This is a genomic window from Mesorhizobium sp. WSM4849 (genome assembly GCF_055811385.1).
The window spans coordinates 1-57,671 of the sequence record NZ_JBVVPW010000016.1 but is presented as its reverse complement, the minus strand read 5'-3'; the positions used below and the strand labels follow the sequence as shown (position 1 = coordinate 57,671).

General features: G+C 59.4%; 43 protein-coding genes and 9 pseudogenes (1 of these 52 running past the window's edge). 18 read left to right on the top strand and 34 right to left on the bottom strand.

All coding sequences use genetic code 11. From position 1 onward, the window contains the following. On the top strand, window positions 1-1,497 hold the 3' portion of the coding sequence (locus AC0L3L_RS19415; RefSeq protein ID WP_473638763.1) for an AIPR family protein. 555 nt of this gene lie to the left of the window's left edge; 1,497 of the gene's 2,052 nt are visible here — the last part of the coding sequence; the start codon falls outside the window, past its left edge; it ends in the stop codon at window positions 1,495-1,497. A 49-nt stretch (window positions 1,498-1,546) separates the two neighbouring features. Here the strand turns inward: AC0L3L_RS19415 and AC0L3L_RS19410 are convergent, their stop codons facing one another. Beyond that, window positions 1,547-2,116, bottom strand: coding sequence for a very short patch repair endonuclease (locus tag AC0L3L_RS19410; protein ID WP_473638762.1), 570 nt, complete (start codon window positions 2,114-2,116; stop codon window positions 1,547-1,549). 10 nt (window positions 2,117-2,126) lie between these two features. Beyond that, window positions 2,127-4,499 carry a DNA cytosine methyltransferase gene (locus AC0L3L_RS19405; protein ID WP_473638761.1) on the bottom strand — a complete coding sequence of 791 codons (2,373 nt, stop codon included), beginning with the start codon at window positions 4,497-4,499 and terminating at the stop codon, window positions 2,127-2,129. Between the two features lie 196 nt (window positions 4,500-4,695). Here AC0L3L_RS19405 and AC0L3L_RS19400 point away from each other — a divergent pair, with 196 nt between their 5' ends. The 4 genes from AC0L3L_RS19400 to AC0L3L_RS19385 all read left to right on the top strand — a co-directional run bounded on the left by AC0L3L_RS19400 (window position 4,696) and on the right by AC0L3L_RS19385 (window position 8,484). Beyond that, a complete protein-coding gene (locus AC0L3L_RS19400; RefSeq protein ID WP_473638831.1) occupies window positions 4,696-4,956 on the top strand; it encodes a helix-turn-helix domain-containing protein in 261 nt (86 codons plus the stop codon). A gap of 9 nt (window positions 4,957-4,965) precedes the next feature. Beyond that, window positions 4,966-6,222: a hypothetical protein gene (locus AC0L3L_RS19395; protein ID WP_473638760.1), complete on the top strand. Its 1,257-nt coding sequence runs from the start codon at window positions 4,966-4,968 to the stop codon at window positions 6,220-6,222. Between the two features lie 138 nt (window positions 6,223-6,360). Beyond that, window positions 6,361-6,573 (top strand): KTSC domain-containing protein, encoded by a 213-nt coding sequence (locus AC0L3L_RS19390; protein WP_473638758.1) that lies wholly within the window; start codon window positions 6,361-6,363, stop codon window positions 6,571-6,573. A gap of 1,068 nt (window positions 6,574-7,641) precedes the next feature. Then, window positions 7,642-8,484 (top strand): ATP-dependent DNA ligase, encoded by an 843-nt coding sequence (locus AC0L3L_RS19385; protein WP_473638830.1) that lies wholly within the window; start codon window positions 7,642-7,644, stop codon window positions 8,482-8,484. 291 nt (window positions 8,485-8,775) lie between these two features. Here the strand turns inward: AC0L3L_RS19385 and AC0L3L_RS19380 are convergent, their stop codons facing one another. From AC0L3L_RS19380 to AC0L3L_RS19360, 5 genes are all read right to left on the bottom strand, one after another. Then, window positions 8,776-9,012, bottom strand: coding sequence for a hypothetical protein (locus tag AC0L3L_RS19380; RefSeq protein WP_473638757.1), 237 nt, complete (start codon window positions 9,010-9,012; stop codon window positions 8,776-8,778). A 93-nt stretch (window positions 9,013-9,105) separates the two neighbouring features. Then, the gene (locus tag AC0L3L_RS19375) at window positions 9,106-9,363 is read right to left on the bottom strand and encodes a hypothetical protein (protein ID WP_473638756.1); all 258 of its coding nucleotides are present in this window, start codon (window positions 9,361-9,363) and stop codon (window positions 9,106-9,108) included. 244 nt (window positions 9,364-9,607) lie between these two features. Continuing rightward, window positions 9,608-9,883, bottom strand: a complete 276-nt coding sequence (locus AC0L3L_RS19370) for a DUF5334 family protein (RefSeq protein ID WP_254022756.1) — start codon at window positions 9,881-9,883, stop codon at window positions 9,608-9,610. An 11-nt stretch (window positions 9,884-9,894) separates the two neighbouring features. After that, window positions 9,895-10,026, bottom strand: a complete 132-nt coding sequence (locus AC0L3L_RS19365; protein ID WP_473638755.1) for a YHYH domain-containing protein — start codon at window positions 10,024-10,026, stop codon at window positions 9,895-9,897. 180 nt (window positions 10,027-10,206) lie between these two features. Then, window positions 10,207-10,881: a hypothetical protein gene (locus AC0L3L_RS19360; protein WP_473638753.1), complete on the bottom strand. Its 675-nt coding sequence runs from the start codon at window positions 10,879-10,881 to the stop codon at window positions 10,207-10,209. Window positions 10,882-10,955: 74 nt separating this feature from the next. On the opposite strand from AC0L3L_RS19360, the pseudogene AC0L3L_RS19355 reads away from it, so the two are divergent. Then, window positions 10,956-11,398, top strand: a pseudogene (locus AC0L3L_RS19355) (transposase); the annotation flags it as partial. Between the two features lie 145 nt (window positions 11,399-11,543). Here AC0L3L_RS19355 and AC0L3L_RS19350 read toward each other — a convergent pair. Beyond that, a complete protein-coding gene (locus tag AC0L3L_RS19350) occupies window positions 11,544-13,787 on the bottom strand; it encodes a heavy metal translocating P-type ATPase (RefSeq protein ID WP_473638752.1) in 2,244 nt (747 codons plus the stop codon). 70 nt (window positions 13,788-13,857) lie between these two features. Between AC0L3L_RS19350 and AC0L3L_RS19345 the strand changes: the two genes are divergently transcribed. Further along, a complete protein-coding gene (locus AC0L3L_RS19345; protein ID WP_473533036.1) occupies window positions 13,858-14,280 on the top strand; it encodes a MerR family transcriptional regulator in 423 nt (140 codons plus the stop codon). 128 nt (window positions 14,281-14,408) lie between these two features. Further along, complete coding sequence (locus AC0L3L_RS19340; RefSeq protein WP_473638751.1) at window positions 14,409-14,615, top strand: hypothetical protein; 207 nt, start codon at window positions 14,409-14,411, stop codon at window positions 14,613-14,615. 187 nt (window positions 14,616-14,802) lie between these two features. Here AC0L3L_RS19340 and AC0L3L_RS19335 read toward each other — a convergent pair whose 3' ends face one another. The 4 genes from AC0L3L_RS19335 to nifA all read right to left on the bottom strand — a co-directional run bounded on the left by AC0L3L_RS19335 (window position 14,803) and on the right by nifA (window position 20,507). Beyond that, window positions 14,803-15,918, bottom strand: coding sequence for a Fic family protein (locus AC0L3L_RS19335; RefSeq protein ID WP_473638750.1), 1,116 nt, complete (start codon window positions 15,916-15,918; stop codon window positions 14,803-14,805). 308 nt (window positions 15,919-16,226) lie between these two features. Further along, window positions 16,227-17,255, bottom strand: a complete 1,029-nt coding sequence (locus AC0L3L_RS19330; RefSeq protein ID WP_473638749.1) for an LLM class flavin-dependent oxidoreductase — start codon at window positions 17,253-17,255, stop codon at window positions 16,227-16,229. Window positions 17,256-17,341: 86 nt separating this feature from the next. Beyond that, window positions 17,342-18,490 carry a histidinol-phosphate transaminase gene (gene hisC, locus AC0L3L_RS19325; RefSeq protein ID WP_473638748.1) on the bottom strand — a complete coding sequence of 383 codons (1,149 nt, stop codon included), beginning with the start codon at window positions 18,488-18,490 and terminating at the stop codon, window positions 17,342-17,344. Between the two features lie 232 nt (window positions 18,491-18,722). Further along, window positions 18,723-20,507 (bottom strand): nif-specific transcriptional activator NifA, encoded by a 1,785-nt coding sequence (nifA, locus tag AC0L3L_RS19320; protein WP_473638829.1) that lies wholly within the window; start codon window positions 20,505-20,507, stop codon window positions 18,723-18,725. A gap of 1,155 nt (window positions 20,508-21,662) precedes the next feature. On the opposite strand from nifA, the gene AC0L3L_RS19315 reads away from it, so the two are divergent. From AC0L3L_RS19315 to AC0L3L_RS19305, 3 genes are all read left to right on the top strand, one after another. After that, complete coding sequence (locus AC0L3L_RS19315) at window positions 21,663-22,961, top strand: dicarboxylate/amino acid:cation symporter (protein ID WP_473638747.1); 1,299 nt, start codon at window positions 21,663-21,665, stop codon at window positions 22,959-22,961. A gap of 282 nt (window positions 22,962-23,243) precedes the next feature. Then, window positions 23,244-24,308, top strand: coding sequence for a LacI family DNA-binding transcriptional regulator (locus AC0L3L_RS19310; protein ID WP_473638828.1), 1,065 nt, complete (start codon window positions 23,244-23,246; stop codon window positions 24,306-24,308). A 1,457-nt stretch (window positions 24,309-25,765) separates the two neighbouring features. Then, complete coding sequence (locus tag AC0L3L_RS19305) at window positions 25,766-26,419, top strand: transposase (RefSeq protein WP_473638746.1); 654 nt, start codon at window positions 25,766-25,768, stop codon at window positions 26,417-26,419. Window positions 26,420-26,843: 424 nt separating this feature from the next. Here AC0L3L_RS19305 and AC0L3L_RS19300 read toward each other — a convergent pair whose 3' ends face one another. From AC0L3L_RS19300 to pdxR, 3 genes are all read right to left on the bottom strand, one after another. Next, window positions 26,844-27,686, bottom strand: a complete 843-nt coding sequence (locus tag AC0L3L_RS19300) for a TIM barrel protein (protein ID WP_473638827.1) — start codon at window positions 27,684-27,686, stop codon at window positions 26,844-26,846. Between the two features lie 1,714 nt (window positions 27,687-29,400). Next, on the bottom strand, window positions 29,401-30,123 hold the full coding sequence (locus AC0L3L_RS19295; protein ID WP_473518192.1) for a B3/B4 domain-containing protein: 723 nt from the start codon (window positions 30,121-30,123) through the stop codon (window positions 29,401-29,403). A gap of 185 nt (window positions 30,124-30,308) precedes the next feature. After that, window positions 30,309-31,847, bottom strand: coding sequence for a MocR-like pyridoxine biosynthesis transcription factor PdxR (pdxR, locus tag AC0L3L_RS19290; RefSeq protein ID WP_473638826.1), 1,539 nt, complete (start codon window positions 31,845-31,847; stop codon window positions 30,309-30,311). A 68-nt stretch (window positions 31,848-31,915) separates the two neighbouring features. Between pdxR and AC0L3L_RS19285 the strand changes: the two are divergent. Then, window positions 31,916-33,147: pseudogene (locus AC0L3L_RS19285) on the top strand (trans-sulfuration enzyme family protein). A gap of 40 nt (window positions 33,148-33,187) precedes the next feature. After that, window positions 33,188-34,090, top strand: a complete 903-nt coding sequence (locus AC0L3L_RS19280) for a dihydrodipicolinate synthase family protein (RefSeq protein WP_473518194.1) — start codon at window positions 33,188-33,190, stop codon at window positions 34,088-34,090. Window positions 34,091-34,370: 280 nt separating this feature from the next. On the opposite strand, the gene AC0L3L_RS19275 is transcribed toward AC0L3L_RS19280, so the two are convergent. Further along, window positions 34,371-34,640, bottom strand: a complete 270-nt coding sequence (locus tag AC0L3L_RS19275; protein WP_473518195.1) for a DUF982 domain-containing protein — start codon at window positions 34,638-34,640, stop codon at window positions 34,371-34,373. A 377-nt stretch (window positions 34,641-35,017) separates the two neighbouring features. On the opposite strand from AC0L3L_RS19275, the gene AC0L3L_RS19270 reads away from it, so the two are divergent. From AC0L3L_RS19270 to AC0L3L_RS19260, 3 genes and pseudogenes are all read left to right on the top strand, one after another. Next, a protein-coding gene (locus AC0L3L_RS19270; protein WP_473638825.1) for an IS630 family transposase occupies window positions 35,018-35,961 on the top strand; the annotation gives its coding sequence in 2 pieces (ribosomal slippage) (window positions 35,018-35,354 and window positions 35,354-35,961; 945 coding nt in all). A 178-nt stretch (window positions 35,962-36,139) separates the two neighbouring features. Further along, on the top strand, window positions 36,140-37,825 hold the full coding sequence (nodU, locus tag AC0L3L_RS19265; protein ID WP_473518196.1) for a nodulation protein NodU: 1,686 nt from the start codon (window positions 36,140-36,142) through the stop codon (window positions 37,823-37,825). A gap of 591 nt (window positions 37,826-38,416) precedes the next feature. Beyond that, window positions 38,417-39,278: pseudogene (locus AC0L3L_RS19260) on the top strand (MFS transporter); the annotation flags it as partial. Between the two features lie 301 nt (window positions 39,279-39,579). Here the strand turns inward: AC0L3L_RS19260 and AC0L3L_RS19255 are convergent. The 5 genes and pseudogenes from AC0L3L_RS19255 to AC0L3L_RS19235 form a co-directional block, all read right to left on the bottom strand. Beyond that, window positions 39,580-39,713: pseudogene (locus AC0L3L_RS19255) on the bottom strand (nitrogen fixation protein NifQ); the annotation flags it as partial. A gap of 84 nt (window positions 39,714-39,797) precedes the next feature. Continuing rightward, complete coding sequence (locus AC0L3L_RS19250; protein WP_473518198.1) at window positions 39,798-40,703, bottom strand: LysR family transcriptional regulator; 906 nt, start codon at window positions 40,701-40,703, stop codon at window positions 39,798-39,800. Window positions 40,704-40,706: 3 nt separating this feature from the next. Then, window positions 40,707-41,861 carry a nodulation factor fucose acetyltransferase NolL gene (gene nolL / locus AC0L3L_RS19245; RefSeq protein WP_473638744.1) on the bottom strand — a complete coding sequence of 385 codons (1,155 nt, stop codon included), beginning with the start codon at window positions 41,859-41,861 and terminating at the stop codon, window positions 40,707-40,709. Then, the gene (locus AC0L3L_RS19240) at window positions 41,854-42,231 is read right to left on the bottom strand and encodes a hypothetical protein (protein ID WP_473638824.1); all 378 of its coding nucleotides are present in this window, start codon (window positions 42,229-42,231) and stop codon (window positions 41,854-41,856) included. The genes nolL and AC0L3L_RS19240 overlap by 8 nt, the downstream gene beginning before the upstream one ends. Before the next feature lie 134 nt (window positions 42,232-42,365). Then, a complete protein-coding gene (locus AC0L3L_RS19235) occupies window positions 42,366-42,461 on the bottom strand; it encodes a hypothetical protein (RefSeq protein ID WP_473638743.1) in 96 nt (31 codons plus the stop codon). A 114-nt stretch (window positions 42,462-42,575) separates the two neighbouring features. Between AC0L3L_RS19235 and AC0L3L_RS19230 the strand changes: the two genes are divergently transcribed. Then, the gene (locus AC0L3L_RS19230) at window positions 42,576-43,511 is read left to right on the top strand and encodes a LysR family transcriptional regulator (protein ID WP_473638742.1); all 936 of its coding nucleotides are present in this window, start codon (window positions 42,576-42,578) and stop codon (window positions 43,509-43,511) included. 14 nt (window positions 43,512-43,525) lie between these two features. Here the strand turns inward: AC0L3L_RS19230 and AC0L3L_RS19225 are convergent. From AC0L3L_RS19225 to AC0L3L_RS19175, 11 genes and pseudogenes are all read right to left on the bottom strand, one after another. After that, window positions 43,526-44,370: pseudogene (locus AC0L3L_RS19225) on the bottom strand (TIM barrel protein). Between the two features lie 224 nt (window positions 44,371-44,594). Then, window positions 44,595-45,239, bottom strand: a pseudogene (locus tag AC0L3L_RS19220) (LysE family translocator); the annotation flags it as partial. Window positions 45,240-45,267: 28 nt separating this feature from the next. Further along, window positions 45,268-45,891, bottom strand: coding sequence for an FMN-binding negative transcriptional regulator (locus AC0L3L_RS19215; RefSeq protein ID WP_473638741.1), 624 nt, complete (start codon window positions 45,889-45,891; stop codon window positions 45,268-45,270). 454 nt (window positions 45,892-46,345) lie between these two features. After that, window positions 46,346-47,005, bottom strand: a complete 660-nt coding sequence (gene nodB / locus AC0L3L_RS19210) for a chitooligosaccharide deacetylase NodB (RefSeq protein ID WP_065010656.1) — start codon at window positions 47,003-47,005, stop codon at window positions 46,346-46,348. After that, on the bottom strand, window positions 47,002-47,109 hold the full coding sequence (locus AC0L3L_RS19205; RefSeq protein ID WP_473489080.1) for a hypothetical protein: 108 nt from the start codon (window positions 47,107-47,109) through the stop codon (window positions 47,002-47,004). The genes nodB and AC0L3L_RS19205 overlap by 4 nt, the downstream gene beginning before the upstream one ends. Window positions 47,110-48,256: 1,147 nt before the next feature. Further along, complete coding sequence (locus AC0L3L_RS19200; protein ID WP_473638740.1) at window positions 48,257-48,592, bottom strand: hypothetical protein; 336 nt, start codon at window positions 48,590-48,592, stop codon at window positions 48,257-48,259. A gap of 409 nt (window positions 48,593-49,001) precedes the next feature. Next, a complete protein-coding gene (locus AC0L3L_RS19195) occupies window positions 49,002-51,041 on the bottom strand; it encodes a carbamoyltransferase family protein (RefSeq protein ID WP_473638739.1) in 2,040 nt (679 codons plus the stop codon). Window positions 51,042-51,333: 292 nt separating this feature from the next. Further along, window positions 51,334-52,122 carry an ABC transporter permease gene (locus tag AC0L3L_RS19190; RefSeq protein WP_473489054.1) on the bottom strand — a complete coding sequence of 263 codons (789 nt, stop codon included), beginning with the start codon at window positions 52,120-52,122 and terminating at the stop codon, window positions 51,334-51,336. A 3-nt stretch (window positions 52,123-52,125) separates the two neighbouring features. Next, the gene (gene nodI, locus AC0L3L_RS19185) at window positions 52,126-53,148 is read right to left on the bottom strand and encodes a nodulation factor ABC transporter ATP-binding protein NodI (protein ID WP_473518204.1); all 1,023 of its coding nucleotides are present in this window, start codon (window positions 53,146-53,148) and stop codon (window positions 52,126-52,128) included. 49 nt (window positions 53,149-53,197) lie between these two features. Continuing rightward, window positions 53,198-54,472, bottom strand: a complete 1,275-nt coding sequence (nodC, locus tag AC0L3L_RS19180) for a chitooligosaccharide synthase NodC (protein WP_473480702.1) — start codon at window positions 54,470-54,472, stop codon at window positions 53,198-53,200. 127 nt (window positions 54,473-54,599) lie between these two features. Beyond that, the gene (locus AC0L3L_RS19175; RefSeq protein ID WP_473480706.1) at window positions 54,600-55,193 is read right to left on the bottom strand and encodes a NodA family N-acyltransferase; all 594 of its coding nucleotides are present in this window, start codon (window positions 55,191-55,193) and stop codon (window positions 54,600-54,602) included. A gap of 222 nt (window positions 55,194-55,415) precedes the next feature. On the opposite strand from AC0L3L_RS19175, the pseudogene AC0L3L_RS19170 reads away from it, so the two are divergent. Next, window positions 55,416-55,540: pseudogene (locus AC0L3L_RS19170) on the top strand (transposase); the annotation flags it as partial. A 534-nt stretch (window positions 55,541-56,074) separates the two neighbouring features. Here the strand turns inward: AC0L3L_RS19170 and AC0L3L_RS19165 are convergent. Beyond that, window positions 56,075-56,182 (bottom strand): annotated as a pseudogene (locus AC0L3L_RS19165) (SAM-dependent methyltransferase); the annotation flags it as partial. Between the two features lie 25 nt (window positions 56,183-56,207). Then, window positions 56,208-57,671: pseudogene (locus tag AC0L3L_RS19160) on the bottom strand (efflux RND transporter permease subunit); the annotation flags it as partial.

Here is a 57,671-nt window from a genome sequence, read left to right as displayed (position 1 = left end):
GGAGAAGGCGAGCCGATCGACATCGACTTCGAGAACTCGACATATGGCTGTCAGCCCTTCCTGCGCTTAGACGGCGGAACGGAGCATTCGACACTGCTGATGGTGATCCCAGGACAGGTGCTTGCAGAACTGTACGAAGAGCACGGTGCCGCTCTGCTTGAGTTCAATGTAAGGTCCTTCCTGTCGGTGCGAGGCAAGGTGAATAAGGGAATCCGGGACACGATTTTGGGAGAGCCCGACAGGTTTCTTGCTTACAATAACGGTATCGTGATTACCGCCGAGTCGGTCTACGAGCAATTCGTGCCGGGGCTCGGCAAGGCCGTGGCCAAGCTCGCCAACGTGCAGATTGTCAATGGTGGTCAGACGACCGCAACAATTCACGACGCCGCACGCCGGCTCGAAGCAGACATCTCACATGTAGCAGTTGCGGCTAAAGTGGTGATCGTCGGCTCGGATGTTCGGGACGAGATAGTAAAGCGGATATCTCGCTTTGCGAACACTCAGAACCCCATGCAGCAGGCGGACCTCTCGGCCAACGAGCCGTTCCACGTGGCTGTCGAGCGACTGTCGCGATCGACTTGGTGCCCAGGTGGCGAACGGCGCTGGTTCTACGAGCGCGCTCGAGGGCAATACGAGGTGGAGTTGTCACGCGAGGGTGACACCCCAGCTAAGCGGGCCAAGTTTCTGCTGCAGACTCCGAAGGAACTCCGCTTCTCCAAAGTCGATCTCGCCAAGTTTCTGAACGCATGGGGCCGAAGGCCACACGACGTTAGCCTCGGTGGGCAAAAAAACTTCATCCAACTGATGGAGGACTTGCGACGCCGTAATGGCCTTGCCTGGGAGCCGGACCAGCAATGGTACCAAGATGTTGTCGCCGTCGCCCTTATCTGGCAGACCGCCGAGCGGGTCGTCCGCTGGGAAGGTATCCCGGCCTTCCGCGCCAACGTAACGGCCTACCTTGTGGCGTTGTTGTCAGCCAAATCGTCGAGTCGCCTGGATCTCAAGCGCGTATGGAACGCGCAGGCGGTAACCCCTCAACTGGAAAGTCTGCTCCGCTCATGGGCGGTTCCGGTACGTGATGCGCTTGTGCAGCGTGCCTCATTGCGACAGCGGAACCCTACAGAGTGGTTTAAGCGGGAAGAATGTTGGACGGAGATCGCTGAACTACCGCTGCCTATCCCTTCACCACTACCGGGTGAGTTCGGCACCACTTCCCGTGAGATAGATCTCATTCCAAGTGGCGCCAGCGGCACCGTATCAACTGATCTCGCCGCTGCGCTGCGAGTGAAAACGATCAAGGCAGGTCAATGGACGAGCATCGCGGAGTGGGGATCGCGAACAGGCAAGCTGCATTGGCGCCAGTCTAGCATCGCAACCACCCTTTCAGGCATGTCTGCCCAGCAGTGGCGTAAAGATCCCTCGCCCAAGCAAGTAGAGGCTGCGATCAATATTTTGAACTTGGTTGAGCAGCAAGCGCCAGAACTGGTGGCGCTCTAGCCCGAAAGTGCGCTAAGATATCCTAATCTGCCCGCACGCGAGCTGCAGATCACAGTGAACCCCTGACGCTTGTCGGCCGCCCCTCCCAATCCCCGGCAATCTCCAGCTTCGGCTCGTCGGAATTGAGCCATCGCGCGAGTTCCGCGACGATCTCGCCCATTTGACGGCGGGCCCGTCCCTTCAGCGAGCACTCCCACACGATCGCTACGCGCCAGCCCTGACGCAGCAACTCGGCCGCAACGCTGGCGTCGCGTTCGACGTTGCGTTCTAGTTTTTTTACCCAGAACTCCGCATTCGTTGCGGGCGTTACGCCCAGCGGACATATGTGGGCATGCCAGAAGCACCCGTGGATGAAAAGGGTAGCTCTGCATCGCGCGAAGACTAGGTCCGGCGTTCCCGGCATGCCACTGACGTGGAGTCGGTATCGCAAGCCGGCACGGTGGAGTGCGCGCCGCAGCACCATCTCTGGCTTCGAATCGCGGGGACCGATTTGCGCCATGTTGTGCCGGCGCTGCTCAGGGGTGAGGGGATCCGGCCTGACGGCGCGGCGGCGCCGAATCATTCGGTCAACGCTACCATGCTCGGTCGCATCTTGTTTTGGGTTTCCGAGCAAGGTCATTTGGCATGCGTTATCCGCTTTTAATAGTCCAGGCACGTTGCCGGTCGCCGCACTTGGCATCTTTCCGCCTGTGCAATACGTGGGCGACCCGGTCCGCTATCGCATGACTCAACATGGGCGGCACCGCATTGCCGATCATCTTAAAAGCTTCGGTGAGCGCGACGCCGCCGAAGGCAAACCAGTCGGGGAAGCTCTGGATGCGGGCCGCCTCGCGCACTGAAATAGTCCGCGGCGCCGAGGGATGCACGTAAGCATATGTGTCTTTCGACATGTGGCTCGTCATCGTCTTGGAGGGTCGAGATGGATCCAGTCGCGCCAGCCAATCGCCATGATTACTTTCGCGCTTCGAGATGTAGTTGCCCGCCAGCAGGTGGTGAGGCGAGCGAAGACGCTCGCCAATCTGTTCGAGAAGCAGTCGGAGCGGCAACGCCCCGTCGAGGTGCCCCCTTAGCGATCGAAGCTCTTGCACCTCTGGAATAGGCGCGCCCGCGCCTGACGCCTTTAGCCGAACTTTCTCAAGGTCATCAGGGGTGAGCGCGAGAAGCCCGTCGAGCAATCCGGCAAGCGCAGCGCTCGTTCGGGCCTGGTCAGCGCGGTAGTCCATCCACCGCCTGCCTGGCCCGAAGAGCGCGAACAGTGCCGCATCGTCGGATCGGGCCGCACGGCAAGCATGGGCATCAACTTTATTGGGTGCAATCCTCGTGTCCGGTCGGGGCTGTCGGACCCATCGCGAATAGGCATGCCCGTCGGGATCGAACGCATCGATGTCATGCTGAATATTCATGGCATTTCCAGGCTTCAGCTCGCCACCAATCACAGATGGCGTAGGTAGTCCCGCCAAGGCGAGCGAAAGGGGCGCCTCCCGCTCGCGACGAAGCTCCAGACAGGCCCCGGCGAGGGAACCTGACGGTTGCGCTTCGGTCCCAGTCAGGACGCCGGCCATGAAGTAGCGTTGGCGAGTTTGCGGCACACCATGCCGCGATGCGTCCAAGACCTTTTGCGCGACCTCATATCGAGCCTCGCCAAGCGATGCGCGCTCGATCGCCTCTTCTAGCAGTTCAGTTGCCTGAAAACTGACGCCGTCGACACGCACGACCGAACGGAAATGGGCGACGTTTTCGAAGAGGAAGACGTCCGGTCGGAGGGCGCTGAGTACCATGACGTATTGCTCAAACAACCTGTTCCGAGAGTCGCCCGCCTCGGAGTCCGCGTGTGCATGAATGCGAGCATCGCTGAGACTGCGAATCTTTCCCCGACCTATGCGACTGAAGCCCTGACAGGGCGGCCCTCCGACTAGCACAGACACCGGCGCATACTCGTAAAGCCGTCGCAGGCCAGCCGCGAAAGCTTCGTCGCAGAACAACGCTGAGCGCAGCGCCTGGCGCCTTGCCCGCCAACCCGTCCAGGCCTCGCGGACTTCCCTCATGACTTGTGTCGCAAGGAAGTCGACGAATGTGCCCAGTCTCTTGGTCGAAGCAGTGAGTTGCCCGGCGCCAGCGCCAGCCCGGCGACCAGTAAGTAGCTCGGCCTCCGCGTCCCAACCAGCATTTGCCCGCGATAGCCAATCGGGGTCAACCGGGTGCCGCTGCGTCGGACCGGGGTTGCGCTCCTGGGCCGGCCCACTCCACAGCAGGTTTGGAAGACCGACGACCTTTTTGGAAGGGTGCGGGAGTCGAAGATGATCATGGAAGCGCAGCACGGAAGTCTGATCTACTGCCCGGGGGTGTAAGGCCGCACACGCAGCACTCCAGTCCGGTGATGACCTAATTGCGTTCAAGCGGTCACTGAACGTTCGATCCGCCTCGGATATATCGCTCAGGAATAGCGGAAAGGCTCCGCTCTCTAAGCTGCGCAACTCTGCCTGAAGCTCGGTGTCGCCGAGCGTCTCGCCCACGTGCTGTAGGTAAAAGGCCAGGAACTCGGAGGCGTTAAGGAACTCGGTGAGGTCAACTATCGCGCCGACTGGTCGCTCTCCATGTCCCAGAGCTGCCGCATTGCGATTTAATGTAGCGATCGGAGCAGCCTGGTTGTCGAGTGCGAGAACTGTTCTGAACTGCCGGCCCTCGCCCAGCAGATCGAAGCCCAAGCTTAAGCCGCCGCAGCCAGAGAAGATGTCCACAACCAGTCTTGGCGCCGTCGGAGCCGGAGCCGGAGCGTTTTGATCGACATCCAGGTCAAGTGGCCGTTCGACCGTCGGAAGCACGAAAACGTTGCCCGTAAGCCTGCTCCCGGCAAGCCAATTGCGGTACTTCTGTGCCGAATCGCTGCGAACATGCTCACCCCGAAGATGATCTTCCAGGGTGCCCCTGCTTACGCCAATCAACGCAGCCGCATCCTTGTTCGAGAGACGGCGCGATGCGATCTGCTCGCGCACGCGCGCCATCAGCGTAGCGATGTTTTCACCGGCTGGGTGCTCAAGGCCGCCCCCCCTTCCAAGTGGCATGACTCTTCTTTCTTTGCCCTTCGGCTTCCTGCCGATACTAAGTGCGTTAGCGGCCCACCGCAAATCTGTTTCCTGCACACCGGCAGTGTGTAGTCACGCAACATAATCATGGCAAGATCACACCGTGAAGGCTGACATGTATCTAATAGCAGTAGGCGGACAAGTCCGCAGCGCGCGACTCTCCCGCGGCTATAGCCAGGAGCGACTAGCGGAGCTCTCCGGAATCCACCGAAACTACATTGGTCTAATCGAGCGTGGCGAGCGGAACATGCGGGTAGGCACGGTTGCTAAACTCGCGGAAGCGCTGGACATGTCGCTCGCTGAGCTGTTCGCGGATTTGCCTCGTCACAAGGCTTTCGCGGTCCCTCCGCGAGATCGAGCGCTCGATGTTGGGTGAGAGCGCCATATGACTTTGCTATCCCTTTGGCGAAGCGACGCGGACAATCTGCGGACGCTGACAGCGCGCCAAGTTCTTGCGCTTGCCGGCGACGGACGGCTTCTCGACGGCTCAGCGTGCTCCATCGAGCTTCGCACCTACCTCGCCGAAGTGGAGGCCGACGACCTCGGTCGCTACGTCCTCGAGTGTCTCGGCCCTCGCGATGGCGCGCGAAAGAGCGAGCGCGGATTCGAGGACAGCGGACTAGTCCTTCAAGACGTGGTCAATGAGATCGGCCGACGCCTCGACTACGACGTTATCGACGGGGTCTATCGCGGCGTCCGGGGCACGATCGGTCACGACGGCGTCTGGCGCGATGGGTCAGGTCGGGATCTCCTCGTTGAGGTAAAGACCACCGATGCGTACACGATTAGGTTGGAAACGATCGAGGGCTACCGCAGGGCACTAGTCGCGGACGGGGCGCTCGGCCAAGATAGTTCGGTCCTCTTCGTCGTCGGGCGAGATGATACCGGTGCCCTTGAGGCACAGATCCGGGGCTCGCCCTACGCGTGGACGATGCGGATGATCGGGGCCGCAAGCTTAATGCGTTTGCTGCAAGTTAAGGTCAACGCAGAGGCTCCTGCCGTTGTCGATCGCATCCGGTTGGTCCTCCGACCCATAGAATACACGCGGGTCGACAGGATAGTTGACCTAATGTTCGACGTCCGCGTCGACGCCGATGCGCCGATCTCAGACCAAGAGCCCACGGTCCTCTTGGGAACCGAGCGTCGCACAGCCGCCGGCGCCATATTTCGACTTCCCTCGTCGCCGGCCAGCGGCGCCGTAGAGCCATTCCGCCGCCTCGCAGCTGAACTGGTATCGGAAGCGGTTGGTGCAAGGCTCACACGTAGGCGGCGGTCTTGGTACGAATCATCCGATGGCGTGCACCGCGCGGTGATCGCCGTTTCCAAACGCTATGAGCGCGATTACCAGTCTTATTGGTATGCGTTCTACGACACGCAACGGAAATTCCTCGGAGAGGGAGAGTCGGCTTGGCTAGCCCTCTGCGCCCTTGACACAGAGCGGATTTGGGCTATCCCCGCCCTAGTGGTCGAAAACTTGGTGCCGTCCATGAACTCCACAGAGCGTCCTGACGGGCAGACCTACTGGCACGTGCTGACAAAGCTCGTCGGTGATCGATGCCTTCTCGTCACGGGTGGCGGCGAGATGGATTTGTCGCCTTACGAGGTCTCTTTGCCATCACGGAGCACATCACCGTTGAAGTGACGTAGATCTCCCGGACGGCGACAGATCAATCCTCGCCTACGAGGATACCGCAACGCTCAAAGCCATAAGAGCAAAGGTGGCCCACCGATGTGGTGGACACCCACCCGATCATTGACGTCTTTTGGTCGAGCCACCGTCATGCCATCCACCCCGATACGCAAAACGGAATACGATCCGGACGGCAGAATCCTCTCGGTGTGGTTGGTCGCCAGCGGCAAACGGTACGAGTTTGAGGACGTGCCGCCGGAGATCTTCGCCGCGTTCAAAGCCGCCTTTGCCAAGGGCCGCTTCTTCAACGAACACATCCGCAATCACTTCCGCTACCGTCTGGCTGGACCCGCGGTTGACTGAGCAGCATCAGCGGACGATCTCTCTTTTGGCAGGGATGCGGCTCATTCGTCGCGGCCGTCCGGCCAGCTTTTGCGAGGGCAAGGTCGGACATCGGAACGAAAGGCGGATTCGCGAATTTCTACTGCTAGATAATCGGAATCGTCGCCCATGAGACTCGCGACCCTCCACCTTGAAACTGCGAGATACGGCGATGTATATCGCGCCGAACGGCTCGCGCGGCTGAGGCAGCAAATGATCCGGCACATTAAGCGCACTGACGCCTCGGCTCAAAAGGTCGAGCAAGCGCTGACTATTTTGGCCGAAGCAAACGCACCCATGCACCGGCTCGCGCGGCATCAGTAGGGCCGCGCATATGTGCGCTCACGCCCGACGACGTAAGGAACGAGGCTGCTGCCAAGGAGGAGGGGCTGCTACGCTCCTCTACCTAGCACTCGATACTTCCAACCGCCGGTTGGTAGACGCGTCCTGACGGCGTGCATAGGTTTTCGGTTCACCGGGCACACTACCCCCGCCCACACCCCTGTGCCTGGTGAACGACTGAGAAGTCTCGCCCGCGGTGCCGAAAGGTGCGGCGGGCTTTTTTTGTTGTCCGAGATGTCCTGAATCGTATTAGTTGCGCAGAATAGTTTGGCCGGAGGGGGTGGTATGCCGATTAATCGAAAGGCTAAAGAATTTGGCGTCTTCAGTGAATCCGAAGTAGCTACGCTGGGCCGCGTGTTCGACCGGCTCAAGAGGGAGGGCGACTCCGAACATCTCCGTGAGGCTCTCGCGTCTCGGATCCTGGCAAATTATACGGCCGGTATCACTGACGAGGACGAACTTGTCTCAGCGTCAAAGCTGCCGTTGGGTCGGTAGGCGCAACGCAAATAGGTCCTGCTTTCACCGCCTTTTTCGAGCGGAGGCCATCGATCCCGCGCGTAATGGGAACGCTGGCCGGCATGTTTTGTTTCCGCAGCCCTGCGGAATCACGTTCCGTTCACTCTGGCTAATATAAGTCTGGTGCCTAGAATCGAATAAGTGCGTAAAATTGTAAGTACCGGCGTCGGCCGGCTCGAGTTCATTCCGCCGATGATGCCTACCTTGGTAGCAAAGCCGCCCCAAGGCGATGACTGGATGCATGAAGCCAAATTCGACGGCTACCGCTCGCAGATCATCATCGACGCCGGCGGTGCGCGGATTTTCACCCGCCGCGGGCTCGACTGGACCTCCAAATACCGCGATCTGGTCGAGGCAGCCAAAGGTCTCAACGTACAGAACGCCATCATCGACGGCGAAGTCATCGTCTTGAATGAGGCTGGCCTTTCGGATTTTGCCGCACTGCGCAAGGCCATCACCAGGCGCCAACATGAGCTCTATTTTGTCGCCTTCGATCTGCTGCATCTCAATGGCCACGACTTGCGCGACATGGCGCTTGAGGATCGGCGGGAAATCCTGGCCGGCCTCATAGGGTCCGACAGTCGCATCCAGTTCAGTGAGACCATGCCGGGCGAAGCCAACGCGATCTATCATCTGATCGACGCGGCCGGCCTGGAAGGGATGGTATCGAAGCGTCGGGACAGCAAATATCGCAGCGGCCCGACCACCAGTTGGCTGAAAACAAAATCCTTCACCGAAAGCGAGTTTGAACTTCTCGGAGTTGAACGCGAGCGGGGCAAACCGGCCTTCGCTCTGATGGCCGAGCCGGGGACCCACAAATATGTCGGCAGCGCCTTCGTCAGTGTAAATCGCGAGATGCGGGAGCGGCTGTGGAAGCGCGTCCAGGAACATGCCGGGCCACCGCCCAAGGAAATGCCAAAGAGGCCGGCCACTCAATGGGTCAAGCCGGGTATCAAGGCCCGTGTGAAGCATTTAAGGGGCGAGGAAGACCTTCGGCACGCCACGCTGCAGGATTTTTGGGATGAAGGAATTTAATGCGCTCCGTCCGAGCGCCTAGCGCGAGGCAAGGGACGGGCGCTAGAAGGGAGGCCCTATGAAACGCAAGCCCAGTAAATCCGGATTCAACAAACTTCTCGACGTCGACACCACACTCCTATCAGCCGAGCCTTTGATCGGACTCCTCGAAGACTGGAGACCGACACCGGCACGATCGAGCTGGCTATGAATAGGACCTTGGCCGAGCAACTTCTATTTGCCATCGTTGAATTTCTCCAGGCAGGCAAGGGAGATGATGTGCGGTCGAGCGTTCGCAATAGAGTCGCCTGCCTAGGCAGGGGGCAGCGCCGGCCCTGTCGAGTGCCACTGCACCCAGGGCGCCGGCCTCCCAGTCACTTCCTTCACTGTCTGGAGCAGCGTTTGGTTCAGCGCCACCAATGCCCTGTGATGATCGCAGCTAGGCGATATGAGTGGGCGGGTGATTGTTTTGTGAAGCTTCTCGGCATCCGCCAGAAAACGCTCGATGTCGGCTTCTGAAAGCTGCTCGAGGTGTTTGTGCCTGACCATGTTGGCTCTCCCTTTGAGTGGATCGCCGCAACCATCCTAGGGGAACATATTCCTACGCGCACAGCAAGTTGCGACGTGAGAATTTTCCCAAGGTTAGTTCTCTGCCTCAAGCGATTTTCCCGCCAACTGCCATTCATCCCACACCTTATCAGGATCAATGTCGTCGTAGCCCCGAGCTTCTATGACTGCCCGATAGCCATGCGCGGGCGTCGCGATGGACGGAGCCTGATCTCTGATTTGTAGGACTTCTCTTTCCGTTAGGGGCACACCCTTTTCCCGTTCCGCAGGTAGAAGAGTCGCTACCAATGCCGGGACCGGGACAATGAATAATTCTTCGGCCAAATCAGTCATCTGCTGTCGCTCCCGTCGCGCCACGGCAGGAGCTTTAAGTCTTCCCTGCGGCCGATCATCACGAACCTAGACGGGCCGGCCGCTTCTCATCATGGCACGGGCCTTCTTCCATGATTCCAGGCGTCATGACGCTAGCTCGCCGGTGATTGCCGACGGTGCTTCTATAAATCGTTGAACCGATGGCCGGCAACAACTGGCAAGAAGATATCGCGGCCCGCTGCGCCAGCGCAGTTGATGAGCGAGATCAGTCGTCTTCCATTTCAAGAGTCCGATACTCGCCGCTTTCGTTGTCGTAGACCTCGACTTCAACTGTCGATCCGTGTCGCCGGATACTTTCGACGGTTACGTCTCGATATTCGCCAGCACCACTATCAAATATTTCGATGTCCCTGCCCGTCCTGACAAGATTACCCTTGCCAATCTCAACAGACTCGCCAGTCGTCGTATCCGTCCCATCCCAAGCATATGCATCGGACGCGCCCAAAACGAGTCCGATTGCGAGCGCAAAACATTTGATCATAGTAAGCCGCCCTAATGGCAGTGATATTGGCCAGTTTTATGATTCGTATGGCAGCCGTTTGAGTCTGTTCCGCCGCCATGGCTGAACGCCGGGGCAACGCTATAGGCGCCAACAAGAACACTAAGAAAAATCAGATATTTCATTCCGCCCTCCCAAGTAGATGGCTATTCGGCGCTCAATCATGGCGAGAGTCAAGAGAACACGGAAAGGCGGTCTGTGTGGCGGGCTCGTCGACGATCATAGACGAGTTGCGCTCGATCGGTGCCGTAGGACTTCTGCGCTTGCTCGTGATCCATGCTTGCGACCTGGGAGCGTTCATTCGATCAAATGGGTTCAAGTTCCGCCAGGAATTCCGGCATGGTTTCGGATATTCGATTGTACGCAAGTTCGAACAAGCCGAGCGAGCCAAGCAGCGCATTGGCGATCATGTCGACGGTGCTCTTTGTATCCCTCAATCCGCGTCCGAAATCTGTCAAATACCGTGGAGGGTCGGGCTTAGAATATAATCCGGCGACGCCGGACCAATTCGGATGTGCAATTTCACTCAGGCTCTCGTAGCTGGCACGCACCCCGGGTACGGCTTTGTCCATGCGGTCGATACAGCTCAGGATTTGCATGGCCTGTGGCCCATCCGGCCATTTACGTGAGCCCACGAGCAGCCGTATCAGCAGATCGTTCAGGTCTTGCGGTGAATGGTTATGCCGCGCATCGAGAATCTCCCAGAGTTTCCACACTAGGGCAGCATTCTCGGTGAGCGCTCGGGTCAAAAGGGCGGCAACGCTCAGGTCCTCGCGTCCAAGAGCATCGCATGCATTGCGCGCCAGCTCTTCGCTCCGCCAGATCAGCGCTTCGCGTGCGCACAGCAATTGGAATGGCGCTTTGGACCAAACCCCTAAAGCGGCAGCGTCGATACGAGCCGGCAGATTTTCGCGCAGCCTGTTGGCAAACTTGCGCGCTTCGACAAGCTCTGCAGAGACCATGTTTGGAGCGCCCTTCATTCTTCCTGCCCCATCTTATCTGAGTCCCGCCGATCGGCGAACTCCGGCCAAAGATCGGCCAAGTATCTCGCAATCTGAAAGCCAAGTTCCTCGACTTAGAGAACGCCATCCGGCACTCGCTGAAGTCGTTCGGCACCCGCTTGGGCAAGGTCTGACGCGGGGCGTTCGAGCGGGCGGTGCGCCAAGCGGTGGCGGACGATCCGCTGCCGAGCAAACTGTTGGACGCGATGCTGGCGGTGCGCGACGCGGTAGAAACAATATTGCCGGCTGCACGATCTCGTCGTGAAAATTGTCGGGCGTAGTGAGCCGTGCCGGCGCTTGATGGCTACCCCAGGTGTCGGTCCGGTGACGGCGCTTTCGCTCATGACTGCGATCGATGATCCGACGCGCTTCCGCCGCTCGCGTGACGTTGCGGCCTACTTCGCTGACGTCGCGGCGCTGGCAGTCGATGGCCATGAAGCGCCTGTACGGCTCGCTGCGAGATGCAGCAAAAAACCTACCCCCATCAGCACGCCGGCTAGCACCAGCCGGGCGCAGTTGCTCACCCAAAAGGGCAATCGCCAGACATGCCCCGATAAACGGCGCGGGCGAATAATAAGCGCCGCTTCGATGCGAATGGTTGTTGCTCATCGGCCATCCCAAACGACATAGAAGGCGGCAATCTACACCCCACCTTTCCAGCGCAACAGCCGCATGGCGTTGGCTGTCACCAGCACCGTCGCGCCTGTGTCGGCGAGAATGGCGGGCCACAGGCCGGTGATGCCGACTACGGTCGTCACCAGGAACACCGCCTTCAGCCCCAACGCCATGGTGATGTTCTGCTTGATGTTGGCCATGGTCGCCTGAGACAGTTTTATCATCGCCGCGACATCGCCGACGCGGCCATGCAGCACCGCCGCATCTGCCGTCTCCAGGGCGACATCGGTGCCGCCGCCCATGGCAATGCCGATGTCGGCCGCGGCGAGCGCCGGCGCATCGTTGATGCCGTCGCCGACCTTAGCGACCGTCAGCCCCTGCCCTTTCAACTCGCCGACAATGCGCTGCTTGTCTTCGGGCAGCAATTCCGAGCGCACCTCGATATCGAGGTGCTTGCCGATTGCTGCCGCCGTGCGCTGGTTGTCGCCAGTCAGCATAACAGTCCTGATGCCAACATCGGTCAGCGCCTTGAGGCCGGCCTGCGCGTCCGGCCGAGGCTCGTCGCGCATGGCGATGAAACCGGCCAGCAAATCGTTGATCAGTAGCACCGACACCGACTTGCCCTGGTCGTTGAGTTCGGCGATGCGGGCCGCCTGCTCGGCCGGCAGCGCGACCTTCTCGCCTCCAGCGATCGGCGAGCCCAGGAAGACGTTCTTACCGCCAATGTGACCGACTACGCCCTTGCCGCCGAGCGCCTTGGCCTCCGCCGCTGGCGGCACCGGCACGTGATCGGCCTTGGCCTTTCGCAGGATAGCCAAGGCCAGCGGATGGCTCGATCCCGTTTCGAGTGCAGCGGCCAACGATAGCACCTCTTTTTCGCTGATCTCGATGGCCACGACATCCGTCACCACGGGCTTGCCTTGAGTCAGCGTCCCGGTCTTGTCCAAAGCCACGGCGGTGATCTTGCCCAAGCCTTCCAGCACCGCGCCGCCTTTCATTAAAAGACCACGCCTAGCGCCGGCCGAGAGCGAGGCGGCGATTGCCGCCGGAACCGATATGACGAGCGCGCAGGGGCAGCCGATGAGCAGCAGCGCCAGGCCTTTGTAGATCCATTCGTTCCAGTCGCCGCCGAAGGCCAGCGGCGGGACGACGGCCACCAGAGCCCCCACGGCGACGACGGCGGGCGTATACCAGCGTGAGAAACGGTCGATGAAGCGTTCCGTCGGCGCCTTGCCTTCCTGGGCCTCCTCGACCAGCTTGACGATGCGGGCGATGGTGTTGTCGGACGCCGCAGCCGTGACGGTGATGCGCAATACGCCGTCGCCATTGATGGTGCCGGCGAATACGTCCGCGTCGACGCCCTTGCGCACCGGCACGCTTTCCCCCGACACCGGCGATTCATCGATGGCGCTTTCGCCCTCGATGATCTTGCCGTCGGCTGGAATGCGATCGCCCGGCCGCACCAGGATGACGGCGCCAACCCCAAGGGCTTCGGCCGGAACTTCGCGCGTGGCGCCATCCTCTAGGAATGCCGTCTTGGGCAGCAGCGTGGTCAGCGCCTGGATGCTGGAGCGCGCCTTGCCGGCGGCCACGCCTTCAAGCAACTCGCCGACGAGGAACAGGAAGACCACGGTGGCGGCTTCCTCGCCGGCACCGATGATGACGGCGCCGATCGCCGCGATGGTCATCAGCATTTCGATGGTGAAAGGAATGCCGGCGAGCGCGGCCATCACAGCTCGCCGTGCAATCGGCAGCAGTCCGATCAGCATGGCAGCAATGAAAAGCCAGACGCCGGTGGCCGGCCAGACATAGTGAATCGCAAAAGCTGCGGCCAACGCGGCGCCGTTGGCGATGCTCAGCCGGCCTTTGGCGCTGTTCCACCACGGACCCGTGGCCGGCGTGTGGTCGTGGCCATGCAAGCCCTCCACGTCGTCGTGGTCATCTTTGGCTGTGCCGGCATGGTCGCGGCCAGCATGGTCGTGGCCAGCGCGGTCATGGCCGCCTTTGGTGCCGTGCCCGACCGACTTGGCAATCTGTCCGGCTTCGCTCGTGAGCTGAGCCACAGAATAGCCGAGGCCCGTAACCTTCTTTTCGATCGCGGCGAGGTCGCTTTCGGCAGTGTGCCTGACGGTCATGGTGCCGGCAGTGACCGAGACGTTCACATCCCGGACGCCATGCATGCGGCGCACCGCGCTATCGATTTTCGTCGCGCAGCCGCCACAATCCATGCCTTCAACGCGATAACGGGTTTGTGCGGCGGTTGCAGCCATCGTCTCACTCCTTGAACCATTCCAGCGGCACGCTACATTCTCTAGCGACTAGAGGAGCAAGCGAAAAATCATGCGCAGTGTCCCGATTGGCGAAGCGGCACGACAGAGCGGCGTGAAAGTGCCGACCATCCGCTACTATGAGCATATCGGCCTCCTGCCCGCGCCGAACCGCAGCGAGGGAAATCGACGGCACTATGAAACCAGCGATTTGCGCCGGCTGGCGTTTATTCGCCATTCACGCGAGTTGGGGTTCGGCATCGAAGCCATCCGCACCCTGCTGACGTTGCAGGATAATCCCAGCCAGCCCTGCGCCACGGCCGACACCATAGCCCAGGCGCGGCTGGCCGACGTCGTTCAGCGGATACGCAGCCTCACGGCATTGAAGGCCGAACTTGAACTCATGGTCGAAGGCTGCCGGCACGGGAAGGTCGGCGAATGCCGGGTGATTGAGGTGCTGGCCGATCACAGCCAATGCGAACACGCCCGGCACTGACTGGACCCGATCTCGAACGATCTAATCATTCGTGAGCCGGCCTTTCCGCCACCATCCAGGTCATGAGGCGCGACTGCACGGCGAGGTGATGATTTTGACCCCGGCTAAGCCACGAGCTGAAGTGCGGCTTGCACTCCGGCAATTGTCCGGAATCGGTAGCAGCGGCCCTCTATTCCTTTGCATCGGCGCGTCAGAAGGACGTGATTTGCTTTGCCCATGTAACAAACCAGATGGGCCAGACCGAAGGTGATTTTGAGAAAGGCGGAGCGGCACCGCCGATGCGTTGGCCGTATCGCTTCGGTCGCCCGAATGCCATGAACATTGCCGACACTTGAAGATAAAAACACGCTGGGACCGCAACCGTTGCCCTGAAATTCTCAGCGAAATGCAGACGGGCCAGTTTAAGTCGGACTTGGTGCGCTCAGGCTTTGCCCAGCGCGATCCTGAATTCATAGACCTTTTTGCTCAAAACTTCGCACGTGTCGCTGCGCGAGTAAGGTGGCAATAAATCTGTGCTGCGGTTTACCTGCGGTCATCCAGAATGTTCAGGGCGTAACGCGTGTGTCGCCGTTCACCAGTTCTTATCATCGCGCCCTTGGAAACGAGGTCTTGCAGATCTCTTGTAGCCGTCGCGCGCGATGCTTGAGTCATGGCGATATAATTCTCGGCGCTGAGCCCTCCTTTGAACCCGTCGATGCCTCCGCGGAACATTCGGGCGATGACCTTTTCCTGCCGCTCGTTGAACTGGTTTCGGTAGCGTTCGGAAAACTTGGCTTTAGCTACGGAGAATTCGACGCGGACCAGCGTTACGCGTTGCGCTTCAAGGATCGTGTTGGCAAAGTAGAGCAGCCAATTTGTTACCGCGTTGCTCTTATTGCTGGCCTGCAGGTTGTCGTAGTAGGCCTTGCGGTGGCGTTCGATCGTGTATGCCAAAGCGATGAGACTTGGCTCACCCAGGCTTTGAGCAAGCGCCTTTTCGCAGAGGGCACGTCCTATGCGGCCGTTGCCATCCTCAAATGGGTGGATGCTCTCGAAATAAAGGTGCGCGATACCGGCTCGCGTCAACGCCGGGAGCGGCGTCTTACCTTTAGGCGCGGTATCGTTGAACCAAGCGGTGAAAGCATCCATTTCGGCTTTGACCCGCGCTGAGGGAGGTGCCTCGAAATGCACTTTGGGCTTATCCAGCCGATTGGAAACGATCTGCATGACGTCGGCATGCTGGCGGTAATTGCAAATGGTCTCAATACGCCGTTCCCCCGACATCACCATCTTGTGCCAAGCGTAGAGAGTGCGATGCGAGAGGACATGGCCAAAATGTAAATACACGTCGGCCATCATTTCCGCGATGCCGCGCTCGGCAGGCGGAATGCGCCTGTTCTCGCTGCCCAGCCCAAGTTGCTGGCGCAGGGATGATTGCAGGCTCTCGCGGTTGAGGTATTCCCCTTCAATCGCGGACGTTTTCAAGGCCTCTTCACTGATAAGATCGATGCGTATCTGGTCGCGATCGTCAGAACCGACGTGCCGAAAGACACCCAGGAACTCACCCGATCGCAGCAGGAATTCGCTTTCCAGCGGTTCCAATTCTTCCTTATCGTAGGTAAAATGCGGCCAGTCAGCCTGCTCCCAATTCCATACCATGAGTTATAGCGCACCTTTCTATAACTCATAGTGCCCTAAATAATGAGCTATAGCAATCTTCCCTATGCCTCTCTAAGCCTCAGAAGCTGGGGCTTTGCCCTGGTACGCACAAGTCCGGCCCTCTCTCGCGAAACGAAATCGGGGCGATTTCTTAATCGGCAGGCCGGTCGCTCCAAGCATCTAGGGCCTCCACAAGCGTGCGCGCCTCCACCCACACACCAAGCACTATTTCGGCATCATGGGCGGGACCGGGAAGGTGATGATGCGCCGGAGAAATTCAACTCCGAAGGCGGAGCGCGCATTCCACGTCAGGTAACTCGAGCCATGATTTCAGATTGGATCGTCCTTGCGGTGTATAGCGAAGCGTCTAAGGACAGATTCCCAAATGCAAGTTGGCAAAGTAGATAATTAGCACCGGCCTCTTCGAGCTGATCAAGAAGAGCTTGTCGCGCGGAAGATGCCGTTCCCACCACGCACAATTCGCTTTCGATTGCTGCATCCAAGCTCAGCGGCAGATTTGGGGGCGTCTGGAGCGCATTGAGGTCGTAGAGGAACCTGAAGCTCTTGAGCCATCGTTCGTAAGCGGGTGCCGCGAGCGCATATGCATCTGTTTCCGATCGCGCGATCACGACCATGCGGAGCATTCCAAGAAATGGCCCTCGCTCGTCCGCGTCGGCACTGCGCTCCCGGCAGGCTCGGAATGCATCTGTAATTCTGCGAACAGAAGAGGCAGGTCCAAGGCACGCGATATTGGCGCCACTTGAAGCGGCCCAGCTGGCCGACTCGGGTCTATTGGTGGCGATCCATGTCGGTGGATGGGGGCGCTGATAAGATCTCAGCGTCAAAGGGACGTCATTCAGCTCAAAATGGCGGCCGCTATAGGACAGCGTGTCGCCCTTCATCGCCTTGATAAGGATTTCGCTGGCTTCCGCATAGTGACCTGGCGCCGCCTCCGCAGCAATCCCGAAGTAACCCAGTTCGACTGGGAGAGAGCCGCGCCCTATACCCAGTTCGACCCTGCCACCACTCAACTGGTCCAGCATGCAGATCTCCTCGAACGCACGCAGCGGATGATAAAGGGCAAGGAGCATTACCATCGGGCCGACGCGGAGGTGCCGGGTGCGCTGGACGACGCTAGATAAGAACAGATTCGGCGATGGGCCCCTCCCGTGCGGAGTGCAGTGGTGCTCTGCCAGATGATATGCGTAGAAACCAAGGTGATCGCACGCCTCTGCTAAACTCAGGCGATCGGCGTATTGTCGGGCAATCTCGCAGCCATCCTCGTCCAAGTGGTCGAATATGCCGAAGGTCAGGCCCAGGGGGAAGGCATTCTTCACGCGATTTCTCCAACTCTTTGCAACAGTTCGTGGCTCGCAATGATGCAAGCAAATTCAAATTATCGGTGCGCTTAATGGCCGGGGAACTATCGACTGGTTAAGGCAGAAGCAGCAGCCGCTGACCGCCGGCACAGCGGGATCGTTTCCTCCGCCCTTCCTGCTATCTCTCTGGCGGCGTCAAGGAATTCATCCATCTCGGTTTTTGTACCGATGCTGATGCGGATGTAATTTTCCAGCCCTGCATCCGGAAAGAAGGCGACGAGTATCTTTTGCATTTCCAAGGCTGCTTGCCACCATGAGCCTTCCTGCCCCGGTGGAACACGCGCTAGCAGGAAATTTGCGTGAGAAGGTATTACGGAAAATCCGAGTTTCGACAGTGCCACCGTCACTCGCTGTCTTTCATCCCTGATGTGCTTGTGGTTCTCGGCATAGGCGCCGCGGTGCCCAAGCACACTGATGCCAACAGCCTGGCCGATCACGTTCATGTCGAAGACGTTCTGGAGATCCCGCAGCCTGCCAATGACTTCGGGGTGGCCAAGTCCGAAACCGACGCGAATGCCGGCGGTGGCATAGCTTTTCGAGAATGTTCTCAAGATCAGGAGGTTTGGATAGCGATCGAGGAGATGCAGACCATTGTCCGGTGCAAAATCGACATAGGCCTCATCCAAGACAATCAGACGGTCTGATTGTGATACCAGGCGTTCAACATCGGCCACAGGAACAAACGTTCCGGTCGGATTGTTTGGGTTGGCCAGCAGAATGAACTTGGCATCTTTTGCCGGTCCCAAAAGCAAGTCTTCGACGGGCAAGGAATGATCTGCGCACCATCCGATTTCGAGAAATTGAGCACCCTGCAAACGGGCAAGTTTGCGGTTGAACGAAAACCCCGGCGACATCATCGCCATTCTGTCTCCTGGAACCAGGAAAGCTCTGTAGATAAGCCCGAGCAGTTCAGACGATCCGTTTCCGGCGATCACCTGATCCTTCGAGACGCCGTAGGCTTCCGACGCTGCTTGCCTTAAGCTGACGTTGTCGTCTTCTGGATATAGATATTGCCGTTCAAGAGCCGCCATCGCACTTTGCATTATGGCTTTCGGCAACGGAAACGGGTTCTCGTTCGTGTTTAGCTTGACGCAACAAGGATCCGGCGACGGTTTGTCGGACAGCAGAACATCTAACTGTCCCGCTACCTGCGAAAGGGAAGAAAGCACAGTTTGCAGTTTTGCATCAGACATCAATTTTTCTCCGTTTCAGTCTCAGTGCGTCCGGCACGAGCTGGTGATCAAGACAGGGCCTGGACCACCGACGATAGCGCTGCCGTGAGACCCGGGTGCACGGTGGGGCGACGACCGCGGGGGCAGCGCGGTCTGTGCGATCGGATCGGAATTGCAGGAGCCCCGCATCACTCCTCAAGGGCGCCAAGGCACGAATACTTGATTGTCCCAGCTACTCGGCTCGGTGATTTGTTCAAAGACGTTTGATCTCGATGCCGTATTTCCTCAACACGTACCCGATCTGGCGCGGCGTCAGTCCGAGCAGGCGTGCCGCCTTTGCCTGGACCCAGCCACATCTCTCCATCGCCTGGATGACACGTTCGGCATCGGCCATTCTCGCAGAGTGGACTACCCCGACTGGGTCCAGCGGCGGCTGCCCTTCGGTCACTGACGGCGGTGGGACGGCGGCAGAACTAACCCCAGCAGCCGGCGGTATGGCCCGAACCACTGGTAGCGGCCCGATCGGCGAAGGTTGCAGCGCGACTTTGCCAACTCTGCAATTATGCAGCGCCTCGGCGAAGCATTTGCCCTGGCAGCATGCAAAGTCGTCTTTCCCGATTGATGGCCCCGCCGCCAGAACCGCGGCACGATACACGCAGTTTTCCAGTTCGCGAATGTTGCCGGGAAAGTCACAGTTTATCAGTACTTCGATCGCGCTCGGATCGAAGGTCAACATAAGGCCATTCTCATCGTTGAAATTCTTGAGAAACTCAGCTGCAAGTAGCGGAATATCGCTGCGCCTTTCGCGAAGCGGCGGCACCAGCAAGGGAACAACACTGATGCGGTAGTAGAGGTCGGCACGGAACTCGTTTCTGGCAACTGCCTCTTCCAGGTTCTTGTTCGTGGCGGCAATGATGCGGACGTCGACTTTAATGGTCTGGTTGCCCCCGACCCGCTCAAACTCCTGCTCCTGCAGCACGCGCAAGAGCTTTGCCTGGAACGAGGCCGAAATCTCGCCAATCTCGTCTAGGAACAATGTCCCCTTGTCGGCGAGCTCAAAGCGCCCCTTGCGCGAGTTGAACGCACTTGTGAATGCACCCTTCTCATGGCCGAACAATTCGGATTCCAGCACAGTCTCGGGTAGCGCCGCGCAATTGAGCTTGATGAAGGGCCGCTTGGCGCGCGGGGACAACTCGTGGATAGCCTTGGCGACCAGCTCCTTACCGGTACCGGATTCGCCTCGCAACAGAACCGCAATCTTGGCCTTGGCTACGAGCGCGACCTTCTCAAGCAGACCTCGCAACGCCAAACTGTCGCCAATCATCCCCTCCACGTGAGTGTTACGCTGCGGGGCCAGGCGCTTCTGCTTTGGCAGGGAGTCCTGCTTTGCCATCGGTTGCTCGCGGTCGCCCTCGAAAGAGCGATGCGACTTCACTGCCTGCCCTACCAGGTTGGCGACTAGCGGGAGCAGACAGAGGCTGTAATCGAGCCAAACTCTTGAGCCATGGCGCAGTACGTGGTCGATAGTCAGCGTGCCCACGACATTTGCATCGACGCTAATGGGAACGCCGATGAAGGACACTGGTATGTCGTCGGAAGCCCCGAGCACGTCCATGTCGGCGGCGGTGAAAGCCGGATGAACCGCGATGTTCTCGGTGGCCAGGGGCTTGTCCGTCGCCAAAACCTGGTCGATTGCATTCCGCGGAAGGTACGTCCGGCAGCGCTCACTGCAGCTCTCGGTCCGGCCGGCGCCTGCGATGATTTCCAGTTCGCCATCACCGTCGAAAAGAGAGATGATGCCGTGCCTCATCTGCAGAAACGATCGCAGCAGGTCTACAACCTTGGCCAGCCTGACCTCGAGCCCGGAGGGGGCGGTGAGCGCTTTCGAAATTTCGTAGATGCCGGCAAGCGCGCTCGCGCGCGACGGCAGAATGGCGGGTTCCAAGTCATCCCTTTTGGTGTCGTGGAGTGATGTGCAGCTTGACGAAGTCTGCTCAGCACTTTCTTCAGATTGGCGACCATTGTCCTGATCTAACATGTCATCCTCGATCTTGGGGCGCGACAGCAACGCCGCGCCATCTGGATCTGCGATGTCCCCCGGCGTAGACGCATCGTCAGATGGCATCAGGGCCCGAGCCAACGATGGCCGGCACCAACAAGAATTTCTTCGCCCCGCGAGCCGCAGCATGATTGGCGCACTTGCTTGCGGGTGGGAGCCGCTTACCGGAACGCTTGAGACGTTGATGCAGGTAGTCGTGAGGTGTCGGCGGCAGGACGCCAGAGTTCCGCAGGCGACATACTGCCTTGCATAAGATCAAGTGTGGGTCACGGTTTTGGGCGTCGGTCAGGCCCTGACGAGGGGCAAGCCCGAAAGACGCCGGAGGCAAGGCTTGATGCATGGCTCGGCTATTCCTTACTGAACTGGGGCGCGGTTCAGGCTTCCGGTGCGCAACCACACGTTGCCTACAGAGCGGGAATGAGGATGGCTAGTCAACCGAGCTTTCCTCGCATTTCTGAAAGGAAAGCACGAGGACATGATAGAATTCCATCAACTTAGATTTGCCGACGGATGGACATCGAACGGCAGAGTAACCGCGGCGTGTTCACGGAGGACCGGCGCGGTGAGCGTACGAGGTCGACGCCCCCGGGATGCTGTCGGCATTAGGGCGGCTGCGTCGACACTACGGCCCGAAGTGTCGTCGAGCGGCTAAAGTGTTCGCGCTATGAAGCATCTTCTGAGTCGCACCGATGCGCACCAAGTCCCGTGAATCATTCCGTCTTATCGACGACCCGTCGAGAAGCCACGGCTGCAGCGGGAGCGCGGTAAGAGCCCGCTCGTGTAGGGAATCCTCCACTTCCGTGCCCGGCCGGGTCGCAAATGCGACAAAGAAGCGAGCGGGCACAGCGGATCGCAGAGTTACCGACTGGTGGCTGTCAGGCTAAAGCAATGGGTGCAAAGCTGGCGTTAGTGCGGGATTTCGCCCGAGATGACGGCAACAGTGCGGAAGCTCGCACAACCCGCCCTTACTGAGGCTGCCTCACCGAGCGGAGGAATACCTTATTGGGCGCGGGCCTCCACTTGGCACAACACTTGCTGTCGACATGCCAGCAGCGCGTGACCGGAGCGCCGCGATGGGAGAAGCGCGGGAAGGGAGGAGGCCCCACCCCGATCCGGTCAGGGAGAGAAAAGCTGTTGGCTCCACCAATCCGAAGCGCGGGTCCCGTGCCCCGCAAGGCCTTCTACGCCCAGCTCTACATTCAGGTGCTTACCGCCATCGCCCTCGGTGTCGCAGTTGGCTATTTCTACCCGGAGGTCGGCGAGAGCCTGAAGCCGCTCGGCGATGCTTTCATCAAGCTTGTCAAGATGATTATCGCGCCGGTGATCTTCCTAACCGTGACGACCGGCATTGCCGGCATGAATGACCTCAAGAAGGTCGGCCGGGTCGCCGGCAAGGCAATGATCTATTTCCTCACCTTCTCGAGCCTCGCATTGATTGTCGGTCTCATTGTCGCAAATGTCGTTCAGCCGGGTGCCGGCCTGAACATCGATCCGGCGTCGCTCGATGCCCAGGCCGTGAAGGGCTATGCCGCCAAGGTCCACGAGCAGTCGGTGACCGGCTTCCTGATGAACATTATTCCCTCGACGATCGTTAGTGCCTTCGCCGAAGGCGACATCATGCAGGTCCTGTTCTTCTCGGTGCTGTTCGGCATCGCCCTGGCGATGGTTGGCGACACGGGCAAGCCTGTGCTTTCTTTGCTTCAGGCGCTCCTCGCGCCGGTGTTCAAGCTGGTCGGCATTCTGATGAGGGCCGCGCCCGTCGGCGCTTTCGGCGCCATGGCCTTTACCATCGGCAAATATGGCATCGGTTCGGTGGCCAACCTCGCCATGCTGGTCGCCACGTTCTATTTCACCGCCTTCCTCTTCGTATTCGGGATTCTAGGCGTGGTCTGCCGATACAACGGCTTCTCGATCTTTTCTCTCGTGCGCTACATCAAGGAAGAGCTGCTGCTGGTCCTAGCAACGTCCTCCTCGGAGGCCGCGCTGCCTTCGCTCATCGCGAAGATGGAGAACGCCGGCGCGAAGCGTTCCGTCGTGGGTCTCGTCATCCCGACTGGATATTCCTTCAATCTGGACGGCACCAATATCTACATGACGCTCGCCGCCCTCTTCATCGCCCAGGCAACGAACACGCACTTGTCGATTCCCGATCAGATTTTCCTATTGCTTGTCGCGATGCTTTCCTCGAAAGGTGCCGCAGGTATAACAGGGGCCGGCTTTATCACCTTGGCTGCTACGCTCTCCGTAATACCAAGCGTTCCCGTTGCTGGGATGGCCCTCATCCTTGGCGTGGACCGCTTCATGTCCGAATGCCGAGCGCTGACGAACGTAATCGGCAATGCGGTGGCCTCGCTGGTTGTCGCCCGCTGGGAAGGCGAACTGGATGAAACGCGCATGAAAGCTGCCTTCTACGGGAGCTTGCCGAGAGATTAAACCGACCACGCGCCCCAGCAAGATTGCTGCAGCGCGACCAGCCAAGTCGCCGGCTCATCAGCCACCAAACAATCGGCTCGCCGGGTCTAAACAGCGGTTCGCGGGCCACAGATCAGAAGCATCAAATGCGGTGAGGACAAGAAACATGGACGCCCTATGGAAACGGACCGCAGACCGAGACGCGCCCGGGTGCGCCTGGAGCGCTGATCAATGTATAGGCCGTCGATCGGGGAGGATGCCGAAATCACTTTGCCGCCCCAATCCGTCGCCGGCATGCACCGGATGACGGAGCGCCAGCCGATCAAAATCGGAGCGACGGCAAAGCGCCCTACAATTGCCGATCTCGCCCGCGAAGCGGGGGTGAGCGTGGCAACGGTCGATCGGGTGCTGAACGCTCGCCTTCCGGTGCGGGAGGAGACCGCGCGTCGCGTCCACCACGCGGCCCACGCGATCGGCTATCATGCTGCGGGACTTATCAAACAGCGCATGGGAAAGGACCTGCCCCGCTACCGGCTGGGCTTCATCTTGAGGAAACCGGCCCAGCATTTTTACCAGGAGTTCGCGCGCGAGGTCGAGGCGTCGGTCAGTTCGGCCCACTGCTTCCACGGCATTCCGCTCATCGAATTCGCGCCGTCACATTTGCCTGGGGATCTGACGGCACTGCTTAAGTATCTTGGTAGCCGATGCCACGCAATCGCCATGGTGGCGCCAGACCACCCGAAGATCACGGCAACAGTCGAGGAGCTCAAGGCGAAAGGCATCCCCGTCTTTTCGCTACTTTCTGACTTCGCCGCCGGCGTGCGCGAGGGCTACATAGGTCTCAACAACCGCAGCGTCGGTCGGACGGCAGCTTGGATGTTCTCCAAGGTCGCTAAACGGTCTGGCAAGGTGGCCGTGTTTGTCGGCAGCCACCGTTTCCAGGGTCATGAGCTGCGGGAAAGCGGGTTCCGTTCCTATTTCCGTGAGAACGAGCCAGCATTCGAGGTGCTGGATACGCTCGTCAATCTTGAGAAGCGACAGATCACTTACGAGGCGCTGCTGGATCTTATGCAGCGGGAACCTGAGCTCGTCGGCTTCTACATGGCCGGCGGTGGCATGGAGGGAGCTATCTCCGCGCTCCGGGAAGAGGGCAAAGGCCAGGATCTCGTTGCGATCGTGAATGAAATCACGCCGGAGTCGCGGGAGGCCCTCGCGGACGACATCATCACGATGGCGGTGGCGACGCCACTGCGCCGACTTTGCCAGGAGCTGATGTTGCTGATGGATCGCGCCATCAAGACCGGCACCGCGGAGACGCCGGGGCAGACATTTCTCCCGTTTGACATCTATCTGCCGGAAAACATCTGAAATGATGTGATCTATCGCCATGGCCGACATTCCTTTCATGAATGCCTCGCAGTCCACTCCACTCGGGACGGTGTGCGCATTTCAAATGAAGTGTTCGCTCTGCTCATTCAGATCGAGAGCGAAGCCGTGCTGGGGGGATCTCCTCAATTCAATCACGTTAGATGAAGCTAAGCGTGAAGCTCTTACAAAGGAGCTTCGTCAGTTGTGGGAGCAGCGCTGCATTCGGCTGCATCCCTCACAAGCTGCTCGCGTCCGTCAAGGCGCCGATCGTTTGCTGGACGAAGCATAACGGGCCCACCAAAATGGCTCTTTCGCTTCATGCGGTGTTCCGAACAGGAGCGGTGTGTTGCCCAGAGTCGGCCCGCTCACTAATGGTCAGGCGACGCCGAGGCCGATCGGGGGCAGTTTTGGCGCCGTTTTGCAGCAATGCTTGCTGATGGCTCAGCGAAGCCCCCCGTGATCGCCGGGCTGCCGGAGAGGCAACCAGGCGTGCGCCCTTCAGCATTCCCAAACCTGATCGTCGTCGGCCTTGAGAACGCGCCATCGATCGAACGCGAAAAGCGGGTTGGCCGGCCTTCAGGAGGAGGCGAACACAAGTGAAGCGGCTTGAAGCTCGGCGTGAAAGGGGAAACAACTTTTCCGGACATATCGTGAGCGCGGCAAACTCGCTCCCAAGAAGTATAGCGGCCCGGTAAAGGCTCGGGGAATTCATGCACTCCGCGGGCCACGAAAACGTCCTGCCCAGGGCAAGCCTATATTGGCTTTGCCGATTGCGCACGACGCCGCTGCGTGGCTCCGCCAAATCCACTCGGTCAGTACCGGGACGACGTTCCGACCAGGCGGCCGCCGCGGTACTCGTGGAAAAAGGGTCGCCCCAGCGACGACTGCGACGACGAGTAGCTTCGGTCAGGCTCCGTTCTTGTCGAAGGAGCCTGTCATGCTCTGCCGCTGCCGGACGACGCTCGATGCGAGTTCGACTCGGCTCGTGCCCTCCACTCTCCCAGCGCGCCAATTCTGCGCAGCTGTCCGTTCTTCTGCGCCAACCGATGTCGATTCATGTTTTTAATCAGCGGGCTAGCGTCGGTAGCACCGGCCTTCGGAGGGTATGCCGTCCTGCACTGCCAGCGCAGATTGGATCGCAGCTCTTGAGCAGCTCCTTTCAGTTCGGATGCCAGCCGTCGCTCTACCATCGAAAACACGGGAGATAGCTTTTGCATGCTGCAGGAATCCACCACCTCCTCGGTCCCGAGATGGCATTGCTACTTGCTCTTAGGTGCTCATAGGAACCGGTCTGTTCCGGGGTGTGCGTCGCCAGCGGGGCTTGCTCGGGCGGTCGGATGCATATAGCTCGGCTACAGAAGAAGCGGCCAGACCTTCATTCGCCGTCTGCCGCGACTTCCTGCATAATTCGTGTTCACAAGGAACGACCTATGAGGCGGCAGCCCCGAGCATTCACGGTGGAGATCAGACAGAAGCGCAGTTCTCAAAAACGGAGTCGTTCGATCTGGAGCGATGTCGATCTTACCGCAGCAATGGCCGAGACAACAAGGGAACTCGAGGAGATGGAGTTGCCAAATGGTCGCCCTGTTGACTCAAGTGTTGTAGCGCTTGATGCTGAACGCTTGCACAAACCGCGAGCGGAGTATCTCATGGCAAATCCCCTGGACGCAGAACCAGAAATAACTGCAACGCAACCGGCAGCGAAGGTAGAGGGGCCTCAAAAGAAGAAAGCCAAACGGTCGCCGAGAGCGAAGGCCGAGCCTAGGCCGCCTGCTCGGAAAGCGCCCAATGCGGCGTCTCAGGCGGAGGAAGCACCAGCAGCGACCGTGCGGGCCGGACGTAAGATCTACTCTGAAAAGGAGCGCGCCCAGATGCTCGCCCTGATACAGAAGTCCATCAGTGGCGGCGCCACCCTCAAGAGCGCCGTAAAGCAGGCCGGCATTTCGGAACAGACCTACTATCAATGGAAGAAAGCTGCGTTGCCCGCATCGGTTGGTGACGATCTGAAGGACCTCGTCGCGCTTGAGGAAGAAAACAAACGACTGAAGAGCCTGCTCGCGGAACGCCTGCGCAAGGAGAACGCGGAACTGAAGAGGAAGCTGGGGTTTTAATAACGCTGAATCGCAGATCGGAGCGCCAGAATTCTTGTCCGACGCGCTATCGAGAGCTCATAGCTACGGGTCTGGTATCGGCAGTTCTGGCCGGAGGAAGCGGTCGTCGGTGATCCCGGAGAGGCCGCCGAGGTGAAGCAGCAGCTGCGCGACCGCGGTCCTAGAAAAAGATCACCTCAGGACCACCTGCGGTTGGCTCGCGCACTCGCCCTGTCCGCCACCAGTTGCTCTTCGTCCGAAAATTCCGATAGCCCGCCGCCCTCAGCATCAGATCCAACCATCGCCTTGCGGGCCCATCGAACTGCGCGGCCGCCCAAGGCAGTCCAATGGCCAGTCTTGACAATGGTGATCCGGCAAGCATCCGCATGAGCGGGATACAGGAGCGATCTCGAAATGACTTCTCCGCTCAATTTGCCTACGCGCCTTAGACCGGCACTCGCGCCAGTAGCCCGTGTCGGATGAGATCGATGCTGGCGGCAAATGCGCCTGCAGTGTCATTCAATGCGTGGACTTCCTCGACGAGCTCAAGAGAAAAGGGACCCGTATAGCCGCCATCAAGTAGCGCCCGGATCTGGCTGCAATTGTCGGAACCTCCCAGGAGGCGATCCGGGTGAACCCACAAGGTTGGATCGTTTATGCCTGAAATGTGCACGAGACCGGTCAGATCGCAGAAGAAGGACGTCTCGCCGGCGAGTGTGTGGTGGAATGTATCGTGCACAAGCCGGAAGACGGACTGGCCATCAACCCAGGCAATAGCGTTAGCCGCTTCGTTCTTCGACCGAAGCGAGGAGGTCTGGAAGCCAAGCGGTTCGATGAGCCCAATCAGACCCCGCGACTGAAGTATCGGCTTGAGCGCCTTCAAGGCGACGCGGAGATTGCCATTGCGCTCGCCATTGGCGGACCACGAACCGTCGTTCACCGGCACCAGCATGAGCGCCTGGGCGCCACAGGCGGCCGCATAATCGGCGAGCTTGCTGGCCTCGGCCTTGCGGGCGGGAGTCCATTCGTTGAACCGCTGTAGAGCGTTGACTGAGATGATGGTGACGCCCGCTTCGGCAGCGGCAGACCGAACATCCGCCGGCGGCTTGCCGCGCACAACAGCCTTACTGCAGGGATTATTCCGGATTTGCACGTCGGTCAGATCGAGATCGCGGGCGAGCGCGAAGAACGTCCTGACGTCAAGCCCGGGCGTCGCCATGTAGTCGAGTGCAAACCGAAGTGGCGCCTGGCGCACGGAGTGGCTTTCCTTCATGAAGGCGGCCGCCATTCTCGGCTGACTGGCTTCTGCCGTTTGTTGATTTACGAGGCCGAAATGATCGGCATAGGGAGGCGAGTCAATCAAACTGACCCGCTCTTCATTCACACGATTGTGCTTCATTGTGAGCCGACTTTCACGCAACGCATACTACCGCGCCTCTTGAGAACATTGATCTGCTAGGCGAAATGACCGAAGATCGATCGAGGCTATCCAGCTGCTTCCGCAGAGTAGGCGCCAACCCGGAAAGATGCTGAACCGATCCGGAGCCAAACTGATGTGGCAAGCTGCGAAATCGATATCATCATCTCGGAAGGCCGGAGGGGTGTACATCGGGGAACTTCGTGTGTGCGTTGCAGGTCAGATACTTGCAATCTGGCCCTCTGGAAACAGCCAGTTCGTTGCAATTGAAGCCGTCCAGTTGGTGAAGTGGCATGGCGGGGGATCATCGGGCTAACAATTTGGGCTCCAACAATGAGGCCCTCCGGCTTCTGCGCCCCCGACATCTCTTGGCTTCGCCCAACCGTCCGTGGCTCCGCCGTAGCCAGCGTGGCCCTACCGATCGAGTTGCCGGCGATAAAGATAGAATCAGGGGCAACCTTGCTGGCGGCCCTGATGGGGTGCTGTTGAAGACACCTACCCGGAGATGGCGCATCTCGTGCGGCTCGTTCAAGGGAAGGAGGAGCGGCCAGTGCATTATGGCCCACGGTCACAACGAGCGCATGCTGCTGCCGATCGAGCGTGGCACGGCGCACGGTGCCGTGATGCCATGCTGTCGGCCGGCCGGCTTAGCCAACTGCGCTACTGATGGAAGGTCGGGCGGCAGCAGGGGTTCGCCGCGGTGGCTGGCTGTTCCCGGGGCAGCACGCGATTACCCGACGCTGCAGATCCACCGGATTGTCGCCGAGAATGCAAAAGCGCCAACACCGTCAAGGGGCCCGGCCGGCACACGCTGCGTCACAGCTTCGCCACGCCTGGAGGGCCGGCGTCGATGTCGGAGTTACCCGGGTCCTGCTGGGGGACGCAAGCTCGACACACGGCCCTCTAAGTAAGCTCGACCCGCAGATATGCTGCAGGCCAGTCAGCTCGAGAACTTAGCCTTTTCAAGGAGGCGGAGAGCTCGCCCGACGGGTGAGCGTGCGGCGACTCGATCGAGATCGCCGATATGCTCCGTGCTGCCCGGCCTGCCTATCAGGTCGCGTATGCAGGCCAGCTCAGCCTCGGCAGCTCAAGGTCATTTCGGCGATCGAGCACTGCCGCACGGCAGGCGTACGCGGCCAACGGCGGATCGGGCACAACTGCCTTGGTCGTCACACACGTCGATGAGGTAGGCGGAAATAAATCGTCATCCGCATCCCCCCTCGGCGGAGAGCCACGAGTCTGCCCATGCATGGCAGATGTCTCGCAACCGCTTCGATCCGAATTAATCCGGCTTTCGCGACGAGATGTTATGCTGGCTCGGAGTGCCAGGACTGAAGCTCGCCCCGGAGCGTCTGACGTCGAGATTGATCAAAGCAGCAACCCGAAAAGGTGCGCAATCTTTGGACCGTGGCTATCCTGGGTCGATTCGAATTATGAATGCGGTGCACCTTCCGCTGGCCTGCTGAGTACGAAATGGCCAGAGGCGTTACCTCCTATCGACCTTCGCACCCCCAGGAGACCCAGCTCGCAAAGGAACGCAGACTGCTTGCGAGTGAACCGATTATCATCGGGGCGGGCACGTTCCTCAACCGACCCGCCTGTCGAGACTAGCGACCGAGGCTTTAGCGGTGGTGATTTCCTGCTTGTAGACCTTACACCCTGGTGCCAGCTCTCTCAGACCGCTCACGAGCATCTTAGCCGCCTGCTCGAGCGCCTCTTCCGGCATCGCTGCCAAGCTTTCCAAAATAAACCACATGCGGCCGCCCACCGTCTCCAACCGGGTGCGCGTGCCCTGCCGCCAATTCCAGCGGCGACATGTAGCTCCCAGATCGTCGCGCCAGATGACCTCCCCCTTGGAAGCGCTTTCGACGACTGCTTCCCCATTCAAAACAGTGTGGAAGGACTCCGTTCCTACGGCAATCGTCAGCCGCGGTTTGCCGACATATGCATCGAAATTTTCGCCGCCAATGGGTATTGAGAAACGCAGGCTCACTGCATTGTAGAGGTCAACGACAGGATTTATTGGTGGGATGCGGCCATCCTTCTCCACCCGTTTTTTCAATGCCTGCGCCGAGCACGGCGTCCGGTTTGGTTTCGCGCCGAACCGGACGTATGCCTCCGCCCAATTGGCCAAGTGCGCTTCTCCCCAGGCGGGTCCCCCCGCTCGGGCGAAATCGCAAGCCTCTCCCAACACGTCCCGAGCCATGACGCCTTGCGCACTGTCCTCTGCATCAACAAGAATGCTGATTGCGCGAAAGTCAGGTGCGATCTCTGCTATTTCTTCGTCGATCAGCGGAAAATCCAACAACGCTTCCTCCTTTAAGCCGGCCGCGACGGCGCCTTGCTTCCACCGGATTTGAGAGTCTCCTCAAGAATTCCTTTCCCCAGGTCCCAAGGTCAGAGTCCTGCCCGAGACCCGGACTGGCCGACAGAGCCAGGTCCTGGCAAGTCTTGCTGATTCAGTCTGCGATCAATGCCGGCGCGACTCTGGGGTCACGAGGCAGGCCCGCTCGCTGTCAGGGCGGGTATTGAGCATCTTGCCGAATCTTCGGCAAAGCTTCTTACCCGTTGGATAGCTCCAGTAAGGAGCCGAACGCCATTCTCGATCTGCCGAATCGTCAGGGCGGAATAGCCCATCACCAGTCCAATCCGGTCAGCGCGGCCTTCATCTCGGATGTACAGCGATGAGATCGGATGGATGCCAACCCCAATCCGCCGCGCCTCTTCAACCAGGACGTCCTCCAGCGACCGAGAAAGATCCTTGAACCAGACGACGACATGCAGCCCTGCATCGGCCCCCTCGATGGCAATGCTGTCTGCGAACGCGCGTCGCAGGACGGCAAGCAGTGCCTCTCGCCGTTCGCCGTTAAGACGGCGGACGCGGCGCACATGGCTTTCATAACCACCGCTCTCGATGAGTGAGGCCAAGGCCTCCTGTTCCGCAACCGGAGAATGCCTGTCGAGAAGCTGCTTGGCCATCGCAAAGACGTCTTGCAACTCGGCCGGAACCACTAGGTAGCCGATGCGCAGCATCGGCGACAGTGTCTTGGAGATCGTGCCAACATAGATTACGGAACTGCGGTCTTCCAGCTTATGCAGCGGGGGCACCGGTCGAATGTCGTACCGGTACTCGCCATCGTAATCGTCCTCGATAATATAGGCGTCATTGCGCCGAGCCCATTCGAGGAGCTGATACCGCCGCGAAATCGACAAGACGCCGCCGAGCGGGAACTGGTGCGACGGGGTGACATAGGCCAGCCGCGCTGGGACCTCCTGCAGCAGCTCGGTCTTCATGCCCTCGCTATCGACGGCGACAGCGACGGGCGTGGCTCCTGTGCTGGCAAAGACTTGGCGCGCCATTCTATAGCAGGGATCCTCGATCACGAAGCTGTCAGAAGGATCGAGCAGCAGGCGCGCGCACATGTCGAGGCACTGCTGTGATCCGCTGACGACGAGGATCTGCTCGACCTGGCAGCTAAGCGCTCGGGCACGCCACAAATATCCCTGCAGCGCCTGGCGCAAGCGATGCGAGCCGCGTGGATCGTGATAGGCCAGCCTTCCGGGGCTTTGTGACATCGCCGCGTTCATCGCACGCTTCCACGTCAGCGCCGGGAAATCAGATGGGGCGAGGTCGCCATAACGGAAATCGACCTTGAGGCGGTTGGGGAGGTAATCGCGCCGTGGCGGACTGGCGCGCAGTCGCTCGCCGTAACAGGAAAGGTGGATCGGGCCAGTCCGTTTCGGCACCGCGCTGGTCTCTTTACTCCGGACTAGCGAAGATGCAACGCGAGGTCTTGCGCCTTGAATGACCTCGATGAAACCTTCGGCGACCAGCTGATCATACGCCACGGTGACCGTGGTTCGCGACACACCGAGTTCATTTGCGAGGCCACGTGACGACGGCAGCTGGCTGCCCGTTTCATAGATCCCACCCAGGATCTGCTCGCGAAGAGCTTCGCAGATCTGGCGCGCGCCGAGACCTTGCGAGCGAGCTGTCGACGCGGCAGGAGAAGGCTGGACCATTTCTTTCATCGCCAACTGGACGTTCCATCTGAGTTAGTGTGACGGCATTGTCCCCGAAATCAAGAGGGCTAAAGCCGATGGCCAGCGCCGAAGATCAGCTTGAAGCCGAGGCAACGTCAACGCCGTCCCGGAACGACGTCGGTCTCGCATTCGCCACCCGGGCCATCCATCATGGCTACGATCCGGCCGGCTTTTCGTTCAGACGCCGGTGTTTCTTACATCGACCTACGGATTTGAAAGCGTGGCAGCAAACGAAGCCGTCGCCGCGCTTGGCGGAAGGCTCTACGCACGCGAATACAACCCGACCACCGAGATCCTCGAAAGGCGGCTCGCCAATCTCGAAGGAGCCGAAGCTGGGCTGGTACTCGCTTCGGGGATCGCCGCCTTCGGCACGCTGATCCTTTCGCTGCTGTCTCAAGGTGACGAACTCATTGTCCACAAGACACTCTATTCGAATACGCTCGCCATGGTCGAACAGGGTCTGCCGCAGTTTGGCATCAAGGTCGTTGCCGTCGACCTGTCGAATCCGAGCAATCTCAATGGCGCCATCACTGACAGGACCCGGCTCGTGTTCTTCGAGACGCCAATCAACCCGCTGATCCGTATCCTCGACATCGCTGCCATTGCCGAACACGCCCATTCTCGCGGCGTGAAGGTCGCCGTCGACAGCACCTTTGCCTCGCCCGCCCTCCAGCGTCCGCTGGAACTCGGAGCCGACATCGTGATCCATTCGCTGACCAAGTACATCAATGGCCATGGCGATGCTCTGGGCGGTGTGATACTGGGCGATGCGAAAACACTGCACCTGCTGCGCGAAACTGGCCTGCGCTATCTCACCGGGGCAGCGCTCTCGCCCATGTCGGCGTTCCTGATTTTGCGCGGGCTGAAGACACTCACGTTGCGTATGGAGCGTCACAGTGTCTCTGGGCTTGCGGTCGCTCAGGCGCTCGAGGCGCACCCGGCTGTGGCTTGGGTTAGCTATCCATTTCTCGGCTCTCATCCCGACCATGAGATCGCGCGCAGGCAGATGTCGCAAGGCTCGGGCATGTTGGCTCTCGGCCTCCAAACGGGGTTCGAGGGCGCGCGCCGTATGATGGACCGGCTCAAGCTGATCATCAGGGCGGTCAGTCTCGGCGACGCTGACAGTCTCATCTATCATCCGGCAAGCCTGACCCGCTCGCGCAAGTCAATCCGCGAGGACGCGCATTTGCCTGACGGAGTCGGCGACGACCTCATGCGTCTGTCGGTAGGGCTCGAAGACGCCGCCGATTTGATCGCGGATCTAGAGCAGGCGCTGGACGGGGTCTGACGCCCAACGCTTCACCCAATGTAACAACGGGAGCTTCAGCATGGCTTTCCTGAGCGGCCTTTCGGCCTTCCCAATAACGCCAAGCGACAGTGACGGCGGCGTCGATGTCCTGGCGCTTCGAAAGCTAATAGCGCGGCTTTGCGCAGCAAAGGTGGATTCCATCGGCCTGCTCGGTAGCACCGGCACCTACATGTATCTGTCGCGCGCGGAACGCCGCCGGGCGATTTGCGAGGCGCTGGACGAGACGCGTGGACGAGTCCCGCTCGTGGTGGGCGTGGGCGCTTTGCGCACCGATGAAGCGGTACACTATGCAAGCGATGCGAAGGCCCTTGGCGCAGCCGCGGGGTTGCTCGCGGCTGTTTCTTACACCCCGCTTACTGACGACGAAGTTTTCGAGCATTTTTCGACAGTGGCGCGCGAAAGCGGCCTGCCGATCGTGATCTACGACAATCCTGCAAACACGCATTTTCGCTTCACGCCAGCGCTCATCGAGCGTCTGGGACGGCTGCCTGAGATCCTCGCTATTAAAAACTCAGCCGACCGGGGCGATGCTATCAAAGGCCAACTTGCGCACCAGAAAAAAATCGTGCCGAAAGGATTCTCGATGGGCTACAGCGGCGACTGGAACGCCACCGAGGCCCTGATCGCCGGCGCCGATACATGGTACAGCGTCCTCGGTGGCATCTTGCCCGACCCCTGCCTGAGGATGGTCAGAGCCGCTCAGCACGGCGACCACACAGAAGCACACCGGATCGACGCCACCCTGGCCCCGGTGTGGGAGCTTTTTAAGACGTTCTCGAGCCTTCGCGTCGTCTACGCAATCGCCGAGCTCCTCGAAATCTGTTCCGCCGAGCCCCCACGGCCAATCAAGCCGCTTTCCGCTGCGGCGAAGGGCCAGCTCGCCGGCGTCCTGGACCGTCTAGGATCAGGTGTCGGATCGTAAGCCGCGCGACTTCATATTGCCGAGGGAAAAATTTACGTACCGACCCTTTCGATGACTAGCCGAGATGTTCTCCACAATCTGATCGGGAACAATGCGCGCGACGTCCTGATCACCGATGGATCGACAGGTCTCGACGCCAATCACGTCCTCGTCAACGTGTTCGATTGGCAGAACGTCTTATCGGCGAGGGAGGTAGGCGTTCCGGGGCCGCCAACGCCTACATTTCTCCGGAAGAGTGTGCAGGCCAGACGACTTCCACTCGAAGCATCAAAGCCTTGAGCTAACAGCATTCAACGCTGCGCAGGATCTTTGCTTCAAGCGCGGCTGCCACAAAAGCCCTTCGAGCAGCTGGTAGATGGGCCTCACCACGCAATACCTGCAGACAAGCGGCCCAGCTCGTCTTCTTTGCCGAGCCGACACTGCATCTGTGAGCCGAGAAACAATGCCCTTTGACCGACCCCCCGCTAGCCTCACACGCGCTTAGCCGCTCTGTTCCGCTGCCGATCTGCAGGCGGGATCCACCGGTTGTCGGAGGTTGTTCCTCCAACATGACGGCGCGATTCAAAAAGCCGAATAGGCCCTTTGGGCGCTGCCCTCGCCATCGAAAATCCTTATCGATAGAGACCTAAAGAGTAGCTTGATCAGGGAAGGCTCGCTTGTAGCGCGACCACCTTCGTGCTCAGCACGCGCGGTGCCGAGGGAGCGCGGCACCTCCCGTGGCGCGGGTGATGTGTGACCGTGCAGATCCCTGCCCAGCGCTTGCAGTGGCCAGCCCTTCTACAGTGCCGCACAGCGCTGCCTCGCAATTCTGGTGATTTTTGCGTGTCAGCCATTTTGTTCTAGAGCACGTCCTGTGATCGATGAATCGATTGTGATGTGACGGCGGCCTTGGCAGATGATTCAACATCCACTTTGGTGAGGTGGATGATGGGAAGATCACTGAGCGAGGATCTCCGGCTGCGGGTCCTGAAGGCGTCTGACGCGGGCATGTCGGCCCGGCAGGCTGCGGCGCGGTTTGGGGTCGGGATATCGAGTGCGATCCGCTGGATCGCGCGGGCGAAGATCGGCGAACTGGCGCCGCGGCCGCAAGGCCGCCGCCGCGCGTCCAGCCTCGATGCGCATGAAACCTTCATCGTCGGGCTGTTCGATGAGCGCAAGGACATCACGTTGAACGAGATGGTAGAGCGGCTGGAAGGCGAGCGGTCGGTGCGGATCAGCCGCAGCGCCTTGAGCGCATGGCTTCGCGGCCACGGGTGGACGTTCAAAAAAAATCCGCACACGCACTGGAGCAGGACCGCCCCGACATCCTGAAGCGCCGCCGCGCCTGGTTCGACGGCCAACTCGATCTCGATCCGGCGAAGCTCATCTTCATTGACGAGACCGGGCTGTCGACCAAGATGGCCCGTCTGCGGGGACGTGCGCCATGCGGTGAGCGCTGCCGGGCCGGCGTGCCGCACGGCCATTGGAAGACGACCACCTTCACCGGCGCGCTGAGGTTGACGGGTATGACCGCACCATTCGTCTACGACGGTGCCATGAACGGCAGTGTGTTCCTTGCCTATGTCGATCAGGTCCTGGTCCCGACCCTGGCGCCGGGCGACGTCGTCGTGATGGACAACCTGCCGGCGCACAAGGCGGCAGGCGTGCGAGAGGCAATCGAACAGGTCGGCGCCAAGCTCTTGTTCCTGCCGCCATGCTCGCCCGACTTCAATCCGATCGAAAACGCCTTCTCAAAACTCAAGGCTCTCATGCGCGCCAAAGCCGAGAGAACCATCAACGCCCTGTGGGACGCCGTCGGTTCGATCCTCGACCAGTTCACACCAGCCGAATGCGCAAACTACTTCAAGGCCGCAGGATATGACCCAGATTAAACAGGATGTGCTCTAGATCGCGCGGCAGACCTTATCATTCATCGCGCGGATGCATCACATCCAAACAATCTAATTTACCGGTTTCTTATGATCCTGCATAGCGCGACATCAAAACCCACGACCATGTTTTCCAGCCGTTTTCTGCGGTTGCTCTAGGTCACCTCGACAAGGATCTGCTATGCGCATTTGCGGTATCAAGCTGACGCACGACGGGGGAATTGCTGTCGTGGAAGACGGCAGATTAGTCTTTTGCATTGAGCAGGAGAAGCTCGACAATAACCCACGATACCAACATATCGAGCGGCTTGAGACGGTCGTCGCCGTTTTGGCGGAAAACGGGCTTGCTCCGCGCGATATCGACCGGTTCGTTATTGACGGATGGGACGGTGAAATCCAGTCAGAATTCCAGGTTCTGAGTAATGGCTCCCCTATCACTCTCAACGGCGCGCCATATGTGGAGCGGGACGCCGAAAATCCCCTGACAGCCTATCAAGGTTCCGGTCTCATGCTCGACAGTGGGGTATGTTCTTATGAAAGCTACCCGCATGTTGTTGGGCACGTGGCTTCCGCATACTGCACCAGCTCATTCGCCAAAGCTGAGGAACCGGCATTTTGTCTGGTATGGGACGGCTGCATCTTTCCGCGGCTTTACTACGTCGAGCCAAGTGGAGTCCGATTTGTTGGGTGCCTGTTTCCGATGATAGGCCATGCCTATGCGGCCGCGGGCCAACATTTCGGTCCTTACAGGCAAGAACTGCGGACTGGCTGGAATCTCGGTATCGCCGGCAAGTTGATGGCCTATATTGCGCTCGGAGTGGTCCATGAACACATCGTGAATGTGTTTCAGGAGCTTTACGACGACCATTTTGCCTGGGATACGGACCTTGCTTTTGGCTACGGGAACAACAGCCACAGCGAAGACGCGTTACTCACGGCTGTGCACGACTTCTTCGATGCAAGCGCGTCGCGGTTAATCCCCGAAACGCCCGAGGACATACTTGCTTCCTTCCATGCCTTCGTGGAGCGTCTTCTCGTCCAGGGGATGACAAGGGCGCTGCGTGGGTACTCAGTCCCCAAAACCCGAAACCTGTGCATAGCCGGCGGATGCGGGCTGAACATCAAATGGAACAGCGCTCTTCGGGCGAGCGGTTTGTTCGACGCAGTCTGGGTGCCTCCGTTTCCAAACGACAGCGGATCGGCGATCGGTGCCGCTTGCTGCGCGCTGGCCGCCGACAAAGGTTTCGTGCATCTCGACTGGTCAGTTTACAGCGGGCCAAATGTGAGCCATGGCAAGGTTCCGCCTGGTTGGCAATCTGCTGCTTGCAGCCTGAAAGAACTTGCCAGCGTGCTCGCCGACAACAAGCCTGTGGTGTTCCTTGCAGGTCGCGCAGAGCTTGGTCCACGTGCTTTGGGAGCCAGAAGCATCCTGGCGGCCGCAACTTCGCCGGAAATGAAGGACCATCTCAACAAAATCAAAGTTCGAGAGCACTTCCGACCGGTAGCGCCAATATGCTTGGAGGATCGTGCACCTGACATGTTTGACCCCGGCACGCCGGATCCTTACATGCTGTTCGATCACCGAACCCGTTCGGAGTGGAAAGAAAAAATCCCGGCGGTCGTCCATCTCGACGGGACTGCGCGACTTCAGACAGTTTCGAGAACTTCTGAACACCCAATTGCAGAACTTCTGATAGAATATGAGAAACTCACGGGCATTTCGCTGCTCTGCAACACGAGTGCAAATCTCAATGGACGTGGTTTTTTTCCGGATGCGGCTGCCGCCTGTGAGTGGGGATGCGTAGACCACGTTTGGTGCGATGGGTTGCTGTTGACCAAGACAGGTGCAAGTCAATTCGAGGGCTGAGCGGCGGGCTGTAACGAACTTGAGTTACCGCGCTCTAGCGCTGCAATCGCCGGCAGCATAGCTGAGGGAGCCGGATAATGCGGGTGTGTGCGGTTACGGCCCTTGAAGCTGCCCTGATCTGACGAACGAATCTGATCGTCATGGCCGATAAAGCGCCGAGACTGTGCTGTTGAGCTGGCAAGCACGCGAATGCTTTTGCTTAGCGATGTGAATGGAGGGTTCGAACACCAGGGCCTGCACGGCCCTGCCGACCGGCATGCCATTCGTCTGCTGCGGTGGTGGCAAGCTTGAGCGAATTAGCTGTTTGAGCTCCTTCTGCCAACGGAATCCCGCATTGCCTGCGCCAGCCGCGTTAATCCCTGGGAGCGTCCGCCTTGCCGTCCGCGACTTTGCTCAGCACCGAACCACTCCGCCATGGCGCCGGGCATGTGGCCGACCACGTTGACCCCGACACCCTCCGTCAGTGTCAGCAAGTCGGAGTAGAGGTCCACATTCTCGAGCACGCTCCTTGCAGGACCCATAAGTGCGAGATCGGTTGCAGCAACCCGATGCCGAAGGGCACAATTGCCAGCGCACGGTCCTGGTGCCGTCGCGGGGTCACTGCCGGTTCTTCTGACCGCCCGCGTCGTGCTCGGAATAGCGCTCGGAGGCTTCTGGTCGATGTCGGCAGCGTTGGCGATGCGGCTCGTTCCAGGTCACCTCCTGCGGCGCGCCATGTCGATTATCCTCACCGGCGTACCGTCGGTCCAATCGGCGCCTATGTCGGCGACGTCTGGGGGTGGCGAAGCGCCTTCATGATCGCTGCAGTCTTCGGCGCGTTACACTGGTAGTGCAACTCACGGCTTTTCCGAGGCTGCCTCCGATTGGAGCGGCCAGCTTCCGCAGTCTGCTGGATGTGGCCAAGAATCCGATGATCAAAGTCGCGATTTTGGTCGTCCTGCTGGTCGCTTCCGGGCACTTCGCCGGCTCCATCTATATCCGCGACTTCCTTGAGAATGTTCCCGCGCTCAACATCGAGACGATCTCGCTCGTGTTGCTCGCCATTGTCATCGGCGGCTTCTTCGGCAATTTGGCCGGCGGATCTTGGCCGAGCACAGCCTCAAGGCAGTCGCGGCCCTGCCGCCCCTGCTCATAGCGATGGCCGCTGTCTCGCTGCTGACGTTGGAAGCATCGGCCTGGGCCTCGGCGGTTGCGGTACCGTATGGGGCTTGCCTTCGGCGCGGTGCCGGTGGGACTGCAGAAAATGCATGGTGCTGCGCGCCGCTCCCGAGCAGGCCGAAAGCGCCGGTGGGCTGATGGCCGCAACGTTCCAAGTGCCATCGCCACCGGCGCGATTTTCGGCGGACTGCTGGTGGACAATACCGGCGTTGCTAGTGCCTTTGCCCACAGCGCCGTTGCCTCGTTCCTCGCTGCCCTGACAGTGTTCTTGCTCGGACCGATTTGCGAACCCTAGAGCACCTGACACAGGCCAGTGCAGCACGGCGAAAGATGCAATCGCATCAGCCGCGCGGTGCGATCCTGCTCACGATTTTTTGGCGGTTGCAGCCATCGTCTCCGCGCGATCGCACGTTGTTGTCCGGTCGATTTCGACCAGCGGCGGCGTTTTGAATGATGGTGCCGACGAGAGAAGCTAAGAGTGCCGGACCGAAGCGGACCGCCTCGCCGTCGACCGCTCGCCTCGTACGGCTATTAAATACAAGGGCGAACCCGTGCTTGATCCGTGTGAGGCGGCTTTTCCATGCCTCCGGGCCGAATCAGCTTTTGAAATCATTGCATTCCCGGCAATTGGGCGCGGTGCATAGGGTAGACCTTCAGACTCGCACAGCCTGCGGCAAAAGTACTTCTTCCACTTCATGGTTTTGGTGTTGCCGGCTATCAGCATCGGAAATCAGCACCACACTGTCATGCAAAAATCATCGAATTGGAGTCAGACTCAATTTTTGCGTGCCGTTCGCCAGGAGCGCCCGCGGCTTCACATGCGGGATGCCTCCTGCAACATTATCTGCCGCATCCAGGTGCTTGCCGGATCACTGTTGTGAAGGGTGGGCCATTGGACGGCCTCAGTGAACGTGGGTAGTGGCAGGGGAAGTTCGACGATCCGCAGAGGGAAAGTCTTTTTGAAATGCTGAACCAGCCGGAAGGGCATGGTCGCTATACGATCTGTGCCTGAGACCATCGGCGGGATAATGCTAAAGGCCTGCACGATAATCTCGACACGTCTCTTGAGACCATGTTCAAGCAAAAACCGTTCCTCGATGGATGGCATCTGCGGACGGCCGACCCTGAACGCAATGTGCTTCATCGACACGTACCTCTCGAATGTAAGCTGCTGTGGCAGCTGCTTGTTCGTGGGGCAGCCTACGCACACGAATGTCTCGTCGAACAGCGCCGCTCTTGGATGCGCGCTCGACATGAACAATTCCGGAAGAATCAGAAAATCGACGTCACCGCGCCGGAGAAGCTCATCGAGATCGTCGTCGAGCGGCAGCAATTCGAAGCTGACGGCGGGTGCTTCCCGTGCAACACGCTCCACGACCTTTTCTAAAAACACGAGTGTGGCGAAATCGGAAACCATGATCCGGAAGCGGCGATCGGATTGAGCCGGTTTAAACGGATCCCAAGAAATAATCGAGCACTGGATGTGCAAGAGTGCGCCGCGAACAGCGGGGGCGAGTGTTTCCGCACGTGGGGTTAGAACACGTTCGCGGCCGCTCATCGTAAACAGTTCATCGTTGAAATAATTGCGTAGCCGGCCGACGGCCGCGCTCATGGCCGGCTGACTTAGGTTGATGCTGCTTGCCGCCGCCGTGAGGTTGCGCTCGGTCAGCAGTGCGTCGAGCACAACGAGAAGGTTCAGATCAAGGCCTTTGAAACGCATGCCTCATCTGTCCGTAACGTGGCTGCTTGTCATCGCGACCATTGTGGGCGATTGAGAATTGAGCGGACTTGGGCGTGGCGGCGCTCCGACAACGATCCGCGACACATATCCAAGGTCGCGCGCAATCTTGCGAATTGCCAGTGCTGTGACGACAATCGCCACTCCAACCACACTTGCGAACGCGATTCTGGTCGTGAGATTCCAGACTTCTCCAAACTGTATAAAATCCGTGAGGCGAAACACGGCACCCTGAACCAGATAAAGCAGCAGCGTGCTCTGACCAAGCTCCACCGCGACAAAGTGAGCTATTCTGGTCGAATAGACAATTCTCCAGCATTGGAACATAAGCTGCATCGCTACTGCAGAAGCTGCTGCCGAGCCAGTGAACATCAGAAATACTTGTACAGCCGACTGTTTATCATGAATTAAAACGAGATTGTTGTAGGCGTAAGTCTCCTTGCCCCACAAAATAAAGCATATGAAAGCTGTTATCGACAGTAAAACTACAAAAATCGATTTGTGTGCCCAAATGATAATTTTCTGCCATCCGATCGGCTGCGCAAGCAAGAACCCGAGACAATAAAATGGGTAAGTGTATCTTAATGACGGGGTTATTGATAATGTGATGGGCGCGAATGCGACCACAATTGCAGATGCGCTTATAATCCACATCGATACGCGATTGGAAATTGTAAACAGTCTAATTAGAATGAACGAGATAAACGCCGCCCATATGAACCAGTATGTTCCAATGAGTTCCTTCGAAAAGTCCAGCGATCCATCAGTTAAGCTTGTCGCAGGAGGGATCATGGCGGACTTTAGTGTCCAAATTAACGCACACCAAAAAAGCATTGGTAGTAGTAACTGCGTTGCTCGATTGCCGACCCCTTGAATGAACGGTTTTCGCAAAATTGCCCCATAAGAAAGATATCCGCTTATTGCCATAAAGAGAGGCATGTGAAACATGTAGATCGACTTATAATACGGAGACGTCCAGAAATCGTCAGTGCCTCGATAAATTAAATATTGTAATAAGTGCCCAATTATCACTAAAGTAATTAGTATACCTTTGACGAAATCAAGGCTTAGGTCTCGGTCGTTTGTCTCTGCTGGGCGCGAGCCGCGTCCCTTCGCTCCGACTGTTATTTGATCAAGCATCAGACTCCAGCCCATCTGTTGCGGTTGCTACCGGCCGTTTCTGGGCACGGCGAGCACGCCAGTTTCGGTGAAAAGGATCGAAATTTACGCGGATCGCGGCGTGGTATCGTGGGCCGACTGGCTGCAACCGAGCGGACGAAATCCCAGTGCCTGATCGCAAACCTGGAGCGCAGTGGCGGTCGCGATCATGTGTGGCGACGCGATGGCCCGGCACTATGGTCGCCAGGACGTCTCTGCAGAACCTCTCAAGATGATTCCGCAGCGCATGCCGAACCGTGCCAAAAGCGAACGGAATGCCAAGCTGTTGCTGCACCGGACGCATGACGTGGATAGAATGGCTCATTCCGAGTCTCTCAAGATCCGGATGCACCCTGTACAATCCGAGTTCGCCTACCAAGAAAATCAACCTCGCCAACGTGGTGAACGGCGCAGCAGGTCCAAGTAAGCCGCTACGCCGTGCACATAGAGCCGATTGCGCGAACCTCCGGCCTTGCACCGGCCCAGCTACGAACGCCTGAAAGCCCCTGTCGGCCCATAGGCCTTTCGGATGAAAGCGGAGAGCTCGACATGATCGGCTACTTGCAAGTCATGTCCCAGCACACGCTACAAAAGCCGTGGCGTCATCGGGTGCATGTTCATCTATGCAGCGCCCTGGAAGTTTGGTAAAATCGATTGTTTAGATCGCGAGCATTCACGCTATGGATAAGTGAAGCGATGCGCTTCAAAGGCCTTGATCTGAACCTTCTCGTCGTGCTCGACGCACTGCTGACCCAGCGCAACCTGTCGGCGGCGGCAAGCAGCATCAACCTAAGTCAGCCGGCCATGAGCGCGGCCGTCGGCCGGCTACGCAATTATTTCAACGATGAACTGTTTACGATGAGCGGCCGCGAACGTGTTCTAACCCCACGTGCGGAAACACTCGCCCCCGCTGTTCGCGGCGCACTCTTGAAAATCCAGAGCTCGATTATTTCTTGGGATCCGTTTAATCCGGCTCAGTCCGATCGCCGTTTCAGGATCACCCTTTCCGATTTCGCCACACTCGTGTTTTTTGAAAAGGTCGTGGAGCGTGTTGCACGCGAAGCACCCGCCGTCAGCTTCGAATTGCTGCCGCTCGACGACGACCCCGATGAGCTTCTCCGGCGCGGTGACGTCGATTTTCTGATTTGTCCAGAATTGTTCATGTCGAGCGCGCATCCAAGAGCGGCGCTGTTCGACGACACGCTCGTGTGCGTAGGCTGCCCCACGAACAAGCAGCTGCCGCAGCAGCTTACATTCGAGAGATACATGTCGATGAGGCACGTTGCGGCCAAGTTCGGGCGGAAGCCCTCCGTCGAGGAGCGTTTTTTTCTTGAGCATGGCCTGAAGAGACGTGTCGAGGTTATCGTGCAGGCCTTCAGCATGATCCCGCCGATGGTCTCAGGCACGGCTCGTATAGCGACCATGCCCTTCCGGCTGGTTGAGCATTTCAAGAAAACCTTCCCACTGCAGATCATCGAACTTCCGCTGCCGCTTCCCGCATTTACCGAGGCCCTCCAATGGCCCGCCCTTCACAACAGTGATGCGGCAAGCGTCTGGATGCGCGAGATATTGTTACAGGAGGCGTCTCGAATGAGTTCTCCGCGGGACGCCAAAAAGGGTCGCAAGCCCTGATTGACTACCGCGTCTCACACCGGCACTCGTGTCAACAGGCGTGTCGAACGAGATCGATAGTCGCGGAAAGGGCGCCTGCGAGGTCGTCCAGCGGGTGGGTTTCGTCGACAAAAGGTGCGAATGAGAAGGGGCCCCATAGCCGCCATCAAGCAGCGCCCGGATCTGGCTGCCATTGTCGGAACCGACTAGGACGCGATCCGGGTAAATCCAGTCGATCGGATCGCTCACGCTTGAGATGTGCACGAGACCGGTCAGGTCGCAGGAGAAGAACGGCTCCCCGGCGAGCGGCGTGATGAAACGTGTCGTGCACGAGGCGGAAGACGGACTGGCCATCAACGGCGGCAATGGCCTTAGCCGCTTCGTTCTTCGATCGAAGCGAGCAAGTCTGGAAGCCGAGCGGCTCGATGAGACCGATCAGGCCGCGCGACTGGAGGATCGGCTTGAGCGCCTTCAAGGCGACGCGGAGATCGCCCCGGCGCTCGCCATTGGCAGGCCAGGAGCCATCGTTGACCGGCACCAGCATGAGCGTCTTGGCTCCGCAGGCCGCCGCATAATCGGCGAGCCTGCTCGCCTCGGCCCTGCGGGCAGGAGTCCACTCATTGAAGCGCTGCAAGGCATTGATGGAAATAATCCCAACGCCTGCTTCGGCGGCGGCAGACCGGACGTCCGCCGCCGGCATGCCGCGTGCAATAGCATTGCTGCGCTGTTGGCTGCGGATCTGGACATCGGTCAGGCCCTGGTCACGGGCAAAAGCGAAAAGTGCCCTGACGTCAAGTCCGGGCGTCGCCATGTGATCGAGTGCAAAGCGGGGCGATGCTTGGCGCTTGGCTTGGCTTTCCTTATATGAAACGGCAGTCATTCTCGGCTGACTGGCTTCTACCGTGCGTTGATTCGCGAGGGCCAAAATGATGGTCATGAGGAAGGCGAGGCAGTCGAACTCACGTTTCCCTCACTGTGGTGCCGCGCCTGCTGAGACATCGCCTGAATCGGTGTAATGACCGAAGCTGGCTCGCAGCCATCCATCTGCTTCAAACTAACCCGCCGACCCGGAGAGATGCCCAACCAGATCGGATGCAAAATTCCGGCAGCAGGGTGCTTCGCCAGAGCGAGGCCGACGCCCAGCGCAATCATCGCGCCGCCCGACGTCTCCCTCAGGCGGCGGATCAACCTGGGACGCGCTGCCGCGCCGTCTTGAATGCCGCTGGCCACGAAGGCAACCACGATGTCGGCGAGCGTGTTGAGCGCAATCGACACGGAGCCAAGCACCACGAGTTGCAGAGCTACGTGCCCTGCGCTCGGGTTCACGAACTGCGGAAGGAAGGCTAGAAAAAAGGCTGCCGTCTTGGGGTTGAGAGCCTCGACCAGCACCCCTTCACGAAAAGCCCGCTGGGGTCCGACTGAACGCACCGGGGCGCCATCACCGCCAGTCGCTCCCTTGCGGCGCGCGGCTTGAAAGGTGCGAAAGCCTAGCCAGACGAGGTAGACCGCGCCGAACAGCTTCAATGCGGAGAACAGTTCCGAGCTCTCGAGCACGATCGCGGAAACACCTAGGCTTGCTGCGAGGACGTGGATCATGCCCCCCAACCCCGTGCCGAAGCTGGAAGCGATACCCTCCGGACGGCCGCCGGCGAGCGTGCGCGCTGCAACGTAGAAGATGCCCGGACCGGGCGTGATGGCGAGCACGGAGGCCGCGGCGAGGTACAGGGCGAATGAGGTCAGTTCTGGCATCATGGGTCGATTCCGACAAAGTTCATGATTATTTTGGGATGAGAGCGGCGAGCTCGCGGTCAGATGCCCGCTCGCTCGCCGCAAGGCCCGCGGCCACGCCATCGCGGTCGGCCGCGTTCCGGTTCTGACTCAGTTTGCGCTTGCCCTCCAGCCTCGTGATCGGCATGCGCAAGCCAACGATTCCGCGGAGTTGCGCCTGTACAAAATCCGGCGGTGCGTCCGACACCGCCCAAGGCGAGGCCCGCTCGCCCTCGTGGTGGTCAGTCAGACGATTCACGACGTCCAGCAGTCTTCCCGCATGCTCGAAGAACTCGACCGGACCATAGGCGTGGACGGCGATGTAATTCCAGGTCGGGACGATCTTCCCGGTTTCCCGCTTGGTCGCGTACCATGCCGGCGTCACATAAGCGTCCGGCCCCATGAAGATGGCCAAGCCGTCGCCGATCGGCGGAACACGGCACTGGGGATTAGCCTTCGCTAGGTGCCCGTAGATCACGCCGTGCTCGCCCTCGCTCTCATCAAGGAAGAGGGGCAGTGGCGTTGCGAGCGGCCCTTCCGCCGTGACTGTAACGAAGTTCGCCAGCAGCGCCGCGCGGATGGTGGCGCGCAGGGACTCCTTGTCGTCGTCGCGGAAAGCGGGAGGGATGTACATCGCGAAACTCCTTGCGTTACCGATCACATACCGGCAAGCTGGCCTGCTGGAAACAGCCAGTCAGAAGCTATCGACGTGGTCCAGTTTGTGAAAGATGGCATCGTGCCCGATCATCGTGACGATCGAGGAGCAGATCCACAGCGGGGTGTGCGAGTCGGAGAACCCCTGGTCCTTCGCAGCCGAGGGGTCGGGCATGTCCCGGCAATGGCGACTAGTTTGCCAAACCTTGTGGACGCAGCCCGCGATCCCGGAGACCATCGTCGAAGGGGTTCCGGCGATGCCAGGCAATGCCGAGAGGCTGCGCGGGTCCTCATTGTAGCAGGTGACAACAAACGTCTACGCTTAGTCAACGGGTCGGAGCCGACAGTTCGTCCGATGTCGACGAAGCCTGTAAGCCTTCATAGGCGAGACCCAAGGCACTGGCTGGGAAAGCATTTCCATAGGATCTCGCATTTCAGTGATGTTCTGGAAGCGGGCGAATTTCATATCCGCAGGCATCTAATGCCGGAATCAGATTGGATAGCGCCATAACGGTCTGGTTGCGCAGACCAGCTTGAGTGCTCCGTCTCGACTCGTCGGGAGGACAACCGTCGTGCAAGAGCACGATTGCGCCGGGCCGGACCGAGGCGAGCACAGCATCGACGATCGCATCGGTGCCGGGGCGCGACCAGTCTTTTGGGTCTATCGACCAATGAAGGGCCGCCAGCCCGGCGATCTCTGACGCAGTGAACACTTCTTCGCTCCAGGCGCCGTATGGCGCGCGAATGTAGCGGATCGAGGCCTGGGGGCATGCTACCATGATGGCACGGTTCGCCTCAAATACCTCACGTTGGACGTCGCCCAAGCCGCATTTGGACAGATCCGGATGAGACATCGTGTGGTTGCCCACCTCATGCCCTTCTGCGATCATTCGCTGGATGAGGTCCGGGTGCTCTGCGGCGTAGGCACCAATCACGAAGAAAGTCGCTGGCACCCGATTTTGCGCCAGCACATCGAGTATCTGTGGTGTGAAGAATGGATCGGGACCGTCGTCAAACGTCAGATAAACGCTCCGACGGCCGGTTCCATCAGCGCATTCACTCTGCACCTCCCATCCGTCATCAAGATGTTTCATAGCTCCGGATCCTTCCGGTCAATTGTTGCATCGGTCGGCCATTCGCTCATCGGCCGCGCAATCGGCATAATCACGAGGAGCACGTCCTCCACGCGAGGCGGCATGTCGAGATCCAGCACTTCTGAGTGGGACCGCACGCGAACATCGATACATCGTGGCCGGGCCGTCTCTGCAGAACGTCTCAAATTACCAGCGCATAGCTTTTCATTGCAGGGTCAGTCCCCCCGATAGGGTTTTCGGAAGAACCGGAGAGTCCGATATGATCGGCTACTTGCAACTGGTTCTCCCGGCACAACCTCCACCGTCCTTGGGAGCGCATGGGAAACCTCGACTTGTGATCCTTGGGGTAGGCGCCTACGCCAGTGGGGGCTTGTGGCGAAAGAGCCGACGCGATGCAGCTTGCGCGATCACCGACGCACCTGGTCGAAAAGGGGATCGGCTCGCTTAATGTTCGGCGCAGACCAGAATGCACACACCAGAAAAATGCTCCTCGGAGCCAACCGCATACATCGACAATCTCCCTAGCCTGCATCCTTGAATTCTTCCTATGCAATGTCCTGTCCGATAGTCAAAATCGAATGTTTCGATGACAAGCATCCACGTTGCGGATAGATGAGACAATGGCCCTTGATGTGAAGCTCCTCGTCGGCTCCACGCACTGCTGACCGAGCGCAACAGCACGGTGGCGGCAAGCCGCATCAGCTAATTCAGCCGGCCATGAGCGCGGCCGTCGCCCAACTGCTTTCAACGATGACCTGTTTACGATGAGCGGTCGCGAATGTTTTAACCCCGCGTGCGGAACCGTCGACGTCTCAGAGTTGAGCGACGACGTCGCGCAGCATCTCGACGCTGCCGGTGTCGTAGACGCCTCTGAGTATCTGCTCACGAAGCGCTTCGTAGATCTGGCGCGCCCCCATGCCATGCGGGCGGATTGAGCACCGGGGGCTGGAGACTGGACCATTTCTTTTCCTGCCAACTGAACCAGTTTGCAGCTACTCTTCCTGAAAGCCAAGAGCACGTCCGAAGTGGATGCCCGAGCCCGCCCACCGATCCAAGACTGGCCCGGTCTGCGAACAGCCAATCGGCTTCGCTACCCGCGCGATCCTGCTACGATCCGGCTGGTGTTTCCAGTGCCGTTCAGCCATCCGTCATCCTGAACTCGACCTACGGCTTCGAAAGCGTTGCGGCGAAGGGGCCGCCGCCTTGGCGGCGCAATCCTCGGCGGCGCGGAAACCCTCCACACGGGCTTAGCTACATCACCGGCGCCGCGCTCTCGCTATGTTCGGCCTTACCTGGTTCTGCGCGGGCTGAAGACTCTTGCGCTTCGCGAAGGGCACAGACCATGACGCATGCGATCGCGCAGGTGCTCGAGGGGCGCTCCCCTTCCTCGACTCCCATCCCGATCAGGCGATTGCCCGAGAGCAGATGTCGGGCATCGCCAACGCTAACCCCTGCGTGACCTTGACCAACAGATCCTCGGTTTCCTGAAGATGGCGTCGTCGAAATCTGCACCGGCGTCGTCTTGCCGTAAATCAAGGATGCAAACAACAGGGCCGGATGATTGGAGGCCGAAGCATCAAGCCGCATTCAGACAACATCGTCGCCCCACCGACGCATTTTGCCAAAAGGAGCTCAACGACGAACATGCCGGCTTGGCGCGCCGAAGGGCCGCCGCCTTTCCCGCAAGCGGCCCAGCCCGCTCGCCACCGGGGTCAACCCACGCCAATCTATCCACCAACGCACGTCCCATCCGCTATGCGCAACACCAAGCTGATGTCGCAGGGGCGGTCACCGACCCGGTACGCCGTCGAGAAACGACGAACTGGTGCTGTCTTGAGCCACCGGCAAGCAAATCCATTGCTGATCCGCGACTGCAATAAGCGTTAGCTGGAGCGAACATGCATGCTCGCGGCAGACGCAATCATCAGGACCCTTGCCTCGGTCAATTGGATTGGAGACCGTCATATGAAGGTGCAGACCGGTGTTTGGGCAGCTGTTATCGGTCGTCCCGACTTTGGCATGAGTTTTGGTGGACGCGAGCAGCTTGCGAGGGATGCATCCGAACGTGGCGCTGCTCCCACAATAGTCGCAGCTCTCCTGTGAGAGCCTCGCGCAGGCCCTGATCCAGCGTAATTGTGTCGAGGAGATCCGCGAGCACGGCTTCGCCTTCGATCCGCGTCAGCAGATCGAACAAGCCATGTGAAATACGCGCACAGTCACGGTGATCCGTTCGGATTTCGCAGACGGTCTCGTGGCGATCCTGCGCCGTGTATGCGCGGACTTTATGCAGGGATACATAAGGCGGCAATGAAACCGCGAGCGCAGTCCAATCCTGCAGCGTTGCGGCCCGTTTTTTGACGAGGTACGGCCCGACCACAAGTCCATCCAGCTCTGTTGTCAGGAACGTGGCAATCGAGTCTGCAACTGAATCTACGATCGGCTCTGCATTGTTGTTAAAGGACGTATTGAGCAGAATTGGGATGCCTGTCCGCTGCTTGAAGGCATTGATGACGTCCCAGTAGGCCGGACTGGCCTTGCGCGATACTGTTTGCAGCCGAGCCGTACCGTCGACATGCGTGATGGCGCCGAGCAAATCACGCTTGGAATCGCGCACACGAACTACGAAATTCATGAAGGGAAATTCGCACGCACTGCCCGGGAGTTCGAAAAATTCGCGCGCATCCTCCTCCAACACTGATGGGGCGAACGGGCGATATCCTTCCCGCTTCTTGACCATAGCGTTGATCCGGTCCTTGTTTGAAGCGGGCCTGGGGTCGGCAAGAATGCTGCGATTTCCGAGCGCTCGCGGCCCGAACTCCGAACGACCTTGCACCCAGCCGATCACCGCGCCACCGACCATCCACTCGGCTGCCCTATCCGCCACCTCCTCAGTGCGTTCAAACTCCAGGTGCCCCGCCCATGCCTTTAGTTCCTCTTCGACAGCGTGATCGCTCGCGAGTTCCGGCCCCCAATAAACCTCCTGCAATCGCGTACGCGGCGCTGGGCGGCCCAACTCATTAGACACGATTAGCGCGGCGCCTAATGCGCATCCAGCGTCATGCGATGCGGGCTGCACGAAGATGTCTTCGAAAAGTCCTGAATAGAGCAGCTTGCCGTTCATGGAGCAATTGTGCGCAACTCCGCCGGCCAGGCACAACCGCGTCATCCCGGTGGCCTCACGATAATGGCGAAGAATGTGAAACACGATGCGTTCGAGCGCTTCCTGTAACGACGCACTCACATCCATGTGCTGCTGAGTGAATGGCATTCCCTTTTGCCGAACCTGAATGCTGCGGAGCAAAGTCGGACCGATGCGGTCCAGGTGGACGCGATACTCGCCGTTTGCAGAGAGTTCATAGAATTGCTCGAAAAGCTCGCGATAGGGAACGGGATCGCCGTAGGGGGCAAGCCCCATTACCTTATATTCATCGAATAAGCCGTAGCCGAGATACCGGATCGTCTCGAGATAAAATTGCCCGAGAGAATTGTTCTCTGGGAAAGTCGCAAGTTGCGTAATTTCAGTACCAGATCCAACCGCCACAAGGCCCGACAGGAAATCACCAGAGCCATCAATCGCGAAAATCAGACTTTGCTCGAAGCCCGACATTGCAAAAGCACTCACGGCGTGCGCCTGATGATGACTTACGAATGAGATACGCGAAGCGTCGAGCTCGGTACCGAACTCCTGCGCCAGCAGCTGCTGCATCAACAGTTTAGCATCCAACGGAATGGAGGCGTCCGGCTGGGAAACAAGCATGTTTTCAAGCATTGCGTTGCTATAGTCTTCGGTAGCGTAGAACGCCACTCGATCGATTTCGCTGAGCTGAACCCCAGCTGCTGAAAGACAGTATTGAGCCGCACTAATTGGGAGCTTGTTGGAATGTTTGATCCGATTGAGGCGCTCCTCTTCTACCGCCGCAATGACCTGTCCGTCCCGGACGAGCACCGCAGCGCCATCGTGCATGAATGTGTTTGGAATCTGAAATCTGTTTTCATAGACTTTGTCCAATCCGCCGTTCAATCCTAGACACAGCATCTCGCTCTCCATTTGTCGTACAGGAATACTAAATTGGCCTGTCTCGAGACCGTTCGATCAGAAAGACAGGCCGCGTTGTCGCTCGCGCCCGAACGCCAGCCAAACATCACCGGCCTCAAGGAAATTCTATGAGGTCCGCCGGGATCAACATAAGATCCTGTGCTCGAGACGCCGGGCGTTACATAGCGTTGTGGGATTGAATCGACGCCAGCCAAAACCCTTCGCGGCACACGCTGGCAATGTCGTTTTTATTTGCGCCCATAGCGCATGGTTTATCTCCTTCTCTTTCGCGTCAGCGCATCAGTCGGCGGCGCAACAGCGCCATCGAGAGGAAGAATGGCAACAGTGCGTACAGGCCGAGCACGCCGATGTGCAGGGCGATGCCGCCGATCGGGCGATCAAGCATAACCGGACGAATGAGGTCGATCGCATGTGACAGCGGCATGCATCGCGCTATCTTCTGAAAGGTGTCAGGCAGCTGATTCAATGGGAAAACGGCGCCCGACAGGAACAGCATGGGTGTAAGGATAAGCGTCTGGTAAAATACGAAGTAATCGTAGCTGGGCGAAAGTGCGGTGACGACCATCGCGAGGCTGGCAAATACGAACCCTGTCAGAGCAATGAATGGCAGCGCATAGAGGACGGACGGCCAGGCTGTATAGCCCAAGGCTGCGGTGACAATGGTAATTGCCATACCGGCCAGGAAGGCCTTGGTGGCTGCCCACGCCAGTTCCCCCAGAACGATGTCGCCGAGGGTAACGTGCGTATACAGCATGGCTTCCCATGTGCGTTGAGAATGCATGCGAGCGAAAGCCGCGTACAGTGTTTCGAGGGTAGAGGCGGTCATCGCACCGACCCCGACCATGCCGGCCGCCAAAAAGGCGATGTACGGCGCACCGTCGACGCGGCCGACCATTATGCCGAGGCCGGTACCGAGGCCGAAAAGGTAGATCATTGGATCGGCGAGGTTACCGAGAATCGCCACGAATGCGACTTTCTTCCATGCCAGATAGTTGCGGCGCCACACCGCAACCCAGTTCCACGCATTGGCGGGCAGCACCGCCGCAAGACCTTCAATCATCGTTCACTCCTCCATCTCGCGCCCGGTCAGCCGCAAGAAAACATCCTCGAGATTGGCTGGACGCAGAAGAAGACGCAGACCTGCTCGCCCCTGCAGTTGCGTTCGCACCTGATCAGGGTCTGGCGCGTAGCAGTAGAGGGTTTCGCCGCTGACCTCGATGCGCTGAGAATGTGGCTTGACCAGCGAATGCAACTCGTGCGGATCGCCGCCGTAAATCTCCATGACCTGGCATCCGATATGCTCGTCGATCAGCGCCTGCGGGCGGCCTTCGGCGATGTGGCGACCCCTTTCGAGCACGCACAGCCGATCGCATAATCGCTCAGCCTCTTCCATGAAATGCGTCGTCAGGATAATCGTCTTGCCGCGTGCCAACAGCGCGCGCAGCCGCTCCCAGATCAGGTGGCGCGCGTGCGGATCGAGGCCGGTGGTCGGCTCGTCCATCACAATGAGCTGGGGGTCGTTGATCAACGCCCGCGCCATCGTCAGGCATCGCTTCATGCCGCCGGACAGTTCCGAGACGCGCGCATCCGCCTTGCGCTCGAGGCGAGCGAACTCGAGAAGCGACGGGATGACCGCTTCGCTCTCGCGTGTGCTCATGCCGAAGTAGCGGCCGAACACCAGCAGGTTCTCGCGTACGGTGAATTCCTGGTCAAGATTATCGAATTGCGGGACCACGCCAATGCCCCTACGTGCCAGCCGAGCGCGCGCCGGCACCGGGACGCCGAGCACCGTGATCGTGCCCGCGTCAGGGCATGTCATGCCGAGGAGCATACGCGCAATCGTGCTTTTGCCGGCCCCGTTTGGTCCGAGGAGGCCGAAACACTCTCCCGACGCAACGGTGAACGACAGGTCGTCGACAACGACCTTGTTCCCATACGACTTGGTTACGCAGGCAAAATCGATTGCCACGGTCGACAGAGAGTCATGCACGGAGCTTTTCGCGCTTGTTTGCCGGTGACACTCCCGTTCGATCGGAGGAGTCTCGGGCCGCCGCAAATCCTCTGGGCCCAACTTTCGCTTCAACACTTGATGTTTCTGGTCCTGGCTCAATACTCTTCCACCTGCGATCACGTGACTATTGCTGTTCGCTGTAAGCTGCGTCAGATCCCACCAAGGCGGGCTTTGGAATGGCGCCGTCGATGTCTGTCACAGTGGCGGCCGAGCTTCGCGACAACCAATCGCTATTGCTCAATGTACACAGCGCGTATGCTTTCAACGGGAGCAAGAGAAAGATGTTGATGAGTGTGTGGAGCGAGAATCCGAGAAATCGAAGTTGGCGCGCACGAAACGCTGCCACGCTGCAGCGAACTATAGTCATGACCGCAATAGTCAGGCATGCCGTCCAAGGGACAGTACCTGTCGTTATGAATTGCGCGAGCCCAGCCAGGAGCGACAAAGAGAGCAATAATGGGCCAAGATTCTGCCCAATCACGTCCAATGTGAGATAAATATTAAGGCCGCGCAGCAGTTGGAGCGCCAGCAACGTGTCACGGAACGTGCTCCGGGCCCAGCGAAGCTGTTGGCGCAGATAGGGACCCATGCTGCTGGGAACGACTGTTGCCGCGACGGCCTCCGGGACATACTCTGTTCGAAAGCCTGCTTTCAGCATCAGGATCGTAAGGTGGCGGTCCTCACCGAAGTCGCTCGGCTTCCCTCGAAAGCGCTGCGTCTCGTATTGATCCAGCAGCGAAACAAGCGCGGTTCGCCGGTACATGGCACACGGACCGCAGCAACACATGACGGCACCGAACCGAGCCTGCGCTGCCCGCTCTTCGTTGCAGGCGAGCCAGTATTCCATGTCAATCAACCGCGTCAGCCAAGTTTCATTGCGATTACTAGCCGCCAACTGGCCCATGGCGGCGCCGATCGCTTGATCTTGCATCTTTAGCGCAAGCCTTGTGACGACGTCCGGCGCGAGTATCGTGTCCGAATCTACATTGAGCACCAAATCTCCGCACGAGCGGCGAACCGCCGCAATCTGTGCCTTGCGCTTTCCGACATTCTTTGGGAGCGCAATGAATTCGAACCTCGGATCACCAGCGTATTCCTCGTGTACACCTACGAGGGCATCGCGGTTTCCAGAACCGTCATCAACAACATAGACCTGCAGTTTTCCGGCGTAGTCCTGACTTGCAATGGAAGCCAGGCAGTCCGAGAGGGTGCGAGGAGCCTCGTTGTAGCACGGGATAATGACATCGACGCTCGGCCAAGGCTCACAGCCGGCCGGTTCGCCCGAGGTCGGCGGTACGTTTGTAGGCAGGGTATAAAACACCTGCGCGGTCTTATAGACGGTCGACAGCAGCGCATAAGAGCAGACTGCAACAATACTGGCTGGGGCAAAGAGGTTCATGCGATGTCAGATTTCTCAGTGAATTTGAGGACGCGAGCGGACAATAAATCCGCGGTCAATGCTGTATTCAGATCGATCGATGCGATGAGGGGCGGGTCGCGCTGACTGATATCATTGCGGGTGTTCTTCATAGCTCTGGACCGTTCCGATCGATCAATGTGCCGGCCGGCCACTCGCTCATTGAGCGTCCAATTGGGAGCACCATGACGAGTACGTCGTCGTCGACTCGCGTGGGAGGCAGATCGGGGTACACGTCCGGGAGGGTTGAACGCACGCGAACGCCCGACAAAATGCTCGCCAAGCCTTTGCGGCAGAACCTACCAACATGGTTCCGGAGCGCGTGCCGAACCGTGCCGAAAGCGAATGGAACGCCAAGCTGCTGCAGCACTGGATACATCGCGCTGATCGAATGGGCGATTCCTAGCCCCTCAAGATCCGGACGGACCCCGTATAGACCGAGTTCAGCGACAAGCAGATCAGCGTCGTCAACCTTGATGTATCGGCGCAGCAGGCCCAAGTGAGCCGCTATCCCGTGCACATCATTGCCGATTGCGCGGACCTCCGGCCTCGCACCCGCCCAACTTCGACCGCCTTCGAATTGCTTTCCATTAAAGGCTCCGGTAGGCTCATAGGTCTTCCGGAAGAACTCAGAGAGTTCGAGGTGATCGGAAAGCCGCAACTCGTTTTCCCAGCACAACCTCCACTGCACGTCAGAGCGCATGCGAAGACTTCCTCTTTTTCGGGTTCTTTTGTGCACCTCACGCGGCAGAGCAACGCGGTGCATGTCATGTGGGGGGTCTATGAACGACCCGCCCAGATTGGTAAAATTGATTGTTTAGATCGCGAGCATCCACGCTATGGATGTTAAAACCATGCGTTTCGAAGGCCCATGATCTGAACCTTCCGGCCGTGCTCGATTGGCCCATAAAGCGACGGCACCGAGGCAGCTGTCGGTGACACAACCTGCTTCAAGAGCGGCCGCCAGCGGCGTGGCTGCGCCTCGTGCCGAAGCAGCGATCAAGTGGAGGATGGGCCCGACTGTTAGGCGTCAGCAAACGCGGCGACCGTTGACGCACGCTGATGATCCATAGGCGATCGCGCAGCTCTGGATCGCGCCGGCGGCAAACAGGTTCCGCGAAGCCTCAGGCTCGACAAGTTGCGGCAAAGGCGGCATCCCACTGGCGCTGCGGTCGCGCTCGGCAACAAGAATCGTCTGGTCGATGCTCGCTGCCTGGCAACCGGTACTGTCGGTAAAGCAGCCTGACGGACCTGGAGAGCGAGAAGGAGGGCGCACCTCGGCCTTGCAGCAAAATGGCAGAGATGGGGAAACGGTCACCCCGTCGCTTCCGAACCTGATGTGTGGACCGCAAAAGCTTCGGCCGACGTCTGGGGCCGTTGAGGTGGAAGCGGGCGAAAACCCGTCGAGGCTCGCCGCGCTGAACATCGAGCCGCATGAAGAAGCCGGATATACGTCAGCAGTTGTGACCATCAACTGGATCCAGCTAACTTGTTGCAATCGGGCGCTCTTATACGTCCACATATAGGGTCAGCTTGACACCACGAGCGCACGTGTCACCAAGTCAACTTCGACAATTCGTTTCATCAGGAAGCGGAAATCGGCTTTCGGAAGCGGGCCAGCAGGCAGTCTTCATTGATCGACGCGCCCCGGCACTCGATGCGTGTCATCTCGGTCAACGATTTGTTCAGCATGGCGCTTCAAGCAAAGTTGGCCTATTTCGGCGGCCTTCGGGAAGGCGATCGCCGGCTCGTCAAGCGAGCCCGGTCTTGCGGGGGTCTCTACAGTGGCACCGACTGTCTTGCCGCGCCGGAACACCCGACGGAAGAATGCATAGAAGCGGCTGTTCTTGCTGCGCGTGAACACCATCAGCATCGACGGTGTCACCACCAGCGTCAGCAAGGTGGCGAAGGACAGGCCGAGGACGATCGCCGACGACAGCGATATCCACCATTGCGTCGACGGCGCGTTGATCGTCGTCTCGTGATGGAAGATTTCGAGACCGAGGCCGAAGGCGATCGGCAGCACGCCGAGGATCGCCGACACCGCCGTCAGCACGACCGGGCGGGCACGTTCGCGGCAGGTCTGCAGCACCGCGTCCATCTTGTCCCAGCCCTCTTCGCGCAGCCGGTCGTAGGTGTCGATCAGCACGATGTTGTTGTTCACCACCACGCCGGCCAGTGCGATGACGCCGATGCCTGACATGACGATGCCGAACGCCTCTCCGGTCAACAGCAATCCCAGGAACACGCCAACCGTCGCCATGACCACGCAGGACAGCACCAGCCAGACGCTGGTGAACTTATTGAACTGCATCAGAAGCACCAGGAAGATCAGGAAGATCGCCGCGCCGAAGGCCTTGCTGAGGAAAGCGCTGGCCTCGGCGCTGTCCTCGTTCGAGCCGGCAAGCTTCCAGCGTATGCCGCTGCCGAGATCCACTTCGGCGACAGCCTGGCTGACCTGCTGCTGGACAGAAGCGACCTGCTCGCCGGCGGCGACATTGGCCTGGACGACCACGGTGCGCGCGCCATCGATGCGGTTGAGGATGCCGACGGTCGGCTCGGGCTTGCGCACGACGAAATTCGAGATCGGCACCGACCCTTGCGACGTCTGCACCCTGAGGTCGTCGAGTGTCGACAGCGTGCGCCGGTCCTCGGGCAGGCGCAGCCTGATGTCGACGGCGTCGTCCGCACCGGCCGGCCGGTATTCGCTGAGCTTCAGCCCGTTCGTCACCAGTTGCACCACCGTGCCGACCGAGGTCGGGCTGATGCCGTATTGCGCCGCCTTGGCGCGATCGACGTCGAGCGCCCAGTCGACGCCAGGCGGCGGCAGGCCGTCGGAAATATCGATGACGCCGGGCACCTTGGCAATGCGCGCGGCGACGGCGCGCGCCTTGTCGTCGAGGCCCTTCGGATCGACGGCTGACAGCCTGATCTGGATCGGCTTGCCGGTGGGCGGGCCGGCCTCGGGCACGCGAACCTCGACGTCGACACCGGGAATGCCGGCCATGACGCCGCGCAGTTCGTCCAGGATGGCGTTCGCCGATTTGCGCTCGCGCCAGTCGACGAACTCGTACTGGATCACGCCGACCACGTCTTCGGGAATGTCCTGGCCGCCGCCTTGCGTCTTGCCGACACGGGTATAGACCGATTTCACGCCCGGCCAGCCGAGAAGCCGGTTTTC

Excerpts from the sequence above, each read along its gene's own strand:
- AC0L3L_RS19410 (WP_473638762.1), bottom strand. The coding sequence starts at position 2,116 with ATGACCTTGCTCGGAAACCCAAAACAAGATGCGACCGAGCATGGTAGC.
- AC0L3L_RS19310 (WP_473638828.1), top strand. The coding sequence starts at position 23,244 with ATGACGGAGCGCCAGCCGATCAAAATCGGAGCGACGGCAAAGCGCCCT.
- AC0L3L_RS19375 (WP_473638756.1), bottom strand. The coding sequence starts at position 9,363 with ATGACTGATTTGGCCGAAGAATTATTCATTGTCCCGGTCCCGGCATTG.
- nodB (WP_065010656.1), bottom strand. The coding sequence starts at position 47,005 with ATGAAACATCTTGATGACGGATGGGAGGTGCAGAGTGAATGCGCTGAT.
- AC0L3L_RS19360 (WP_473638753.1), bottom strand. The coding sequence starts at position 10,881 with ATGAAGGGCGCTCCAAACATGGTCTCTGCAGAGCTTGTCGAAGCGCGC.
- nodU (WP_473518196.1), top strand. The coding sequence starts at position 36,140 with ATGCGCATTTGCGGTATCAAGCTGACGCACGACGGGGGAATTGCTGTC.
- AC0L3L_RS19300 (WP_473638827.1), bottom strand. The coding sequence starts at position 27,686 with ATGGCGGCCGCCTTCATGAAGGAAAGCCACTCCGTGCGCCAGGCGCCA.
- AC0L3L_RS19385 (WP_473638830.1), top strand. The coding sequence starts at position 7,642 with ATGATGCCTACCTTGGTAGCAAAGCCGCCCCAAGGCGATGACTGGATG.
- AC0L3L_RS19365 (WP_473638755.1), bottom strand. The coding sequence starts at position 10,026 with ATGAAATATCTGATTTTTCTTAGTGTTCTTGTTGGCGCCTATAGCGTT.
- AC0L3L_RS19200 (WP_473638740.1), bottom strand. The coding sequence starts at position 48,592 with ATGCGGCTTGATGCTTCGGCCTCCAATCATCCGGCCCTGTTGTTTGCA.
- nifA (WP_473638829.1), bottom strand. The coding sequence starts at position 20,507 with ATGTTAGATCAGGACAATGGTCGCCAATCTGAAGAAAGTGCTGAGCAG.
- AC0L3L_RS19380 (WP_473638757.1), bottom strand. The coding sequence starts at position 9,012 with ATGGTCAGGCACAAACACCTCGAGCAGCTTTCAGAAGCCGACATCGAG.
- AC0L3L_RS19275 (WP_473518195.1), bottom strand. The coding sequence starts at position 34,640 with ATGTTGGAGGAACAACCTCCGACAACCGGTGGATCCCGCCTGCAGATC.
- AC0L3L_RS19195 (WP_473638739.1), bottom strand. The coding sequence starts at position 51,041 with ATGCTGTGTCTAGGATTGAACGGCGGATTGGACAAAGTCTATGAAAAC.
- nolL (WP_473638744.1), bottom strand. The coding sequence starts at position 41,861 with ATGCTTGATCAAATAACAGTCGGAGCGAAGGGACGCGGCTCGCGCCCA.
- AC0L3L_RS19390 (WP_473638758.1), top strand. The coding sequence starts at position 6,361 with ATGCCATCCACCCCGATACGCAAAACGGAATACGATCCGGACGGCAGA.
- AC0L3L_RS19345 (WP_473533036.1), top strand. The coding sequence starts at position 13,858 with ATGCGCAGTGTCCCGATTGGCGAAGCGGCACGACAGAGCGGCGTGAAA.
- AC0L3L_RS19350 (WP_473638752.1), bottom strand. The coding sequence starts at position 13,787 with ATGGCTGCAACCGCCGCACAAACCCGTTATCGCGTTGAAGGCATGGAT.
- AC0L3L_RS19215 (WP_473638741.1), bottom strand. The coding sequence starts at position 45,891 with ATGTACATCCCTCCCGCTTTCCGCGACGACGACAAGGAGTCCCTGCGC.
- AC0L3L_RS19370 (WP_254022756.1), bottom strand. The coding sequence starts at position 9,883 with ATGATCAAATGTTTTGCGCTCGCAATCGGACTCGTTTTGGGCGCGTCC.
- AC0L3L_RS19335 (WP_473638750.1), bottom strand. The coding sequence starts at position 15,918 with ATGGTATGGAATTGGGAGCAGGCTGACTGGCCGCATTTTACCTACGAT.
- AC0L3L_RS19175 (WP_473480706.1), bottom strand. The coding sequence starts at position 55,193 with ATGCGCTCTGACGTGCAGTGGAGGTTGTGCTGGGAAAACGAGTTGCGG.
- pdxR (WP_473638826.1), bottom strand. The coding sequence starts at position 31,847 with ATGAAAGAAATGGTCCAGCCTTCTCCTGCCGCGTCGACAGCTCGCTCG.
- AC0L3L_RS19400 (WP_473638831.1), top strand. The coding sequence starts at position 4,696 with ATGTATCTAATAGCAGTAGGCGGACAAGTCCGCAGCGCGCGACTCTCC.
- AC0L3L_RS19250 (WP_473518198.1), bottom strand. The coding sequence starts at position 40,703 with ATGCGTTTCAAAGGCCTTGATCTGAACCTTCTCGTTGTGCTCGACGCA.
- AC0L3L_RS19395 (WP_473638760.1), top strand. The coding sequence starts at position 4,966 with ATGACTTTGCTATCCCTTTGGCGAAGCGACGCGGACAATCTGCGGACG.
- nodC (WP_473480702.1), bottom strand. The coding sequence starts at position 54,472 with ATGAACCTCTTTGCCCCAGCCAGTATTGTTGCAGTCTGCTCTTATGCG.
- AC0L3L_RS19205 (WP_473489080.1), bottom strand. The coding sequence starts at position 47,109 with ATGCCGCCTCGCGTGGAGGACGTGCTCCTCGTGATTATGCCGATTGCG.
- AC0L3L_RS19280 (WP_473518194.1), top strand. The coding sequence starts at position 33,188 with ATGGCTTTCCTGAGCGGCCTTTCGGCCTTCCCAATAACGCCAAGCGAC.
- hisC (WP_473638748.1), bottom strand. The coding sequence starts at position 18,490 with ATGTCTGATGCAAAACTGCAAACTGTGCTTTCTTCCCTTTCGCAGGTA.
- AC0L3L_RS19190 (WP_473489054.1), bottom strand. The coding sequence starts at position 52,122 with ATGATTGAAGGTCTTGCGGCGGTGCTGCCCGCCAATGCGTGGAACTGG.
- AC0L3L_RS19405 (WP_473638761.1), bottom strand. The coding sequence starts at position 4,499 with ATGGCGCGCGTGCGCGAGCAGATCGCATCGCGCCGTCTCTCGAACAAG.
- AC0L3L_RS19230 (WP_473638742.1), top strand. The coding sequence starts at position 42,576 with ATGCGCTTCAAAGGCCTTGATCTGAACCTTCTCGTCGTGCTCGACGCA.